At 68.5% G+C, this 57381-nt stretch carries 47 protein-coding genes (2 of these 47 running past the window's edge); 30 read left to right on the top strand and 17 right to left on the bottom strand.

What is annotated here, in order from left to right; all coding sequences use genetic code 11:
- Positions 1–1332: the 3' portion of a 23S rRNA (uracil(1939)-C(5))-methyltransferase RlmD gene (rlmD, locus tag ABWO17_RS00950; protein ID WP_353115145.1), read on the top strand. 147 nt of this gene lie to the left of the window's left edge; the window shows 1332 of its 1479 coding nt (coding positions 148–1479); its start codon lies off the left edge, out of view; it ends in the stop codon at positions 1330–1332.
- Between the two features lie 113 nt (positions 1333–1445).
- Here rlmD and ABWO17_RS00945 read toward each other — a convergent pair whose 3' ends face one another.
- Both ABWO17_RS00945 and ABWO17_RS00940 read right to left on the bottom strand, forming a co-directional pair.
- Positions 1446–2018 (bottom strand): cytochrome c family protein, encoded by a 573-nt coding sequence (locus tag ABWO17_RS00945; protein WP_353115143.1) that lies wholly within the window; start codon positions 2016–2018, stop codon positions 1446–1448.
- 185 nt (positions 2019–2203) lie between these two features.
- Positions 2204–2665, bottom strand: coding sequence for a pyridoxamine 5'-phosphate oxidase family protein (locus tag ABWO17_RS00940; protein WP_353115141.1), 462 nt, complete (start codon positions 2663–2665; stop codon positions 2204–2206).
- Positions 2666–2901: 236 nt separating this feature from the next.
- On the opposite strand from ABWO17_RS00940, the gene ABWO17_RS00935 reads away from it, so the two are divergent.
- From ABWO17_RS00935 to ABWO17_RS00890, 10 genes are all read left to right on the top strand, one after another.
- The gene (locus ABWO17_RS00935) at positions 2902–3177 is read left to right on the top strand and encodes an AtpZ/AtpI family protein (protein WP_353115139.1); all 276 of its coding nucleotides are present in this window, start codon (positions 2902–2904) and stop codon (positions 3175–3177) included.
- Positions 3149–3583 (top strand): ATP synthase subunit I, encoded by a 435-nt coding sequence (locus tag ABWO17_RS00930; RefSeq protein ID WP_353115137.1) that lies wholly within the window; start codon positions 3149–3151, stop codon positions 3581–3583. Before ABWO17_RS00935 ends, ABWO17_RS00930 begins: the two co-directional genes overlap by 29 nt.
- A 4-nt stretch (positions 3584–3587) precedes the next feature.
- A complete protein-coding gene (gene atpB / locus ABWO17_RS00925; RefSeq protein WP_353115135.1) occupies positions 3588–4289 on the top strand; it encodes a F0F1 ATP synthase subunit A in 702 nt (233 codons plus the stop codon).
- A 55-nt stretch (positions 4290–4344) separates the two neighbouring features.
- The gene (locus ABWO17_RS00920; RefSeq protein WP_007523853.1) at positions 4345–4674 is read left to right on the top strand and encodes an ATP synthase F0 subunit C; all 330 of its coding nucleotides are present in this window, start codon (positions 4345–4347) and stop codon (positions 4672–4674) included.
- Positions 4675–4738: 64 nt separating this feature from the next.
- Positions 4739–5434, top strand: a complete 696-nt coding sequence (locus ABWO17_RS00915; RefSeq protein ID WP_083818067.1) for a redox-sensing transcriptional repressor Rex — start codon at positions 4739–4741, stop codon at positions 5432–5434.
- A 446-nt stretch (positions 5435–5880) separates the two neighbouring features.
- Positions 5881–6768, top strand: a complete 888-nt coding sequence (locus ABWO17_RS00910; RefSeq protein ID WP_353115132.1) for an SAM hydrolase/SAM-dependent halogenase family protein — start codon at positions 5881–5883, stop codon at positions 6766–6768.
- Positions 6759–7520: an adenosylcobinamide-GDP ribazoletransferase gene (locus ABWO17_RS00905; RefSeq protein WP_502914848.1), complete on the top strand. Its 762-nt coding sequence runs from the start codon at positions 6759–6761 to the stop codon at positions 7518–7520. Before ABWO17_RS00910 ends, ABWO17_RS00905 begins: the two co-directional genes overlap by 10 nt.
- A gap of 143 nt (positions 7521–7663) precedes the next feature.
- Entirely contained in the window at positions 7664–8104 is a 441-nt protein-coding gene (gene fliJ / locus ABWO17_RS00900) for a flagellar export protein FliJ (RefSeq protein WP_353115128.1), read from the top strand.
- Positions 8061–8948: a MotE family protein gene (locus ABWO17_RS00895; protein WP_353115126.1), complete on the top strand. Its 888-nt coding sequence runs from the start codon at positions 8061–8063 to the stop codon at positions 8946–8948. Before fliJ ends, ABWO17_RS00895 begins: the two co-directional genes overlap by 44 nt.
- Positions 8949–8951: 3 nt before the next feature.
- On the top strand, positions 8952–9812 hold the full coding sequence (locus ABWO17_RS00890; RefSeq protein WP_353115124.1) for a tRNA pseudouridine synthase A: 861 nt from the start codon (positions 8952–8954) through the stop codon (positions 9810–9812).
- A gap of 198 nt (positions 9813–10010) precedes the next feature.
- Here the strand turns inward: ABWO17_RS00890 and fliM are convergent, their stop codons facing one another.
- The gene (gene fliM, locus ABWO17_RS00885; RefSeq protein WP_353115122.1) at positions 10011–10991 is read right to left on the bottom strand and encodes a flagellar motor switch protein FliM; all 981 of its coding nucleotides are present in this window, start codon (positions 10989–10991) and stop codon (positions 10011–10013) included.
- A 293-nt stretch (positions 10992–11284) separates the two neighbouring features.
- Entirely contained in the window at positions 11285–11752 is a 468-nt protein-coding gene (locus ABWO17_RS00880; protein WP_353115120.1) for a hypothetical protein, read from the bottom strand.
- A 353-nt stretch (positions 11753–12105) separates the two neighbouring features.
- On the opposite strand from ABWO17_RS00880, the gene ABWO17_RS00875 reads away from it, so the two are divergent.
- The 4 genes from ABWO17_RS00875 (at position 12106) to lipA (ending at position 18933) form a co-directional block, all read left to right on the top strand.
- Positions 12106–14052 carry an ASKHA domain-containing protein gene (locus ABWO17_RS00875; protein ID WP_353115118.1) on the top strand — a complete coding sequence of 649 codons (1947 nt, stop codon included), beginning with the start codon at positions 12106–12108 and terminating at the stop codon, positions 14050–14052.
- 449 nt (positions 14053–14501) lie between these two features.
- Positions 14502–17345: a small ribosomal subunit Rsm22 family protein gene (locus tag ABWO17_RS00870; protein ID WP_353115116.1), complete on the top strand. Its 2844-nt coding sequence runs from the start codon at positions 14502–14504 to the stop codon at positions 17343–17345.
- A gap of 93 nt (positions 17346–17438) precedes the next feature.
- A complete protein-coding gene (gene lipB / locus ABWO17_RS00865; RefSeq protein ID WP_353115114.1) occupies positions 17439–18095 on the top strand; it encodes a lipoyl(octanoyl) transferase LipB in 657 nt (218 codons plus the stop codon).
- On the top strand, positions 18025–18933 hold the full coding sequence (gene lipA, locus ABWO17_RS00860) for a lipoyl synthase (protein ID WP_353115112.1): 909 nt from the start codon (positions 18025–18027) through the stop codon (positions 18931–18933). Before lipB ends, lipA begins: the two co-directional genes overlap by 71 nt.
- Before the next feature lie 269 nt (positions 18934–19202).
- On the opposite strand, the gene ABWO17_RS00855 is transcribed toward lipA, so the two are convergent.
- The 3 genes from ABWO17_RS00855 to recD2 form a co-directional block, all read right to left on the bottom strand.
- Complete coding sequence (locus tag ABWO17_RS00855) at positions 19203–20588, bottom strand: MiaB/RimO family radical SAM methylthiotransferase (RefSeq protein ID WP_353115110.1); 1386 nt, start codon at positions 20586–20588, stop codon at positions 19203–19205.
- Between the two features lie 51 nt (positions 20589–20639).
- Positions 20640–22097: an NlpC/P60 family N-terminal domain-containing protein gene (locus tag ABWO17_RS00850; protein ID WP_353115108.1), complete on the bottom strand. Its 1458-nt coding sequence runs from the start codon at positions 22095–22097 to the stop codon at positions 20640–20642.
- 153 nt (positions 22098–22250) lie between these two features.
- Positions 22251–24437 (bottom strand): SF1B family DNA helicase RecD2, encoded by a 2187-nt coding sequence (recD2, locus tag ABWO17_RS00845; RefSeq protein ID WP_353115934.1) that lies wholly within the window; start codon positions 24435–24437, stop codon positions 22251–22253.
- Positions 24438–25151: 714 nt separating this feature from the next.
- On the opposite strand from recD2, the gene ABWO17_RS00840 reads away from it, so the two are divergent.
- From ABWO17_RS00840 to ABWO17_RS00830, 3 genes are read left to right on the top strand one after another with little or no spacing between them, the layout of a single operon-like run.
- Complete coding sequence (locus ABWO17_RS00840) at positions 25152–25628, top strand: FecR family protein (protein WP_353115106.1); 477 nt, start codon at positions 25152–25154, stop codon at positions 25626–25628.
- A 9-nt stretch (positions 25629–25637) separates the two neighbouring features.
- Entirely contained in the window at positions 25638–26222 is a 585-nt protein-coding gene (locus tag ABWO17_RS00835; RefSeq protein WP_353115104.1) for an OmpA family protein, read from the top strand.
- A 23-nt stretch (positions 26223–26245) separates the two neighbouring features.
- The gene (locus tag ABWO17_RS00830; protein ID WP_353115102.1) at positions 26246–28393 is read left to right on the top strand and encodes a CHASE2 domain-containing protein; all 2148 of its coding nucleotides are present in this window, start codon (positions 26246–26248) and stop codon (positions 28391–28393) included.
- A gap of 173 nt (positions 28394–28566) precedes the next feature.
- On the opposite strand, the gene aroC is transcribed toward ABWO17_RS00830, so the two are convergent.
- The 3 genes from aroC to aroL form a co-directional block, all read right to left on the bottom strand.
- Entirely contained in the window at positions 28567–29628 is a 1062-nt protein-coding gene (gene aroC, locus ABWO17_RS00825) for a chorismate synthase (RefSeq protein ID WP_353115100.1), read from the bottom strand.
- Between the two features lie 92 nt (positions 29629–29720).
- Complete coding sequence (locus ABWO17_RS00820) at positions 29721–30143, bottom strand: universal stress protein (protein ID WP_309542880.1); 423 nt, start codon at positions 30141–30143, stop codon at positions 29721–29723.
- A gap of 207 nt (positions 30144–30350) precedes the next feature.
- On the bottom strand, positions 30351–30884 hold the full coding sequence (gene aroL, locus ABWO17_RS00815; protein ID WP_353115097.1) for a shikimate kinase AroL: 534 nt from the start codon (positions 30882–30884) through the stop codon (positions 30351–30353).
- Positions 30885–31341: 457 nt separating this feature from the next.
- Between aroL and ABWO17_RS00810 the strand changes: the two genes are divergently transcribed.
- The 4 genes from ABWO17_RS00810 (at position 31342) to ABWO17_RS00795 (ending at position 36007) form a co-directional block, all read left to right on the top strand.
- Positions 31342–32526, top strand: coding sequence for an aminotransferase class I/II-fold pyridoxal phosphate-dependent enzyme (locus ABWO17_RS00810; RefSeq protein WP_196609015.1), 1185 nt, complete (start codon positions 31342–31344; stop codon positions 32524–32526).
- A 31-nt stretch (positions 32527–32557) separates the two neighbouring features.
- The gene (locus ABWO17_RS00805) at positions 32558–33847 is read left to right on the top strand and encodes a homoserine dehydrogenase (protein WP_353115932.1); all 1290 of its coding nucleotides are present in this window, start codon (positions 32558–32560) and stop codon (positions 33845–33847) included.
- A gap of 368 nt (positions 33848–34215) precedes the next feature.
- Entirely contained in the window at positions 34216–35502 is a 1287-nt protein-coding gene (locus ABWO17_RS00800; protein ID WP_353115095.1) for an alkaline phosphatase family protein, read from the top strand.
- A 202-nt stretch (positions 35503–35704) separates the two neighbouring features.
- Positions 35705–36007 carry an Ada metal-binding domain-containing protein gene (locus ABWO17_RS00795; protein WP_353115093.1) on the top strand — a complete coding sequence of 101 codons (303 nt, stop codon included), beginning with the start codon at positions 35705–35707 and terminating at the stop codon, positions 36005–36007.
- Positions 36008–36065: 58 nt separating this feature from the next.
- Here the strand turns inward: ABWO17_RS00795 and ABWO17_RS00790 are convergent, their stop codons facing one another.
- From ABWO17_RS00790 to mltA, 5 genes are all read right to left on the bottom strand, one after another.
- Complete coding sequence (locus ABWO17_RS00790; RefSeq protein ID WP_353115091.1) at positions 36066–36503, bottom strand: HMA2 domain-containing protein; 438 nt, start codon at positions 36501–36503, stop codon at positions 36066–36068.
- Positions 36504–36554: 51 nt separating this feature from the next.
- Entirely contained in the window at positions 36555–39515 is a 2961-nt protein-coding gene (locus tag ABWO17_RS00785) for a heavy metal translocating P-type ATPase (RefSeq protein ID WP_353115089.1), read from the bottom strand.
- Between the two features lie 61 nt (positions 39516–39576).
- Positions 39577–39855 carry a hypothetical protein gene (locus ABWO17_RS00780; protein WP_353115087.1) on the bottom strand — a complete coding sequence of 93 codons (279 nt, stop codon included), beginning with the start codon at positions 39853–39855 and terminating at the stop codon, positions 39577–39579.
- A gap of 1318 nt (positions 39856–41173) precedes the next feature.
- A complete protein-coding gene (locus ABWO17_RS00775) occupies positions 41174–42832 on the bottom strand; it encodes a sensor histidine kinase (RefSeq protein WP_353115085.1) in 1659 nt (552 codons plus the stop codon).
- Between the two features lie 238 nt (positions 42833–43070).
- A complete protein-coding gene (gene mltA / locus ABWO17_RS00770) occupies positions 43071–44447 on the bottom strand; it encodes a murein transglycosylase A (RefSeq protein WP_353115083.1) in 1377 nt (458 codons plus the stop codon).
- Here mltA and ABWO17_RS00765 point away from each other — a divergent pair, their 5' ends adjacent.
- Both ABWO17_RS00765 and ABWO17_RS00760 read left to right on the top strand, forming a co-directional pair.
- Positions 44448–44858, top strand: a complete 411-nt coding sequence (locus ABWO17_RS00765) for an acyl-CoA thioesterase (protein ID WP_353115081.1) — start codon at positions 44448–44450, stop codon at positions 44856–44858.
- A 108-nt stretch (positions 44859–44966) separates the two neighbouring features.
- Positions 44967–45788: an amidohydrolase family protein gene (locus tag ABWO17_RS00760; protein WP_353115079.1), complete on the top strand. Its 822-nt coding sequence runs from the start codon at positions 44967–44969 to the stop codon at positions 45786–45788.
- A 110-nt stretch (positions 45789–45898) separates the two neighbouring features.
- Here the strand turns inward: ABWO17_RS00760 and ABWO17_RS00755 are convergent, their stop codons facing one another.
- The gene (locus tag ABWO17_RS00755) at positions 45899–46816 is read right to left on the bottom strand and encodes a WcbI family polysaccharide biosynthesis putative acetyltransferase (protein WP_353115077.1); all 918 of its coding nucleotides are present in this window, start codon (positions 46814–46816) and stop codon (positions 45899–45901) included.
- Between the two features lie 528 nt (positions 46817–47344).
- Between ABWO17_RS00755 and ABWO17_RS00750 the strand changes: the two genes are divergently transcribed.
- The 4 genes from ABWO17_RS00750 (at position 47345) to ABWO17_RS00735 (ending at position 53767) form a co-directional block, all read left to right on the top strand.
- On the top strand, positions 47345–48592 hold the full coding sequence (locus ABWO17_RS00750) for an amidohydrolase family protein (RefSeq protein WP_502914847.1): 1248 nt from the start codon (positions 47345–47347) through the stop codon (positions 48590–48592).
- Positions 48593–48606: 14 nt separating this feature from the next.
- A complete protein-coding gene (locus tag ABWO17_RS00745) occupies positions 48607–49584 on the top strand; it encodes an aspartate carbamoyltransferase catalytic subunit (protein ID WP_353115073.1) in 978 nt (325 codons plus the stop codon).
- A complete protein-coding gene (locus ABWO17_RS00740) occupies positions 49581–50861 on the top strand; it encodes a dihydroorotase (protein ID WP_353115071.1) in 1281 nt (426 codons plus the stop codon). Before ABWO17_RS00745 ends, ABWO17_RS00740 begins: the two co-directional genes overlap by 4 nt.
- A gap of 1580 nt (positions 50862–52441) precedes the next feature.
- A complete protein-coding gene (locus ABWO17_RS00735; protein WP_353115069.1) occupies positions 52442–53767 on the top strand; it encodes an HD domain-containing protein in 1326 nt (441 codons plus the stop codon).
- Positions 53768–54343: 576 nt separating this feature from the next.
- Here ABWO17_RS00735 and ABWO17_RS00730 read toward each other — a convergent pair.
- Positions 54344–55246 carry an acyl-[acyl-carrier-protein] thioesterase gene (locus tag ABWO17_RS00730; RefSeq protein ID WP_353115067.1) on the bottom strand — a complete coding sequence of 301 codons (903 nt, stop codon included), beginning with the start codon at positions 55244–55246 and terminating at the stop codon, positions 54344–54346.
- A 442-nt stretch (positions 55247–55688) separates the two neighbouring features.
- Between ABWO17_RS00730 and ABWO17_RS00725 the strand changes: the two genes are divergently transcribed.
- Together ABWO17_RS00725 and ABWO17_RS00720 are read left to right on the top strand one after the other, a co-directional pair.
- On the top strand, positions 55689–56258 hold the full coding sequence (locus ABWO17_RS00725) for a MarR family winged helix-turn-helix transcriptional regulator (RefSeq protein WP_353115065.1): 570 nt from the start codon (positions 55689–55691) through the stop codon (positions 56256–56258).
- On the top strand, positions 56255–57381 hold the 5' portion of the coding sequence (locus ABWO17_RS00720; protein WP_353115063.1) for an MFS transporter. 379 nt of this gene lie beyond the right edge of the window; only the first 1127 of its 1506 coding nucleotides appear in the window; it begins with the start codon at positions 56255–56257; its stop codon lies beyond the right edge, outside the window. The genes ABWO17_RS00725 and ABWO17_RS00720 overlap by 4 nt, the downstream gene beginning before the upstream one ends.

Raw genomic sequence — 57381 nt, 5'->3', positions numbered from 1 at the left:
ACCACGGTGAAGCGCCGCTTTGCCGAGGCCACCCTGGACGCCGTGCTCGAACCGTCACCCGTGCAGTGCACCCCGTTCTGCGCCCACTTCGGCGACTGCGGCGGCTGCACCTGGCAGGATCTGCCCTACGCCGAGCAACTGCGCTGGAAGGAACGCTTCGTGGTCGATGCGCTGGGACGCATCGGCGGCCTGCGCGAGGCCAACGTGCTGCCCATCCTGCCCTCGCCCGCCGAACGCGGCTTTCGCAACAAGATGGAATTCGCCTTCAGCCAGGACCGTGACGGCCAGTTGCACCTGGGCCTGCGCCGCCGCGCCTCGCGCGCGGTGGTGGACATTACCGAATGCCACTTGCAGACCCCGCTCACGGTGCGCATCGTCGAGGCGGTGCGCGAACTGGCGCGCGAAAGCGGCCTGCCCGGCTGGGATGACGCCAGGCACGACGGTTTCTGGCGCTTTCTGGTGGTGCGCGAGCCGGAACTGGGCCGCGCGGCCAGTGCCGACACCCCGGCGGCGGACGGTGCCGACACCCTGACGGCGGACGATACCGCCCACGGCGACGGGCAGAATGCGCAGGGCCGCCAGTGCATGCTCCAGTGCATCACCGGGCGGCACCCCGGCGCGGCCCAGGCCGTATCCCGCCTGGCCGAGGCGTTGCGCGCCCGCTTTCCCGAGGTGACCGGCGTGGTCCATTCGCTGCGTCTTGATCCGGAACAGGTGGCCTACGGTGAACGGGTGCTGGCCGTGGACGGCGAGGCCGTGCTGACGGAGCGCCTGGGCGACAACGACCTGCTGCTGGGCCCCGATTCGTTCTTCCAGACCAACACCGCCGCCGCGACCCTGCTGTACGACGAGGCGCGCCGCATGGCCGCCGCCGGACCGAACGACACGGTGTGGGACCTGTATTCCGGCGTGGGGGCCATCGCCCTGCACCTGGCCCGCGCGGCCGGTGCGGTGCGCGGCTTCGAAATCACGCCCGAGGCGGTCAACGACGCCCGCGCCAACGCCTCGCGCAACAACATCCTGAACTGTTCCTTCGTGTCCGGCGACGTGCGCGCCAGCCTGCGCCGCGAACGGCCGGGCGAGGGCGTGTCGCCGCGCATCGTGGTCATGGACCCGCCACGCGCTGGCCTGCACGAGGACGTGGTGGAGGCGGTGGCCACCCACCAGCCGGAGCGCATCGTGTACGTTTCGTGCAACCCGGCCACCATGGCCCGCGACGTGGCCCTGTTCACCGCGCGCGGCTACGCGCTGCAAGAGGCGCGCCCCGTAGACCTGTTCCCCCATTCGCCCCACGTGGAATGCGTGGCCCTGCTGACCCGTTCGGCCGGCTAGGCCCGCGAGGACACGGGGCGGCGCCAAACGCCGCCCGCCCGAAAAGCAATGCCCGCCGCATGGTGCTGACCATGCGGCGGGCGTTTTTCGTCATCTGCGGCTGCAAGGGCAGGCTAATGGGCACCGCCGTGCAGCAACGGCTTGAAATTGAAGCTGCGCACCCGCTGCTCGTTGTGGCAGACCACGCAGCCTTCCATGGTGGGCGTGTCGATGAGCGAAACGTCGCCCCCCGAATCCACGTGGGCGGAACCGGGGCCATGACAGACCTCGCAGCCCGCGTCGGCCAGATGGGGGGTGGATTCGAAGCTGACGAACCCGCCCGGCTTGCCGTAGCCGGTGGTGTGGCAGGCGTAGCACCCCTGCACTTCTTCCCGGGTCAGCTTGGAGGCCATGACCTTCACGCTGTGGGCGGACTTGGATTTCTTGGCATACTTGCGGAAGGTGGCGTGCTGGTCGGCGTGGCAGGGCGCGCAGGCGTCGGTGCCCACGTAGCTGCGCGCCTCGGCGGCCCGGGCGGTTGCGGCCAGCGGACCGGCAAGGGGCAACGCCAGCAGCGCGGCCAACAGAACCGCCGCGAGGGTCGTGCGCAGGCCCAGGGGCCGGACTGAAATCCGCAAGGTCATTGGGGCGGAAGGCAGGGTGGAATTCCGGCGGCGGCACACAACGACAGGCACGGTCAGGCGCATGGCATCCCCCCAATGGCAGGTCCGGCGGTTTGACGCGGTGGCAGGCACGACGCAACGTGATGCGCCGTGGCGCATTGGTACCGCGTTACAATCGAACAGTCCAGCCTTCATGAATGTTTCCGCGCTTCTTCATGCCGCAGGCCCCTGACGGGGCCTGCGGTGCCGCGCCCTGGTTCCGTGCAGGGCTAGGCATGGCGCGAGGCGGTCATCCTGTCCGGCACCAGCCGGAAAAAGGCCGTGCGGCCCACCGCCTCTTCGTTGATCGGCGCATCCGGGGCCTGCACGGCGGCCAGCAAGGCGCGCACCGCCACGGCCACGTCGGCGGGGTCGTGCAGTTCTTCGGCCCGCCCCCAGGCCAGCACGCTCATGAAGCGCATGGAATACTTGCAGCCTGCGCCGTCCTCCGGCCTGACCACCTCGGCATAGGGCACGAACGAGCAACAGGCCGTTCCGCCGCGCCGCAAAAGCTCCACCTTGTGGCCCCTGCGCGAGGAATGGAAATAGATGGCCCCGTCCGCCACCCCGAACGACAACGGCACCGCATAGGGTTCCGCGCCGTCGCACAGCGCCACGGTCATCCACGGGCTGGCGACCACTGCCGCCCATATCTCCGCCGCGTCGGTCACTTCCCTGTCCTTGTGCCGCATGGTACCTCCGGTATGGGCGCCAGCCCGGAACGGGCCGCCGCACGCAGTTGAATTGTTCAGGCAATCAGCAAACATGTCCGGCACTTCGGTGGGGAATTTTTTCACGAACTCCGCCCCGCCGCGTTGACGCCCACCGGCGGCTGTGGTAGACACGACCCGACTTGTGAACGTTTGCACGAAGTGCCCCAGGCAACCGCTCGCTTCAACACGGGCGCGACAGCTCCGGGACGGTGCGTATGTTCCCTAAAGATTGGTTCAAAATCAACGACAAGAAATACCTCGACGCCATTTCCACCGCCGGTGTCATCGGACTGCACATGGTGTCGTCCACGGTGGTCGGCCTTGGGATGGGCTGGTACCTTGATCGTTGGTTGGGAACAAAGCCGTGGCTCACCGGGGTGTTCCTGATTCTCGGCATCGTCGCCGGGTTCAAGAACGTCTGGCTTGACTCGCGGAGGCTCCTCAAGGCCCAGGACAAGGAAGATGCTGAAAGATTTGGCCCGAAAGATTGATGAATGGCTGTGGCACAAGGGGTTCCGCGCGTCGGAAATCCGCCTTCTGCTGCGCTGCCAGATTCTGGTTTCGGGGGCATCCTTGCTTGCCGGGGTTGCGTGCGCGCCTCTCTGGGACTGGGGGTTGTGGTTCGGCGTGGGGGCCGCGCTATCGACCTTCAATTTCTACGCCTTGGCCAAGTTCGTGCAGGGCATTGTTTTCATGCCGTACACGCGCGCCATGGCGGCCGGGCTCATGTTCAGATTCTACGGTCGGCTGCTGCTTACCGGTCTGGTCCTCTTCGGCCTGATCGTTTGGCTAAAGGTCTCTGTCGCCGCGCTGCTGGCGGGGCTGTCCACGTGCGTTCTCAGTATCGCCGCGTGGGGAATAGCCAGGGGCGCAGGACAAAAAGTGAAGGAGGCGTAAGGGAATGGCTGGTGGATTGCCGCATCCGGTACTCTGGTCCACGCTGTTGCATGTGGATCAAGTCACCATCGGTGGAGCGACCGTCGAGTTCAAGCATGTCTTCTACACGTGGTGTGCCATGGCCGTCCTGTTCAGCCTGGGCCTTCTGGTCCGTGGCGGGCTGAAACTGGTGCCCGGTGGCATGCAGAACGTTTTCGAGGTGGTCATCGGGGGTCTTGAAGACTTCGTGGTCACCAACATCGGTGAGGATGGACGCAAGGTGTTCCCGCTGCTGGGCGGCATCTTCCTGTTCATCCTCTTCCAGAACCTGCTGGGGCTCATCCCCGGCTGCGATGCGCCCACGGCCAACGTGAACACCAACGCGGCCATGGCCGTCTTCGTGTTCCTGTACTACAACTACCAGGGCATCAAGCGCTGGGGGCCGGGCTACATCAAGCATTTCATGGGTCCAATGTGGTGGCTCACGCCGCTGATGCTGCCGCTGGAACTCATCTCGCACACCGCGCGCCCGCTTTCGCTGACGCTGCGTCTGTTCGGGAACATCCGCGGTGAAGAAATCGTCATGGTGCTGTTCTTCCTGATGGCTCCCATCGTTGGCACCATTCCGGTCTACTTCCTGTTCCTGCTGGGCAAGGTCCTTCAGTCCTTCATCTTCTTCATGCTGACGATGATCTACCTGAAGGGCGCGTTCGAACACGCCCATTAATCTCGAAGGGAATGGTCAACCGACCAAAACAACCATACGCAATGAGGAGTTTGTCATGCGCAAGTTTCTGATGATCGCCCTGAACACCGTGGCCCTGATGTCCTTTGCCGCCCTTGCCTTCGCCGCTGATGGCAAGATGGACGCCGGCGCGCTTGGCCTGACCTGCCTCGCCGCCGCCATCGGCATGGCCATTGCCGCCGCCGGTTGCGGCCTCGGCCAGGGCATGGGCCTCAAGGCTGCCTGCGAAGGCACCGCGCGCAACCCCGAAGCGGGCGGCAAGATCATGGTTACCCTGATCCTCGGCCTGGCCTTCATCGAATCCCTCGCCATCTACGCCCTCGTGGTGAACCTGATCCTGCTCGTCGCCAACCCCTTCGTGGGCTAGTTCGCGAGCCTCGCTTCGAACGTACGGAAGGAGGCCGTTGCAAACGGCCTCCTTTTTCAGCATTATGGCGGCTCGCCGTACGACATCCGCCAAACGAGAGACCAATCAAGCCATGCAAACCCCCAAGAGCGAACACATTCCCCGCGCAACCATCCAGCGCCTTGCCGTCTACGTGCAGGTGCTGGAAAACCTGCTGCGCGAAGGGACCGACGTCATATCCTCCGAACCGCTGGCCAAGGCGTGCAATGTCAACGCCTCGCAAATCCGCAAGGACCTTGCCTACTTCGGCGAGTTCGGCGTGCGTGGCGTTGGGTACTACGTCAAGAGCCTTATCGAATCCATCACCAGCGTTCTCGGGGTTAACCGCGAATGGCGCACCGTGCTTGTCGGGGTGGGCAACCTTGGCCGTGCGCTGCTGAACCACAAGGAATTCAAGCTGCGCGGCTTCCACATCGTGGGTGCCTTCGACTGCGACCCCTTCAAGATCGGCGAGGAAGTGTCCGGCCTTGAGGTGGTGTGCACCAAGCGGCTGAAGGAAAAGGTGGCCGACCTGGACGTGGAGATCGGCATCATCACCACGCCGCCGGAACGCGCCCAGCGCGCCGCCAACCACCTGGTGGACGCGGGCATCAAGGGCATTCTCAACTTCGCGCCCGCGCGCATCACGGTGCCGGACGACGTGTTCGTGGAGTACGTGGACTTTTTCCACCACCTCTACGCGCTGTCGTTCAACATCACCTTCGACCGCGCCAACCGCTGATCCGCAGGCACGCCGCTCACGCTCCGCAGCCGTTCACCGCTGCGCCATGGAACCCGCCGTCTGGCGGGTTCCGTAGTTGTGCTGCTGTCACCGCCACCAGGCGGGTTCCGTAGTTGTGTAGCTGTCGCCGCCGTCTGGCGGGTTCCATGATTGTGGCCCCGGACAGCTCACGGCCAGGCCGTTGCGGCGCGTGACGAACCGAATGCCGAGGCCCGCAGGGCCCCCGGCATCCTCGCTCCCCCATCTTGTGGTCGTTCCGCGCCCGCGCTAGGATACAACCATGCCGCCCCTGAGGCGCGCCGGGCAGCATCCTGAACAGCCCCCGGCTCCGTCCGGTTCCGTCCGGTTCCGTCCGGTTCTGGTAGATTCATGCGGGTTCAGACGGTCCCGCCTGGCACCCCACCGCGCGCGAGCCGTCCCGCCTCCCTCACAACCACGGAGCGCCCATGGACACCCCCCATCGCCCGTCCGCATCAGCCTGCCCACCAGCCGCTGCGTCCACGTCGTCCGCACCCGCCTCCACGTCCGGCAAGCCCCGCGCCCATGCCCGCTGCTTCGGCCTGCTGACGGATTTCGGGCTGGACGACCCGTACGTGGGGCAACTGAAGGGCGTGCTGCACCGGCTGGCCCCCGCCGTGCCGGTCATCGACATTTCGCACGGGGTGCCCCCCCACCGGGTGGAAACCGCCGCCTTCTTCCTGGCGGCCAGCCATCCGCACTTTCCCACCGGGTCCATCTTCATCTGCGTGGTGGACCCCGGCGTGGGCACGCCGCGCGGCCTCGTCTCCATGGAAACCAGCGGACAGGTGATGCTGGCCCCGGACAACGGCCTGCTGCACCTGGCGGCGGAAGCACGCCCCGACGCGGTGTTGCGCAAGCTGGACCCGGCCCGCCTGCCCGACCCGCAAAGCGCCACCTTTCACGGACGCGACGTGCTGGCCCCGCTGGCCGCGCGCCTGGCGGGCGGCGAATCCCTTGCCGCCTTCGGCGATCCGGTGCTGCCCACCGACCTCGCCCGCCCCTCGTGGGCCGTACCCCGGCGCGAGTCCGACGGGGTGCACGCCGCCGTGCTGCACGTGGACCGCTTCGGCAACGTGGTGCTGAACCTCTCGCTGCGCGAATGGGACTGGCTGGCCGCCTGCCGCCTGCACCTGCCCGACGGCACCCTTATCGACATCGCCCGCGCCGCCAGCTATGCCGACATTCCCGCCGGGCGCACCGGGCTGGTCGCGGGCAGCCAGGGCTACCTTGAACTGGCCGCGGACAAGACCTCCGCCGCCGAACGTCACTGGCTGCGACCGGGCGCGGAAGTGCTGCTGGAGGATTGCCGGTGAAATTGGCCCACCTGCTGGCCGCCCAGTGGCGTGCCTTTGCCCTGTCCGCGGGCTTCCTGACCCGGCTTGCCCCGGCCCGCGCCGCCACCAATGCCGAGATGGCCGCCGGGGTGGCCCATTACCCGCTGGTGGGGCTGCTGGCCGGGCTGGTGTGCGCCGGGCCGTTCCTGCTGGGCCTGCTCGGCGGGCATCCCTGGGTGCAGGCCCTGGGCTACGCGGCCCTGCTGCTGTGGGCCACGCGCGGCCTGCACTGGGACGGCTGGGCCGACCTCATGGACGCCTGGGGCAGTTCCGCCACCGGCGACCGGTTCTGGGACATCCTGAAGGACAGCCGCATCGGGGCCTTCGGGGTGCTGGGCATCGTTTTCGGGGTGCTGGGGCAGATGGTGCTGGCCCACGAGGTCATCACCATGGGCCGGGGCGGGGCGCTGGTATGGGCCCCCGTGCTGGGTCGCGCCGCCTGCGTGGTGCTGGCGGCCTGCGTGCCCCCCGGTACCCGCTCCACCCTGGGCCGCCTGACCTCCGCCGGGGCCACGCACATGACGGTACTGTTCTGTGCCGGGGTGGCCGCCGCCACTGGCGTGGCCCTTGCCGGGCCGCCCGCCGTGCTGGCCGCCGCCCTGCCCTGCGCCTGCGCCGTGGCCTGGCTGGCCGCGCTGGCCCGGCGAGAGGGCGGCCTGAACGGCGACTTTCTGGGGGCCTGCATCATTCTGGGCGAGCTGTCCGCGCTGCTGGGCACCATACTCGCGTAACAGCCGCCCCCTTTGCGCACGCCGCACGCCGTGGCATCACCACGGTGCGCCCGGCCCGGTATTTGCTACCCCTGGTGGACCAGGCCCCGCACGACGACATTCCGACGCCGGCGCACCTGGCCACGACCGCGAAAGGACCACGCATGCCCCCGTTCCGCTTTCGCCTGCAACAGGTTCTCGACTACCGGGAACAGTTGGAGGAGCAGGCCAAACTGGCCTTTGCCCGCGCCAAGACCGCCCACGAGGCGCAGCAGCGCCAGGTGGAGGCGGTACGCGCGGCCATTGCCGAAGCGGAACGGAAACTGTACGAAGACGCGCGCCTCTCGCGTGACGAACTCTGGCTGCAACGCAACTTCCTGCGCGGCCTGCGCGAAGACCTGACCCACGCCGAACTGCGCCTGCGCATGCTGGCCCAGATGATGGAACAGGCCCGCAGCGAACTGGTGAAAAAATCGCAGGAACGCAAACTGCTGGAAAAGCTGAAGGACAAACAGGCGGCCCGCCATGCGCACGACGAACTCCTCCGCGAACAGCGTACCTATGACGAAACCGCAACGCTTCGCTTCGAGCCTCCGTCTTTCTAGGCTCTGCCGCTGGCTGCTCACCGCCGCCGCCATCAAGGTGGCGCTGCTGGTGGCGTTTGCGCTGGAACAGCCGTGGCCCTTCGCCACCGCTGCGGCTCCGTCCGCCGTGGTCGCGGCCCGCAACGACGCGGACGATGCCACGCGCACCGGGCAGTCCGCAAAATCCGGGCTCGCTGGCGAGTCCCAGCCCCTGTCGGCCGATATCGCCCGCGCCGTGGGCCTGACCGCTGCCGCTGCCCCCGCCCCAGTGGCAGGCGTCAACGACGCGCGTGGCCGCATGAACCGCGACGGCACGGCCTGGGCCGCAGAGGCGCAGTCCGCCCCCGCTCCCGCCCAGCCGGGTGCCGCGCCCACCGCCCCGGCCGCCCCGTCTTCCGCCCTGCCCGCTGCCGCCGGTCTGCCGGGTTCGTCGTCCGTGGGCGCGGGCACTGCCCCCCCCGCCGCCGCAGCACAGACGGGTGCCCAGGCCAACCAGGCCGCGCTGGATGCGTTGAACCGCAAGCAGGACGACCTGAGCCGCCGCGAGCAGGAACTGAAGAGCCTGGAACAGCAGGTGGACGCCAAGCTTGCCCAGATGCAGGATCTGGAAGCGCGCATCAAGACCATGCTCAAGGACGCGCAGGGCATGAAGGACGAAAAGCTGCGCCATCTGGTGGACGTGTACACCAACATGAAGGCCAAGCAGGCGGCGGCCGTGCTGGAAACCCTGGACGAGAAGATCGCCGTCAGGATTCTGGCAGGCATGCGCGGCAGGCAGGCGGGCGAAATCCTGACCTTCGTGCAGGCGGAAAAGGCCGCCAAGCTTTCCGAGGCGCTCACCCGCATGCAACTGCCCCTAGAATAGCGCATGGCCCGTCTCGCGCTTGTCGTGTCCTATGTGGGCACCCGGCTGGCCGGGTGGCAGATCCAGGCCCGCACCGACCGCCCTGGGCCGCGCACCGTGCAGGGCGAACTGGAACGCATCGCCGAACGCATCGTGGGTGCGCCGGTGCGCCTGCATGGCGCGGGCCGCACCGATTCCGGCGTGCACGCGGAAGCCCAACTGGCCCACATGGACGTGCCCGACCACCGGGCGGACCTGGACTGGCTGCGCGCCTTCAACGCCGGGCTGCCCGACGACATTGCCGTGTCCGCCGTGGTCCGCGTGGCTGACGACTTTCACGCCCGGTTCGATGCGCGCGGCAAGACCTACACCTACCGGCTGTGGACCGAACGGCGCTGGGTGCCGCCCCGGCTGGCCCCTTTCGCATGGGCCACGGGCCCGCTGGACCTTGAAGCCATGGACGCCGCCGCCGCGCTCCTGCACGGCACGCACGACTTCGCCAGCTTCCAGAATACCGGTACCGACATCGTCACCACCGTGCGCACCGTGACCAGGGTGGCCCGCCGCCACGAGGGCGAGCCCTGGCCTGCCCCCCCTGCGCTGCCCCACCCGCTGTCAGAGCCATTGCCGCAATCGTTACCCACGGCAGGCGCTGGCGAAGCAACGAACGGCCTGCCCGAGGGCCCGCGCGTCATCGCCTGGGACTTCGAGGCCGACGGCTTTCTCAAGCAGATGGTGCGCAACATGATGGGCCTGCTGGTGGCCGTGGGGCGCGGCAAGCTGCATCCGGACGCCGTGCCTGCCATCCTGGCCGCCCGCGACCGCACGACCGCCCCGGCCACGGCCCCGGCGCACGGGCTGACCCTGACCCGCGTGCACTACTAGAGGCCGCTTCCCGCACGTCCTGCCGCCCCCAGCCCCCAGGCACATTCCGATCCCGCCCGCTGACACACCCGCCGTCCTGCGACCACCACGCGGAACCCCGCGCCGGAAAACAGCCCCGCCCCCACGACGCGAAACGGCGCACCCTTGCGGGCGCGCCGTCGTTTTCTTGCGTATCTCGCGTGGGGCTGCCGCCACGCGTCAGGTGTAGCGCGGCTCTTCTTCCTTGATGATCTGGAAGGCCTTGTTGGCCTTTACCGTGCCGGAAATGCCCCAGAACTTGGTCACCCCCTGCACGGTGCACTCCAGCAGGTCGTCGGTGTCGGTATCCAGCAGCAGCACGTCGCCCACCTGCAACCGCAGCAACTGGTTGCCGGTGATCTTGGATTCGCCGAAATGGATCTTGAGGTTCACCGGGGTTTCCAGCAACCGTTCCTTCAGGCGCGAAACCCAGGCGTGGTCCACTTCCAGGCGTTCGGTCTGGAAGCTGGCGTGCAGCTTGGACCGGATGGGTTCGATGGTGGCGTACGGCAGGCAGATGACCATGGAGCCGATGGCCGTTTCCAGTTCCACCTCGAAGGTGATCACCACCACCACGTCGCTGGGCGGCACGATGGCCGCGAACTGGGGGTTGATCTCCGAGCGGACCAGTTCAAGGCTCACGTCGTGCACCGGGCGCCACGATTCTTCCATGTTGTCGAGCGCGATCTTGATCACCCGGTCAACGATGGCCTGCTCGATGCGCGTGAACTCGCGGCCCTCGATCTTGGGCTGGCTGCCCGCGCCGCCGAAGAAATTTTCCACCAGGGCAAAGACCAGGCGCGAATCCACCACGATGATGGCGTTGCCGCGCAACGGCTCCATCTTGAAAATGTTGATGCTGGTGGGCACCGGCAAAGAGCGCATGAAATCGCCGAACTTGGTCATGTCGATGGAGATGGGGTTCAGCTCCACCCGCTTGCGCACGGTGTTGGACAGCGCGTTGGTGCACAGCCGCGCGAACCGGTCGTTGACGATTTCAAGAACCGGCATGCGGCCACGAATGATGCGATCCTGGTTGGCGAGGTCGAACGGAACGATGCCCGAGTCGTCCTCGGGTATGTCGCTCTCGCTCTCTATCTCGCCGCCGGAAAGGCCGCGGAGCAGTGCATCGACCTCGTCCTGCGCCAGAATCTTGTTCATGGGTGCGGGCTCCTCGCGCGTGGAATACGGAATGACCGGATAGTGGCAGTGACGGCGGGCCGGGTCAAGCTCCGGCCTTGTCCGGCGGACCGGACTTGGCGGCCTTGCCGGGCTGAACGGGCAGCGCAGGGCGCCGGAACGCACCGGAAGGGCCGCCGCAACCGGGAGAATCCTGCCGCCGCCTGTTTTTCATGCAAGATGAACGCCAAGCAGCGCCTGACGGACGCAGGACGCCCCGGCGAAATATGCCGCAGCCAGCCATGGCACATGGCGCCGCCCGGCAAAGCGGGCCGCTATTCGTCGGGCAGCTTGGGATAGCGAAGGCGCGTGCGCTGCACCACGTCGGCCTTGACGTAGTCGAGCATGGTCACGATTTCGGAAAGCGGATACTGCGAGCGGGTCTGTTCCTTGTAGCTGCGGGCCTTGGCCAGTTGCTCGACGGTCAGCAGCCGTTCGTGCAGCAGCACATCGAAAATGGAGCCGAACTGGCTGGCCTGCTGGCGCGCGTCTCGCTGCCTGCGCACTTCCGTGGCCTGGCTGGCGCGCTTGTCGGCCTCGGCCAGCCTGCGGCCCAACTCGTACTCGACAACCTTGAGCTGCTGCATGTTCTCCTGCAACTTGCGCAGGTCCACGGCCAGCGCACGGCGCCGGGCATGCAGTTCGCGCAATCGTTCCTCGTGCGCGGCGTTGGAGCGCTGGGTCGAAACCAGCACCACCACCAGCAGTAGAAAGCCGACCACCGCGCCAAGCACGATTTCCATGCCCGAACTCCTTTAGCCACCTCGAAATAATAATATAACTGTACAGGACTATTATTGAATATGCAATGACAACCGAACTTGCGCCGCGTCCCCTGCCTTCCGGATCACCCCGGGCGCACCGGATGCGCCCCTGTCTGCACCGGATGCGCGCCGCCGCCATGGCTGCCGACAGAGCCGCACGGACCCGGCACTTGCCATCTGCTGCGTCTTGGGGCAGTTGCAGGCAAGAAACCCTCTTGGACGCCCTGCCAGGGAGCCGCATGTCCCCCCATTTTCCGCCAAAACAGCCGCAGCGCCCCGCAGCATGCGCGACATCCGGAACGGGCATAACGGGCCTGCCGGACACACCGGACATGCCCGGCGTAGCGGACAGCCCCGTCACGCCGGATGCCGTGGCCGAGGTCACCCTGCCGGACGGGCGCATCCTGCGTCTGCCCCTGCCCGTGCCCCGGCCCGCCACCATCCCCGGCGATCAGGACGTGGATACGCCCGCGCGCGCGGCTTCCGGGGCAGGCCCGGCCAGCACACTGGCCCGGCTGGTGTGGATGAGCGGCCAGGTGGACCCGCCCGCGCTGTGTTCCGGCCTTGGCCGCTGCGGGCGCTGCGCGGCGCGCTTCACGCGCGGCGCACCCACACCCCACCCCGCCGACGAGGCCCATTTTTCCGAAGCCGAACTGACCGACGGCTGGCGACTGCTGTGCCGCCACGCCCCTTCCGAACCGGCCCAATCCCCACAGCCGTCGCCCCCCGCCCAAGGGGCCGTCCCGCATGAAAACACGGACAGCCCCCCGGACGCGTGCTGCGGCATGGCCTTCACCCTGCCCGCCGGAACGGCCCCGCGCCGCTCGCGGATAACGGATGGTCCCCCGCCTGATGCGCCCCTGTCCGGTACTCCCCTGTCCCGTGCGTCCCTCTCCCGTACGCCCCTGTCCCGTACGCCCCTGTCCGGCACCTCCCGGCCTTCCGTATCCGACCCGTCTCCGGCAACCGCCGCCCCCCTGCTGCTGGCCATGGACCTCGGCACAACCACCCTGCACTGGTCGGCCCTGACCCCGGATGGCCGCCGCGTGGCCCACGGCGCGGAACTGAACCCCCAGATGGGTGCTGGCAGCGAGGTCATGTCCCGCCTGGCCGTGGCCTCGTCGCCGGAAGGGCTTGCCGCCCTGCGCCGCCTGACCCTGGCCGCCGTGGCCCGCATCGCCGCCGGGCTGCCCGGCCCGTTGCGCGGACTGTGCGTGGCGGGCAACTCCGCCATGACCGCCATCCTGCTGGGGCGCGACGTATCCGGCCTTGCCGCCGCCCCCTACCGCCTGGACTACGCGGGCGGCACCGTGGAAATCCTGCCGGATCCGCTTGGGCCCGCCGTCGTGCCCGAGGTGTGGATTCCTCCGCAGCCCGCGCCTTTCGTGGGCGGCGACGTGGCGGCGGGCATGGCCGCGCTGCTGTACGGCGGGTTGGCTGCCGTGCCGCGCGCAGGCACCGCCCCTGCTCTGGCTCCGGCTCCAGACCCCGCCCCGGCACCCGGCGCATCGCCCCGCTTTCCCTTTCTGCTGGCGGACCTGGGCACCAACGGAGAATTCGTGCTGGCCACCGGGCCGGACAGCGCGCTGGTGACCAGCGTGGCCCTTGGCCCCGCGTTGGAGGGTATCGGCCTGTCCTGCGGCGGGGTGGCCCAGCCGGGGGCCATAGCCGCATTCACCCTTGGCCCCGCAGGGCTGGCAGCCACCGTGCTGCCAGAAGATGACACCACCCCCGCCACGCCCACCCACCTGTGCGGTACGGGCTATCTTTCGCTGCTCCGGGTACTGTTGCGCGCCGGGCTGCTTGACGAAGACGGTCGCTTCGTGATGGAACCGCATTCCCCGCTGGCGCGTCGCCTTGCCGCCCTGCTTGTCGAAGTGCGCGGCGAACGGCGCCTGCCCCTGCCAGGGGGCTTGCATCTTTCGGCGGGCGACGTAGAAGAGGTGCTGAAGGTGAAGGCCGCCTTCTCACTGGCCTACGAGCGGCTGCTGGCGGAAGCCGGCATGCCCGGAACGGCGCTGGACGCCGTGTATCTTGCCGGGGCGCTGGGCGAGCACGCCCGCCCCGATGACCTCGAAACACTGGGTTTCCTGCCCGCAGGGGTGGCCGGGCGCACGCGGGCCGTGGGCAACGCCTCGCTGCGCGGGGCGGAACTGCTGCTGCTCCGACCGGAACTGCGCCACCGCATCAATGCCTGGCGCGCGGGCTGCCGCGTGGTGGACCTGACCACGGCCAGCGATTTTTCCGCCGCGTTCCTGCGCCACATGCGCTTTCGCTGACGGTCGGCGCGGGCGACCCGGCGGCACCACGTGCCATGACCATGCGGAGTGTTCCGCAACAGGCGAAACCATCCGCGACAGGCGGAGTCTTCCGCAACCCGGCCCCGGACGCACGCTTTCGTGCGGGCGACATGCCGCAAGAACCCGACAGACAGCACCGCAGGGGCGCGTCCAACCGCCCCGGCCCCAGAGGCCACGTGCGGCACCAGAACACCGGGAAGCCTGGTCGGCCACGCGCCCGCCCGCTCCCCCAGATACCATGACGTTCCGATCCGGGCGGCGCTTTGCCGCAAACCGCCCGCGCCAGCGCCCGCACCCCATGCCGGGCGCCACGACACCGGCCCCGCGCTCCGGCCCATCCGGATGTGCGAATGCCGCCCACCGTGCGCCCTTGCGCGCGGCAGCCCATGCATCGCCGGTCACACCGGCACCCAACCAACGGACTTCGCATGCACCATCTTTTCGCCGCCCTGTCCCCGGAATACCGGCAGCGCCTGGAATCCCTGCCCACGGCGCTGGACACCGTGGCCCCGCTGCGCACCGCGCACCGCCGCGACCTGCCCATGGCCATCCACGACCTGTCGCTGGTGCTCACCAGCGAACGCGGCTCGCTCTCCGATCCGTATTGGGCGGCCCCGCGCCTGCTTTCCGCCTACCTGCGCTACTTCATGCCGTGGAACCTGGTGCGCCTTGGCCGTCTGCTGCCCTCGCTGGATCTGGTGGACCGCGAGGCCCTGCTGGAACGCCCGCTGATCCTCGACCTGGGCAGCGGCCCGCTGACCCTGCCGCTGGCCTTGTGGCTAGCCCGGCCAGACCTGCGCACCCTGCCGTTGACCTTCCTGTGCGCGGACATCGCCCCCCACCCGCTGGAGGTGGGCCGCGAACTGCTGCAAGTCATCGCGGGAGAGGAATCGCCCTGGGCGCTGCGCACCCTGCGCGCCCCCATGGAGTCGGCCCTGAAGGAGGCCCGCGGCGACGCGGCGCTGATCCTGGCGGGCAACGTGCTGAACGAGTTGAAGCCCCGCCGCGACGAGCCGCTGGAATTCCGCATGGAGGACCTGGCCGAAAAGATCGGGTCGGCCCTGGCCCACGGTGGCCGCATACTGGTCATCGAGCCGGGCACACGGCTGGGGGCGCGCTACGTCACCCAGTTCCGCCGCGCGGCCATGGAGGTGGGGCTTGCCCCGCTGGCCCCCTGCCCCCATCACGACCAATGCCCCATGCTGGAGCAGGGCGGCGCGGGCGGCTGGTGCCACTTCACCTTCCCCATCCAGGGCGCGCCCGCCTGGCTGGAAGAACTGAGCCGCAGGGCCAAGCTGGAAAAGGGCACCGCCAGCCTGTCCTTTGTCCTGCTGGGCGAAGCGGACAAGGTGGTGGCGCCGCGCAACACCATCCGCATCATTTCCGACGCCTTTCCGCTGCCCGGACGCCGCGAACCCGTGCGCTACGCCTGCTCCGAACGGGGCCTGGCCCTGCTGCACGATGCGCGGCACGTGCATTCCGGCACGGCCCTCGACATCACCTGGCCGGAAGTGGAACGCCGCGACCGCAAGTCCGGCGCGCTGGAACTGGAATGGACGCCGCCCAGCCGCGACGGCAAGACACCGGACGCGCCGGGCAGGGGCCCCAGGGGCAAGGCCGAAACGGGCGGTGCTGCCGCCGGCATGGGCAGCCGGGGCCGCTCGTCCGGGCGCGACACGGGCGCGGGGCGCGCATCGCAGGTACCGGATGACGAGGACGACGCACAGCCAGCCTTTCTGATGAACGGCGCGCCGCACGGGGCTGCGCCCGTTGCCGCCGGGACCGAAGGCGGCGATTTCGACGGGCTCGATGCACATGACGGGCACGCCCCCTCCGAACCCAACGGCAACCGCGCCGATGGCCCGGACCACGGCGCAACGTACAGCCAGATGTTCGCCAACCAACCACACGGGGGCAGGCCCGCGCAGCGGCGCGGTGTGCCCCGCTTTGGTGCGCGGCGCGGCCACGCCCGCGACGGCGGTTTCGACGGCGGCTTCGCGGGGGACGGCGGCGCGGGATATGGTTCGCGCCGCCAGGGTGTCCTGCCCGATGATTTCGGCAACCGCGCGAAATCGGGCGGCCACCAGACCGATCGGGCTGGCATGCGCAAGTCCGGGCGGGGTGCCGGGCAACCCGCCGGGCAGTTTGCCGACCGCAAAGAGCGCTATCCCGATGGGCCGCGTGCCGACCGGCGAGAACGGTATCCCGACGGCCAGCAGGGCAACCAGCGCGGCCAGTGGGCCAACCGTCGCCCCCGGCACGGCGAGCAGGAGGGCGCGGGTCAAGACCAGCGTGGCCCCAACGTCACTCCCGCACGTCAGGAACAGCAGGGCCAGGGTCGCCCCCACGGCGAGCGAGACGGCCAGCAGCGCACGCAGGGGCGCACGCAACGCCCCTTCGGCAATGCCCGCCGCCAGCGGCCCGACGGCCCGCAGGAAGGGCGTCGGGAAGGCCGGGCCGATCATGACCGGCAACCGCGCGGCCCTCGGCAGGAAGGCAATCAGGAGCGCGGGCAGGACCGTCGCCCGAATCGGATGGACCGACTGGACCGGCCAGACCGGCCAGGCCGGACAGATCGGGGGGATCGGGGGGAACGGCACGAGCGGGGCGGCGAACGCCACGAACACCGTGCCCAACGCCACCCCGGCGCCCGCGCCGAGGCCCCGCGTGACCGCAGGCCGGACAATCGGCAGGATCGCCCCGCCGATGCCCGCCCCGGTGCCCGTCCTGATACCAGGCCCGATGCCAGGTCCGATGCCAGGCCCGATACCAGCCCCGGCGCACCGCGCGATTTCGGGGGCCAGCAGCGGCCCGACGAAGGCCGCAAGGGCAAGCCGCGCCGCCACTTCGACCGTGAAGGCAGGCCCGGCGGCCAGCCCGGTCGCGATGACCGCGCCCCGCGCCGTTCCGAGGAACGTCGTCCGGAAGGACGGCGTCCGGAAGAGCGGCGGTCCGAAGAGCGGCGTCCCATGCCCCGGCGTGATGACGGGCAGCAGCGCCCGCAGCAGGCCCGTCCCGGCAACCAGCCCGAGCGTACCGCGCGCGGAGAACGCGGGGAGCGCGGCGGTGACCAGCGCAACGCCCCCCGCAATGACCGCCGCCCCGGCGGGCAGTCCGACCAGCGCACGGACCGGCGGCCAGATCGTCCCGAACGTCCGGAACAGCGTCGGGATGACCGGCGTGACGACCAGCGGCCCAAGCCTGCCGACGACCGGCCCGACAACGCGGGCCAGCCGCACGCCCGGAGGCGCAAGCCCCGGCGCGACGACTAGCACCGCTCCCGCAACGCCGACACAGGCCCTGCAACAACTCCAAGGCCGGGGGCGATTTCGCCCCCGGCCCTTCGCAACCGGAACAGCACGCGCATGAACATCATCGACCTTGGCCTCATCCGCTACGCAGAGGCCGACGCCCTGCAACGGGCACGGCTGGAGGAAGTGGCGGCAGGGGCGGAAGAAACCCTGTACCTGCTGGAGCACCACCCGGTAATCACCCTTGGCCGCAACGGCGGGGGCGAAAACCTGCACGTGGGGCGCGACTGGCTGGCAACGCAGGGCATAGACCTTGTGCAATCCTCGCGCGGGGGCAACATCACCTGCCATTTCCCCGGCCAGCTGGTGGCCTACCCGGTGTTCCGGGTGGCCAAGCGGCCCGGCGGCCTGCGCCGGATGTTCCACGACCTCGAAGAGGTGGTCATTTCCACGCTGGGCCACTTCGGGCTGTCCGCCGCCCGCTGGGAAGGCCGCCCCGGCGTATGGATAGAAAACCGCAAGATCTGCTCCATCGGCATGGCCATGCGCCGCTGGACCTCGTACCACGGGTTCGCCCTGAACGTGGGGCGCGACCTGTCCCTTTTCGAAATAATCACCCTGTGCGGCCTGCCCGACGCGCAGGCCACGTCGCTGCACCGCGAACTGGGCGGCGATTCCCCATCCATGCAGGAGGTAAAGGATGTCTGTGCCCGGCAATTCCGCGCCATCTTTGCGGATTCCGCCGTGGCTGCGGGTCAAGCTGCCCTGTAGCCACACCTACGGGGACACCCGTTCGCTGGTGGACGACCTGCGCCTGAACACCGTGTGTCAGAGCGCCAAGTGCCCGAACATGTTCGAGTGCTTTTCTTCGGGCACGGCCACGTTCCTCATCCTGGGCAACGTGTGCACGCGCAACTGCGCCTTCTGCAACATCACCCCCGGCCAGGCCGCGCCGCCAGACCCGGACGAACCCCGCCGCGTGGCCGAAGGCGCCGCGCGCCTGGGGCTTTCGCACGTGGTGGTCACCTCCGTCACCCGCGACGACCTGCCCGATGGCGGCTCTGCCCATTTCGCGGCCACGGTGCGCGCCCTGCGCGCCGCCCTGCCCGCTGCCCAGAACGGCCAGCCCGCCACCATCGAAGTGCTGATCCCCGACTTTCGCGGCAGCCGGGCCGCGCTGGATACCGTGCTGGAGGCCGCGCCCGACATCATCAACCACAACGTGGAAACCCCGCCCGTGCACTACCCGCGCATCCGCCCGCAGGCCGACTATGCCCAGAGCCTGGAACTGCTGGCCCGCGTGCGCGCCGCCGGGGCCATCGCCAAAAGCGGGCTGATGGTGGGCCTGGGCGAGACCGACGACGAGGTGCGCGCCACCCTGGCCGACCTTGCCGCCACGGGCTGCCATATCGCCACCATCGGCCAGTACATGCGCCCCAGCCGCAACCACCCGCCCGTCGAACGCTACGTGCACCCCGATGTCTTCGACGGCTACGCCGCCCACGGCCACGCCCTCGGCATCCCCCACGTGTTCTCCGCCCCCCTCGTGCGCAGCAGCTACAACGCCCGCGCCGCCTACGACGCCTTGCAGCAGTTGCGGGGGCAGTAGGGGAAGGCTGAACCAGAAAAGAGAATGTGAAGAAAATGCGGGGAGGGGAAAAATTGAAATTTTTCCCCTCCCCGCCCCCCTCCCCTTTCAACTTTTCCATTGTGGACGGGGTGCCTTGGCAAAAAATTGTCCGGAAATCTCACGCACGCAATTCCACACGCATCTACCTGATGCATCACCCAGCATACCTTTCAAAAACAATGGCTGCCCACCATGCACACGCACGATGGGCAGCCGCATTCTTTCAAAAGCGCAAGCAAGCCTGACCGCTACATTGCCTCCACCAACAGGCCGTCACGCTCGACAGCCAGCGGACGCACAGCCACAAGGTCACCAGAGCCTGCATGCTCTCCGCCCTGCGCCGCCTGTGCAGCGGGCCGCCGCCCGCCGGTAAACCGGCACTCGGCATAGTACTCGCACACGCCCTTCACGCCGCGCGAACCCTCCGGGGCCACCAGCAGTTGCGGCTCGCCCAGCAGGCGGTGCAGGAACGCCGCCTTCTTCGCCGCCACCGCGCCGCGCAACTCTGCCGCCCGGCGCTTCTTCACCTCTTGCGGCAATTGCCCCTCCATCACCGCCGCCGGGGTGCCCGGCCTGCGCGAATACGGGAACACGTGCGCATAGGTCAGCGGCAACGCCCCCACGAAATCCAGCGTCTCGCCAAACTCCGCGTCCGTCTCGCCGGGAAAGCCGGTCAGGATGTCCGCGCCAAGGCCGAACAGCGGCCACACCTCGGCCAGATCGCGCACGAAATCCAGCAGCGGCTCGGGTCGGTAATGTCCCCGCCCCATGCGGCGCAACACGCCGGGGCTGCCGCTCTGCAACGAAAGGTGCAGTTGCGGGGCCACCAGACGGCTTTCGGCCAGCACGTCCAGCGCGCGTTCGCCAAGCTGGCCCGGCTCCAGCGAGCTGATGCGCAGCCGCGCCCGGCCCGCCCACTGCGGGGCAAGCTCGCGCTCCAGAAAGGCCAGCAGATCCCAGAAGTCCGGCCCGCCGCCGGGCAGGTCGCGCCCGTACTGGCGCAGGTTCACGCCGGACACAATGAGTTCGCGGAACCCCGCATCCAGCAGGCGGCGCGCCTCTGCCAGCGCCTCGCGCGGGTCGCGGCTGCGGGCCGCGCCGCGCGCCAGCGGTACGATGCAATAGGTGCAGCGGTGCGAACAGCCGTCCTGCACCTTGAGCACCGGGCGCGACCGGGTGAAGCCGTCGATGCGGAAGGCCGGAAACGCGGTATCGGTAGCGAAAAGATCGTCGCTGCCCTCGCCCCCGTCGCTGCTGCCCCCCCCGCTGACCGCATGCGCCCCCGCCGCGCCCCGCTCCGGGTCATAATGCAACAATGAAACCTTGGCCTGCTGGCCCACCACGTCGGCCACGCCGGGCAGCGCGGCAATGTCCTCGCGCAGCACCTGCGCCGCGCAGCCGGTGACCACGATGCGCCCCTGCGGCGCGGCCCGGTGCATGCGGGCCACGGCCTGCCGCACGTCGGCCACGGCGCGCGCGGTGACCGCGCACGAATTGATCAGCAGCACGCTTGCATCGGCGGGGTCGGCAGCCTCGCGCCAGCCGCGCGCCAGCCATGCCTCGCGCACGGCCTCGGTCTCGTACTGATTGATCTTGCAGCCCAGCGTCAGCGCGAAAAAGGCGTGACCGCTCATGGGCGCACCCCGCACAGGGCGCACACAACGCCCATTCCCCCCATGCGCACGTTACTGCCCTCCGCCGCCGGGAAGGCCAGCCCCGCCGGGCAGAATGGACATGCCCAGCATGCGGGCCACCAGCCCGTCCGGGGTGGTCAGGTTGGGCAGTTCGGTGCCGGGCCGCAGCGAGGTGACCACGGCGCGGCCCAGGATGAACCGGCCCTCCTGCCCGCGCTCGCCATTCTCCCCGACGTTGTTGAACACGCGCAAGCCCCAGATGTTGTGGAACATCACCGGGTGGCCGTCGTATTCGCCAAGGTACAGGGTAATGTGCCCCTTGAGCCACAACAGGGTCAGGAAGGGCACGCCCTGCGCGCGGATGATGGCTTCCTTGCCGTCGGACGAGGTGGTGCCGAAATCCACGAACCGCCCGGCCCTGGCCTGCGACGCGGAGTTGCGCGGCAGCCAGATGCCGAAGGGGGCGAACAGGTCGCGCAGGGTGGCCGAGCAGTCGCGGTCTTCGTACATGCCGCCCCAGCCGTAGGGCTGGCCCATCATGCGGTTGCCGATTTCGGCCATGCGCGCGGCAGAGATGGCCAGCGGCTTCATGGCGGCGTAGCCTGCGGGCAGGACGGACTGGCCCAGCACGGCACGGCCATCGGCATCGCGCAGGGGCGTCAGCACGGTAAGCCCGCCCGGCGATTCCACGGCCACGGGGAACACCGCGCCGATGTGCGCGGTGGCGATGAACGTCTGATTGGGGCTGGTCAGGGCCACGTCGTCGCGCAGCACGGCGGCGTAGCGGCCATTCTGGTACAGGGCGCGGAAAGTGGCGTCGGCAAGGGCCACGTGTTCGGCGGGCACCCAGCCGGAGGCGAAGCCGGTTTCGCAGTACAGCCACGCCCGATCCAGCGACACGTGCGAGACGAACACCGGGGTGCCGGTCCACACGGCGGACCGCTGGAAATCGTCGAAGGGATAGCCCTGCCCGGCCTTGTCGGGATTGGCGAACGAGGGGCGCAGGGTGGGCAGTTCGCGCAGGGCGGTATTGCGCACGATGATGCCGCGCTCTGCCAGCGCCGGGAAGGAGGGGGCGTCGCAGTTGGCCACCAGCGCGGCGAAGCGGCTGGCATCCCACGGCAGCAGGTTTTCGGCGTGACCGCGCGTGCGCCCGTCCTTGGTCAGGTAGGGGGCGGTGCGGGTCACTTCCGCAAGGGTCACGCCGGTACGGGTCTGCGCCCACGGGGAAAAGAAACGGGTGTTCCAGCGTTGGTCCTGCGCGGCCTGGGTGGCGGCGTCCAACAACGGGTGGTCGCCGCCCGCGCGGGCGGCATACACGGAAAGGTCCTGCGGATGGCGTTCCAGTTCGGTGAAGCGCGGCGGCGCCACCTCGCGCGGCCCGCGCCCGGCGCAACCGGACAGAAACAACGCGGCCAGCAGCAACACGGCCAACGCGGCGACAAAGGAACGCGCCCCACCGGACGATTGGCGGCGGAAACGCACGACGGCAACGATTTCCTGAAACATCTTCTTTCTCCCTGTTCCGGGCAAACTGCTGGCCGGGGTATTTCTTTCCCTCTCGCGCCTTGCCCCGCGTGAACCTGCCGCTTCTGCACGGCCTCTGCCTTCCCCCGATACGTTTTTTTCCCATTCAAAAATCTTCGTCATTCCATCAACGTGCTAACCCACGCCCAGCCCCAATGCCAACCGCCGGGCCAGCCGGGTGTGGCGTTTGTGCATGCGGTTGTTCTTGACGGCCATGGCCAGGGCGCGCGGCTCGCCTACCAGCACCACAAGGCGTTTGCCACGCGTGACCCCGGTGTAGATGAGGTTGCGTTGCAGCAGCATGTAGTGCTGGGTCAGCACGGGGATGACCACGGCGGGGTATTCCGACCCCTGCGACTTGTGCACGGAGATGGCGTAGGCGGGCACGATCTCGTCCAGTTCTTCCCAGGCATAGGGCACGTTGCGCTCGTCAAAGCGCACGGTAAGCTGGCGCTCCTTGGGGTCCACCAGGCAGATGCGCCCGATGTCGCCATTGAAGACGTCCTTGTCGTAGTTGTTGCGGATCTGCATCACCTTGTCGTCCAGGCGGTACTGACGCTCGCCGCGCTGCACGCACAGGGTCTGGCCGTTCAGGGCCTGTTGCAGGCGCATGTTCAGGTTGCCCGCGCCCACCGCGCCCTTGTGCATGGGGGTCAACACCTGGATGTCATTGACGGGATGCAGGCCGAAGCGGCGCGGGATGTGGTCGCGCACCAGCTCCACAATCATCTCCACGGCCTTCTCGGGGTCGTCCTGCCGGATGAAGTAGAAGTCGGACAGCCGGTCACGCGAGGAGTCCAGCGGGGGCACCTCGCCATGGTTGATGCGGTGGGCGTTGCAGATGATCTCGCTTTCGGCGGCCTGACGGAACACCTCCACCAGTTCCACCACCGGCACCACGCCGGAGGCGATGACGTCGCGCAGCACGTTGCCCGGCCCCACGGAGGGCAGCTGGTGCACGTCGCCCACGAAGAGCAGCGTGGCGCCCAGCGGCACGGCCTTCAGCAGGTGGTACATGAGCATGGTGTCCATCATGGACGCCTCGTCCACCACCAGCAGGCCGCAGGCAAGGGGGTTGTCCTCGTTGCGGGCGAAGCCGTCTTCCTTGGGGCTGTACTCCAGCAGGCGGTGGATGGTCTTGGATTCGCGCCCGCTGGTCTCGGACATGCGCTTGGCGGCGCGGCCCGTGGGCGCGGCCAGCAGGATCTTGGCGCGCGTTTCGGCAAAGACCTTGATGATGGCGTTGATGATGGTGGTCTTGCCGGTGCCGGGGCCGCCGGTAAGCACCATGACCTTGGAACGGGTGGCGGTGCGCACGGCCTCCAGCTGTTCCGGCGCAAGGGTGATGGACAGCTTGGCCAGCACCTCGGTGATGACGGCCTCCGGGTCCTCGAAGTGCACGGCTTTCGGCGAACGCAGCACCCGTTGCAGATAGTAGGCGATCTTGGTTTCGTAATGATGGTAGCGGGAAAGGAACACGCCGAGTTCGCCGTCCATTTCCTCGATGACGATGCGCTCCTCGATTTCAAGGGTGCGCAGGGCGTCCTCCACGAGGTCGGCGCGGATGTCCAGCTGGTCCGAGGTGTGGGCGATCAACTCGTCGTGCGGCACGTAGACGTGGCCGTCGTCGTTCAGGCGTTGCAGGGTGTACAGGGTGCCCGCCTCTGCCCGCAGTTCGCTGTCGCGCGAGAAGCCCAGCTTTTCCGCCACGGTGTCGGCGGTATGAAAGCCTATGCCGTGAATGTCCATGGCCAGGCGGTAGGGGTTCTCGCGCACCACGGCCAGGGCCTGCTGCCCGTAGTGGCGGTAGATGCGCACCGCGTAGGCGGTGCTGACCCCGTGGGGTTGCAGGAACATGATCAGGTCGCGGATGCCCTGATGGTCGGACCAGCCCGCCTTGATGCGCTCCAGCGTCTTGCCGCCCACGCCGCTGACCCGCAGCAGCCGGTCCGGCTCTTCGTCCAGCACGCGGAAGGTGTCCTCGCCGAAGGCATCCACGATGCGCGCGGCCATGGATTCGCCCACGCCCTTGATGAGGCCGGACCCGAGATAATGGCGGATGCCCTCCACCGAGGCGGGCAGCAGGTTCTCGTAATTTTCCATGGAAAACTGCCGCCCGAAGCGGGGGTTGTTCACCCAGCGGCCCACCAGCTTCAGCGAGGCACCCGGCTGCGGCGAAACCATATGCCCCACCACGCTGATCATGTCACCCTTGGGCAGCGGGCGCAGGCGGAGCACGGTGTAGCCGTTTTCCTCGTTGTGGAAGATGACGCGGTCGAGCACGCCGGAAAGCTGTTCCGGGGCGTCCTGCGCCTCTTGCATGGCGGCCAGCATGGGCGCGGCCTTGCCGGAAGCAGCGGGGGCGGAGGGCTGCTGGCCGGACGGGGTGCCGGACGCAGGGCCGGACGATGCGGCGGAGCGGGAAATTCGGGAAGAACGCGGGTTGCGCGGGTCGTGCTGCATGGGGTGTCCGGTTGGGGGGGCGAGAAGGGCGGGCCGGAGGGCGTCAGGATGGCATGCTTTCGGGTGACGTGCGTTCAAGGCGCCCGGTCCGGTGGGCGTGAAACGCGGCGTGAGCCGCCACGGCCGCTACCGGTGGCAGGCGCCCGGATGCCGCAAGTTCTGCAACAGCCCCTAGCCGCTCGTGCCGCACCCGTCAAGGATGGCACGGCAATCGGGCCACCCGGCGGATTGAACCCGCAGGCACGACGCCTCCACACCCCGGGCGTACGGCACACATGCCGTCATTCCGCCCGCCCCTTCCAGCCTGCCTGCTGCAAAATCTAATTGTATCCCTGACTGGTGAATGCCAAAAAGGTAAACACGGGACAAGCCTTCGCATGCATTCCGGACGCCGCGCGCGGGCATGCGGCCCAGATGCAATCCAGATGCGAGCCGGATGCGGCCCGGATGCGAGCCGGATGCGAGCCGGACATGCGGCGGATGGAACCCGCCGTCGACAGGACAGGCCGGATGCGGGCACGCCCCGTTCCGGACGCATATGCGGGCGCAACACCGCCAAACCGGGGGAATACCATGCGCATCACACGTCTGCCTGCTCGCGTGCCGCTGGCACTGCCAGCCTTGCTGGTCCTGCTGACCTTGGGGCTTGTCCCTTGTGCATCCGTCACGTGGGCGGACCCACCCGCCGCCAATTTCCGCTCGGTGTCCGGCGCGGTCACCGTGGAGCGGGCAGGCAGCAGCACGGCCCCCGCACCGGGCGACCCGCTGCTGGTGGGCGACATTCTGCGCACCGGACCGGACGGCAAGGCCGGGGTCAGCTTTCAGGACGGCACGCGCATCGCCGTGGGGCCGGGTTCGGAACTGACGGTGCAGTCCTACCGCTTCGTGCCGCTGGAAAAGGACTACGATTTCGACGTGTACATGCAGCGCGGCGAGGCGGCCTATTCTTCCGGGCGGCTGGCCAAGCTGGCGCCAGAAGCCGTCAGGTTCCGCACGCCGCAGGCCGCAGTGGGCGTACGCGGCACCCGTTTTCTCATCCGCGCCGAATAGGGGGGCATCATGCGCACGCTGTTTTCCGTCCTTCTGCTGTGTCTCGTGCTGGGGGCCTGCGCGCCCAAGACCACCGTGGTGCTGGTGCCCGACGAAAACGGCAGCGTGGGTCGGGTGGTGGTGAAGGCGGGCGGGGCCGAACAGCCCCTGACCGCCGCCAACGAATCCACCCAGGTGGCCGACAAGCCCGCCGCGCCCAGGGTGATGCCGCAGCAGGAGGTGGACCGCATCTTCGGCAGCACCGTGGCCGCCATGCCGGAACCGCCCAAGAGCTTTCTGCTGTACTTCCCCACCGGTTCCACGGAGCCGGAACCCGCATCGCGCCCGGCGCTGGACGATGCCGCCGCCGACATCACCCGCCGCGCGGTGAGCAACGTTTCGGTCATCGGGCACAGCGACAGCGCGGGCGACCCCACCGCCAACCAGAAGCTGTCCATGGCCCGAGCCGACGCCGTGCGCCGCATGCTGGAAGCGCGCGGGGTGCCCTCTGGCGTCATGGCGCTTTCCGGCCACGGGGCCAACGACCCGCTGGTGCCTACCGCGCCCGGCGTGGCCGAGGCGAGGAACAGGCGGGTGGAAATCCTGGTCCGTTAAAGACTTCGGACAAACAGCACCTCATGCCCACGCCCATCATGCCCGCATCCCGTCCGGCGGCCATTTCGCGCCAGCGGCTGGTGGCCGCCGTCACCGTGGCCGGGCTGCTGCTGGCCGCGCTGCTCTGTCTTGCGGAGCCGGGCATGGTGCAGCTTGCGGACAACCGCATCCTCGACGCACTGGCCAGCCGCATGGCGCACGCCCCCGCACCGGATGGCCCGCATCACCCGGCTATCCCGGACCGGGTGGTCATCGTGGACATCGACGAGGAAAGCCTGGCCGTGGCGGGCCAGTGGCCGTGGCCGCGCTACCTCACCGGGGGCATCGTGCGCCGGGTGTCCGCCGCCCGGCCCATGGGGGTGGGGGTGGATATCCTGTTCTCCGAGCCGGACCGTACCTCCATCGCCACCATCCGCAACGCCTTCCAGCGCGACTTCGGGCTGGACATCGCCATCACCGGCGTGCCGCGCGGCATGGAGGACAACGACGCCTACTTCGGCAGCGTGCTGGCCGGGGCGGAAGCCGTGGGCGCGGTGATGCACCTGTTCGACCTGGTCACCCCCGACCCGGAAAACCTGCCCCGCCCATTGCGCGTGACCGGAGAAACCGCGGCCATCGCCCCGGCAGAGGCCACCGGCATATTGTGCAACGCCAGTCCCATCCAGGCGGGGCTGGCCACATCCGGATTCATCAACGTGGAAAAGGACGAGGACGGCAGCATCCGCCGCGTGCCGCTGATGCACCGCTTTCAGGGGCAATACTACCCCAGCCTGGCCCTTGCCCTGTTCATGCAGGCCCGCAACCTGCGGGAAGTACGCGTGGAAACGGACATGCTGGGACCGGTGCTGGTGGCGGGCACCACGCGCATTCCGGTGGACCGGGCGGCGCGCATGCGCCTGCGCTTCGACGGGGGCGCGCGGGCGCACCACTTCGTCCCGGCGGCGGAGGTGCTGCGCGGCACGCACGACCCGGCCCGGTTCGAGGGCCGCGTGGTCATCGTGGGGTCCAGCGCGGCGCGGCTCAACGACCTGCACCACACCCCGGTGTCGGCCAACTACCCCGGCACGGAAGTGCATGCCGTTGCCCTGGACAACCTGTTCGAGGGCACCCCCCTGCGCGAGCCGGACCACGCGGCGGCGTACCGGTTCCTGCCGGCGGCGCTGGTCACCCTGTTGGCTGGGCTGCTGTTCCTGCGGGCCGGGCCGTTGCAGGCGGGGGGCGCCACGCTGGCTGCGGCCCTGCTGATGCCCGCCGCAGGGTCCGCGCTGTTTGCGTGGCGGGGCATCGCCCTGCCCATGGCCGCCCCGGTCCTGTCCGCCCTGGCGCAGGGGGCGCTGCTGTCTCTCGCGCTGTACGCGCGGGAACGGCGCATGGCCTTCGTGCGGCTGCGCCAGTTGAACCACGCCCGGCAAATGACCCTGGAATCCATGACCGCCGTGGCCGAAAGCCGCGACGAAATCAGCGGCGCGCACATCAAGCGCACCCAGCACTACGTGCGGGCGCTGGCCGAGTCCCTGCGGGATATGGGCGGCAGGGAAACCTACCCCCAGCTGACCGAGGACTACATCGAACTGCTGTTCCACTCCGCACCGCTGCATGACGTGGGCAAGGTGGCCGTGCCCGACAGCGTGCTGTTCAAACCCGGCAAGCTCACCGACGAGGAATACGCGGTGATCCGCCAGCACGTGCGCCACGGACGCAACATCATCGCCAACGCGGCGCAGGGCATGGAGGACGACGCCTTCCTGCACCTGGCGGCGGAAATAGCCTGGAGCCACCACGAGAAATGGGACGGCAGCGGCTACATGGAAGGCCTGGCGGGCGAGGCAATTCCCCTGTCCGGCCGCCTGATGGCCGTGGCCGACGTGTACGACGCGCTGGTCTGCGCCCGGCAGTACAAGCCCGCCTTTCCGCACGCCAAGGTGCGCGAGATCATCCTGCAAGGCCGGGGCACCCACTTCGACCCCGCCGTGGTGGACGCCTTCCTGCTGGCCGAAGAGGAATTCAAGCGCATCGCCACCGCCTACCGCGACCCGGAACCGGGCCATACGCCCGCCCCGCCCCGCCCGGAGACCAGGTACAGCCCGGCGACCCCAGGCAGTAAGAAGCAAAACGCATACGGCGGACGTTCCTTCCGGAACATCCGCCGTGTGCGTTTCAACTACAGGTAAAATCAGACTCGGCCCGGCATTGCCACATGGGCCGCGCTAGCGCTCGCAAATCGCGTCAGTTTGCCTTCCGGCAAGGAAAACGAGTTTTTTGCGAAGGGAGTGTATTCTTCCATACACGACCGGAGCAAAAAACGATGTTTGACGTGGCCCGAAGGCAAACTGGCGCGATTTGCCTAGCCCATGCGGCGCTGGAGAAGGAGACTGTCCGCCAACACCAGCGCCGCCATGGCCTTGAGCACCGGCACCACGCGCGGGATGGCGCAGATGTCGTGACGGCCAGCCACCTGTATGGGCGCGGGCCTGCCGTTGGTGTCGATGGTGATCTGCTCCTGCGCGATGGAGGGGATGGGCTTTACCGCCGCGCGCAGCACGATGGGCTGCCCGTTGGATATGCCGCCCAGAATGCCGCCCGCATGGTTGGTGTGAAAGCCGCCGGGAATGATGGGGTCGTTGTTCTCGCTGCCGCGCAGGCGCGCCGCTTCCAGCCCCGCGCCCACCTCCACGGCCTTTACCGCGCCCACGGACATCAGGGCGTGGGCCAGCAGGGCATCCAGCTTGTCGAACACCGGCTCACCGAGGCCCGCAGGCACGCCGGTGGCCTCCACCTGCACGATGCCGCCCAGGGTGTCGCCCTCGGCCCGCACGTCGTGCACCAGCGATTCCCACGCGGGCACCACGTCCGGGTCGGGCGAAAAGAACATCCGCTCCTGCGCGCCCGCCGGGTCCACGACGTCGGCGGGCACGCCGCCGATCTCCACGGTGTAGGCGCGCACCGAAATGTCGTGCATGGCCAGCAGGGCAAGGGCCACGGCGCCACCCGCCACGCGCGAGACGGTCTCGCGCCCCGATGCCCGGCCGCCGCCGCGAAAGTCGCGCAGGCCGTACTTGGCGTCGTAGGTGATGTCCGCGTGGCCGGGGCGGTACAGCTTGGCCAGGTCGCCGTAGTCGCGCGAGCGCTGGTCTTCGTTGGCGATGTGGAAGCCGATGGGGGTGCCGGTGGTGACCCCCTCGAACACGCCGGAAAGCAGGCGCACGGTGTCCGGTTCCTTGCGTGCGGTGCCTGCAAGACCGGCGGATGCGTTGCCGGGGCGGCGCAGGTCCAGTTCGCGCTGGATGATCGATTCGTCCAGCGGCACCCCGGCGGGGCAGCCGTCCACCACGCCGCCAAGGCCGGGGCCGTGCGATTCGCCGTAGGTGGTCAGCCGGAAGATGCGACCGAAGGTGTTGCCGCTCATGGGTACTCCTGTGAACCGGAAAAGATGAAACCTATGCCGACGAGAACGGCGCTGTCAGGCGCAACACACCGCAAGGGTTGCGGAACCGGCCCCTAGCGGATGACCATCACCGGACACGACGCCATCTGCAACACCCGGTGGGTGACGCTGCCCAGCAGCAGCCCTTCCAACTCCGAATGCCCGCGCGAACCCATGATGATCAGGTCGCAGCGTTCGTAGTCGGCGGCGTCCACTATGGCCACTTCCACCTTGCCTTCCAGCACCCGGTCGGCAAAGGGCACGTTGCGCTCGCGCAGCAGGCGGCGGCAGGGTTCCAGCACTTCCTCGGCCTGGGCCACCAGCGAATTGCGGGCCTGGTCGTAGGCCACCTGCCCGAGAATGGGCGGGATGGACATGCGGCAGATGAGCAGCACCACCTCTGCCCCTACCAGCTTCGCGAAGTCGGCGGCGTATTCCGCCGCGCGCTGCGAGTAGTCGGAACCATCCACGGGGACGAGTATCTTGCGAATCTGCATGGCGACCTCACGAACGAACGCTGCGAAGGCTGGACACGGCGAAGGCAAAAACAGGGCAAGGGACATGGCCGCCGCGCGCTGCCACGGCACGGAATGCCAGTATGCCCCCGTGGGGGCGGGCATGGCAAGGGGCGCGGCAATCCGGAACCGCCCAAGGCCCCGGAAGACCGGGCATGTGCCCACCCGGCCCGGAGAGATGGCCGTGCATTATTCTTCCATCAGACTGACCAGCCGCTCCACCAGCGACCGCAGGTCGCCCCCGGCATCCAGCACCGCGCGGGCGCATTCGCGGTACAAGGGCTCGCGCACAGCCAGCACCTCAGCCACCTCGTCGGCGATGGGCCGCCCGGTCAGCGAGGGGCGCTGCGCGGCCAGCGGGTCGCGCGCAAGGCGTCCGGCCAGCAGGTCCACGCTGCCGCACAGGTAGGCCACAAGGCCCCCTTCGCGCAGCAGGCGCCGGTTTTCTTCCGCCAGCACCATGCCGCCGCCGGTGGCCACCACCAACCCGTCACGGCCAAGGGTGGCGCGCAGGGCCTCGGTTTCGCGCCGACGAAAGCCATCCCAGCCTTCGCGCTCCACGATCTGCTCCACGGTCATGCCCGCCGTGGCGGTGACCGTGGCGTCGGTATCCTCGAAATTCCATCCGGCGCGAGCGGCCAGGGCCTTGCCCACCGTGGTCTTGCCGCTGGCGCGCGGCCCCACCAGGTACACCCGCCGCGTATGCCGCGTATCGTCGTTCATGCATCCCCCGGCACCGTTCGGCCAACCAGTCCACATTCATCGCAGACTAGCCGTATTCATCACAGCTAGGCGTATTGACCGGCATTTCTTTTTTGCAGTACAAACCACCGACACCGCAACCCACGGTAGCCTCGCCGCCTGTCAGAATGCCTTGTCCGGACCGTTTGTCCGGATCATTCGCCCGGATCATTCGTACGGGCTGTCCTTTCCGCGCACGGCGTCCACCACACGTCCGGCGCACCGGCACGCGGCGCACGCGCAATGTATACACGGCCATTCTCCACCACAAGAGTCATCGGCATGTCCCACCTCGACCGGACCGCTACCATCGCCACCACCGCCGCCGCTACCGCCGCGGCCGCCACCGCGGCAACCGCCGCTCGGTGACGCAGGCTTGCGCCGTTGGTTCGAGGCGGCGCTGCCGCCTCTTTTCGTTTCAACCACGGAGAACTTCGCCATGAATCAGTTTCCGCGCATGCACCGTCTGCCTCCCTATGTCTTCGCGACGGTGAACGAACTGAAGATGCAGCTGCGTCGCCAGAACGTGGACATCGTCGACCTTGGCATGGGCAACCCCGACATCCCCACGCCCCAGCACATCGTGGACAAGCTGGTGGAAGCATCGGGCAAGGGCGTGAACCACCGCTACTCGGTGTCGCGCGGCATCCCCAACCTGCGCAAGGCCATCTGCGACTGGTACATGCGCCGCTTCGGCGTGTACCTTGACCCGGACACCGAAGCCGTGGCCACCATGGGCGCCAAGGAAGGGCTTTCGCACCTGTCGCTGGCCATGCTGTCGCCCGGCGACGTGGTGTTCGCGCCGGACCCCACCTACCCCATCCACACCTATGCCCCCATCATTGCCGGGGCCGACGTGCGGCGCATTCCCATCGGGCGCGGGCGCGACTTCTTCGAAGACCTGCTGGTGGCCACCCGCCAGACCTGGCCGCAGCCCAAGCTGCTGTTCATCAGCTACCCGCACAACCCCACCTGCGAGATAGCCGCGCCGGAATTCTTCCAGAAGGTCGTGGACTTCGCCAAGGAACACAAGATCTACGTCATCCACGACTTCGCCTACGCGGACCTTGCCTTCGACGGGCACATGCCGCCCAGCTTCATGCAGGCCGAAGGCGCAAAGGACGTGGGCGTGGAATTCTTCTCCATGTCCAAAAGCTACTCCATGGCCGGGTGGCGCATGGGCTTCTGCGTGGGCAACCGCGACCTGGTCTACGCACTTACCCGCATCAAGAGCTACCTCGACTACGGCCACTTCCAGCCCATCCAGATTGCGGCCACCGTGGCCCTGAACGGCCCGCAGGAATGCGTGACCGAAATCGTGGACACCTACCGCAAGCGCCGCGACGTGCTCATCGAAGGCCTTGGCCGCGCAGGCTGGGTGGTGCCGCCGCCCAAGGGCACCATGTTCGTGTGGGCCCAGATTCCCGAAGAATTCCGCGCCATGGGTTCCGTGGAATTCTCCAAGCTGCTGCTCAAGGAAGCCCACGTGGCCGTTTCTCCGGGGCTGGGCTTTGGCGCGCACGGCGACGACCACGTCCGCTTCGCCCTCATCGAGAACGAACACCGTACCAAGCAGGCCATGAAGGGCATCAAGAAGGCGCTCTCCGGGAGGTCGTGTGGGTAGCGAAAGCGACAAGCCGGGCGGCAAGCGCCCCATGCCCCCGCGTCCGTTAGTCATTGGCATGGCCGGGTTCGGCACCGTGGGCAGCGGCCTTGCCCGCGTGCTGGACGAGAACCGCCAGTGGATCACCGAACGCACCGGACGCGAAATGGTCATCAAGACCATTCTGGTGCGCGATCTCGCCAAGCCGCGCGCCTGGCCCGTGCCCGACGGCGCCACCCTGACCGCCGACCCGACAGTGCTCACCGACGATCCGGAAATCGACGTGCTGGTGGAGCTGATGGGCGGCATTGCCGCGCCCCACGCCATCATCCAGCGCGCGCTGGAAGCGGGCAAGCACGTGGTCACCGCCAACAAGGCCCTGCTGGCCGAAAACGGCTACGACCTGTACCGTCTGGCCGAGCAGAAAAACGTGGGCCTGCACCACGAGGCCAGCGTGGCCGGGGGCATCCCCATCGTCCAGACGCTGAAGGAGAGCCTCGCGGGCAACCGCATCGGCTCGCTGGTCGGCATCCTGAACGGCACGGCCAACTACATCCTGTCCGAGATGACCAGCAACGGCCTGGACTTCGCCACCGCCCTCGGGCAGGCGCAGGAACTGGGCTACGCCGAGGCGGACCCCACGCTGGACATCGAAGGGCACGACACCGCCCACAAGCTGGTGCTGCTGATCCGCCTGGCCTACGGCATGGATTACCCCTACGCCGAACTGCCCGTGCAGGGCATTGCGGGCATCGACCGCATGGACATCGAGTTCGCGCGCGAGCTGGGCTTTCGCATCAAGCTGCTGGCCCAGGTGCGCGAGGTGGACGGCAGGCTGGAGGCCGGGGTGTTCCCCACCCTGGTCAAGCACACCTTCCTCATCGCCCGGGTGGGCGGCGCGTACAACGCCATCCGCCTGGAAGGCAACGCCGTGGGCCCCGTGTTCCTGCACGGGCTTGGCGCGGGCAGCCTGCCCACCGCCAGCGCCGTGCTGGCCGACCTGATGACCGTGGCGCGCGGCGCAGCCCCGCACAACACCGGCTTTCAGCGCCAGGTGCCCCCCCGTGCGAACATCCTGCCCCCGGCAGATGCCGAAAGCAGCTACTACGTACGCGCCATGGTGCCGGACAACCCCGGCGTGCTGCGCGACCTGGCCGGGGCCATGGCCGACCACTCCATCAGCATCGCCCAGGCCATCCAGAAGGGACAGCACCCCCAGGGCGTGCCCCTGGTGTTCATGACCCACGCCGCCAAGGCCAGCGCCATTCAGGGCGCCATTGCCCAGGTGCAGGCGGCCGGGTTGCTGCTGGCGCCCCCCGTCTGCTACCGGGTGTTGCAGTAAACGGCCAGAACGCGGGCAATTGCATCGTCAAACGGCCCTTTTGACTACGGTCGAGTACAACAAGAGTACACTCCCTTCGTCAAAAGGGCCGTTTTCCTTGCCCTTACCCACGTTCTGACCGTTTACAACGCCAGCCTGTTCCACCTGTTTTCAGAGGATGCCTTGCTTCCCTATACTCCGCGCCGGTCTTTCGGTGCGGATGGCTGGTGCGGACACGGTGCCGGAAATTACGCGTTTTTTCGCCGGGCAAGGCGACGCGGTATTTTTCCGCGCAGATCGGCAGCCGTTAGGCGAGCGCAACGCGCGAGTCTTACGGATGGCGACCGCAACGTGTCTGCGCTAACTCAAACGCCACCACCAGTTCCGCCATGCACACGCCCCGCATCATCTGCATCCTCGACGGCATGGCCGACCTGCCCGCCCGTGACGGCCAGCCAACCCCGCTGGCCGCCGCGAACACGCCCACCCTCGACCGTCTTGCCGCCACCGGCACCGCCGGTCGCTGCCAGGTCATCCCTTACGGCGCGGAAGCCGGGTCCGACGCAGGCATCCCCGCCCTGCTCGGCTACGACCCGCTGCGCCACCCCGTCGCGCGCGGCCCCCTGGAAGCCCTGGCCGCCGGGCTGCCCCTTGGCCCCCGCGACACGGCATGGCGCTGCAACGTGGTGGCGCTGGACGCCCATGGCCGCATGGCCGACCCAGCCGCCACCCTGCTCCCCGCCACGGAACAAACCATTGCCCGCATCGTGCGCGCTGTCTTCCCGGCCCCGGCCCATGCCACGGCCCATGGCGGCGGCTTTCGCTTCACGGTGGTGGAACGGGATGACGGACACGCCGCCTCCCCGTCTTCTCCCGCCACGCCCGTGTCTTTTGCGCCCGCCTCTTTCACGCCCGCCGGACCGCAGGATGTCATCGGACAATCCCCCGCCAACGCCCTGCATGATCTTGCCCGCCACCACCCGGCCCTGCACGCGCGCATCACGGCGGCCAACGCGCACCTTGCCGGGCTCACGATACCGGACGCACCCCACGGACTGGCCCTGTGGCCGTGGGGGTGCGGTCACCGCCCCGACCTGCCGCCGTTTTCCACCCGGTACGCCGCCTCTTCGCCGCCCCCCGACGCGCCCCTCACCGCCGCCATGGTGGCGGCAGTGCCGCTGGCACGCGGGCTGGCCCTGGCTGCCGGGCTGACCGCGCCCGAAATCCCCGGCGCCACCGGCGGCGCGGACACCGACCTTGCCGCCAAGGCCGCAGCCGCGCTCGCCTTGCTGGCGGACCACGCCGTGGTCTTCATCCATGTGGAAGGCCCGGACATGTGCGCCCACGCCCGCGACGCCCACGCCAAGTCATCCCTGCTGACCCGCATCGACGCGGAACTCATCGCCCCGCTTCGCGCGGCCCGACCGGACGCCCTGCTCTGCGTCACCTGCGACCATGTCACCCACTGCGGCGATGGGCGCCACCACCCGGACGCCGTGCCCTTCCTGCTACACGGACCGGGCGCGCTGCCGCATCCCGCCGCCCGCTTCGACGAAGCCGCCTGCGCGGCCACCGGCCTGCGCATTCCCTCCGGCCCCGCCCTGTTGGACATGGTGCTGCGGGGCACCGCCAACCCGTCTGACGGTGAAGCCGACCTGACCGCACGGCAAGGCTGACAGGACGGCAAGGTCTGACGGGGCAGACAGGGCAAAACAGACCGTCACCCTGCCACCCGCTGCGCACTCCCTCTGCGCTGCCCTTCCCCGCAGTACACGCAAAAGGGGCGCCCCATGGGGACGCCCCTTCTCGCATGCACGCATTCTCAATCCGTTGCACGCACGCCCGCTTCGCGGTAGGGCCACACCAAAGGAGGCCCGCATGCATCGCACACCATCACGCATCCGTTCCGGCCCGTGTCCGTTCGCGGTGCGCGCCGCAGCGGCGGTCCTGCTGACCCTGCTGCTGGCGCTGCCCCCGACGCTGGTCCTGACGGTAGCCGTCCTTTCCGCACAGCCCACACAGGCCGCACAGAATGCCGCCTACCACGGCAACGTGCAGTCGCGCATCTTCCACCGCCAGGGCTGCACCTACTACGCGTGCAAGGCCTGCACGGCGGTGTTCACCACGCGCAAAGCAGCCCTTGACGCAGGCTTTCGCCCCTGCAAGGTGTGCAAGCCGTAGCGGCTGCGGCCAAATCAGGCTTTCCGTTCGTCACCAATGAGCGGAAAAACCAACCCGATCAGGCCATCACGCGCTTGCGATATGCGTACAGATGGTAAGCGTTGAAGGCCAGGAACAGCCCGCCCGCCACGATATGCGCCCGCTCGCGCCCGGCCAGCCCGAACAGCACCAGCGCCGCCAGTGATCCGGCCATGCCCCGCTTGGAGATGCGCATGGCCTCGGCCTTGGTCAGGCGGCGGCAGCAACACGATTTCTTCGGGGCCGCCGGTTCCTGCGCCGCAAAGGCTTCCAGCATCTTGGCCGCTTCCAGCAACTGTTCCTGGGTCACGGCGTCCGGGTCGTACTCCACCAGCAGGCCGCCGGTGCGCGGGTTGGCCGTGGCGGAAAGCACGCCCGGCGTTTCGCGCAGGGTGCCTTCGATGGCGGCGGCCGCCTCCGGATTGCGCAGCGCATCGCACCGGATGCGCACCCTGCCGTCGATGAAGCTGCTGATCATGATCCACCTCTCCTTGCCGCGCCGGGCGCGGCCCTGCTGCGGATGCGTCCGTTATGCCGAGCCGGAACCGCTGGCCTTGCGGGCAGCCTTGCCGGTGGCCTTGGTTCCGCCCTTGACGGTCCCGGGCTTTGTGGTCCTGGGCGTTGTGGTCTTGGCCGACTTGGCGGGCTTGGCGGATTTCGTGGCCTTGACGCCGGACTTGCCGGAGCGTTCCGGCGCGGTCTTCACCTCTGCCGTTGCCACGGCGGTGGCAGTGGCGTCTGCGGCCCCCGCAGCCTTGGCCCGCGCGGCGTTCGCCGCTCCGGCGGCCTTGCCCTGCTTGCCAGCCTTCGCCGGTTTTCCAGTCTTGACCGGAGCCTTGGCCGGGGCCTTGTCGGGATCCTTGCCCTGCGTGGCGATGTCCGTCTCACCAGCCGCCCGGGCCTTGCGCGTCATGGAACCCACCGCCTTGGCAGCGCCCTGCGCGGTGGCCTTCAGCGCGGCCCTGACGGCGGCACCAGCACCGGCCACCCCCGCCGCAACCCGTGCGGCGGGCGAAACCGCTGCGGCAACCGGATCGGCAGCTGCCTCGCCGGTCATGCCAACGGGCAATGCCATCACGCCCGGCTTGCGATCCGCGCCGCGCCGCCCTTCCGCCGCGCCATTGCCCAGCATGGGCCGCATGGCGTTCAGGGCCACGCCCACGGTGGTCAGGTTGTGCAGCAGGGCCAGCATGCCGGGTTGCGCCCGGCCCACCAGGCCAAGGGCCATGAAGGCCGAATTCAGCCCCATGATGGACCCGAAGTTCAGGTGGATGCGCCGCAGGGTTGCCTTTGCCAGGTGGCGCGCCACCAGCAGTTCCGCAAGGTCGTTGCCGGAAAGCACCACGTCGGCCACCTCGCGGGCAAGGTCGGCCCCGTCGCGCAGGGACACGCCCACGTCGGCGGCGGACAGGGCAGGCGAATCGTTGATGCCGTCGCCCACCATGACCACCTTGCCGCCCTCGGCCTGCAACTGCCGCACGATGTCGGCCTTGTCGGCGGGCAGCACCTGGGCGCGCCATTCGTCCACGCCCACGGCGTTGGCCACCGCAGCCGCCGTCACCGGCCCGTCGCCGGTCAGCATGACGATGCGTTTCACACCCTGTTCGCGCAGGCCGCGCACCACCTCGGCGGCCTCTGTCCGCAACGGGTCTTCAATGCACAAGATGCCCGCCAGTTTGCCGCCGATGGCCAGGTGCAGGATGGAATAGCCCTTGGCGGCCCATTCGTTGACCACCGGCAGGAATTCGTCCAGGGGCACGCCTTCGTCCTCGTGGACGAAGTGGCGGCTGCCCACCAGCACGCGCTTGCCGCGCAGGCGCGAGGCGATGCCGTGGGCCACCACGTATTCGACCTCGGCGTGTTCTTCCTGGTGGTCCAACGCTTCCTGTTCGGCCTTGCGCACCACGGCGCGGGCCACGGGATGGGGAAAATGCTCTTCAAGGCAGGCGGCCAGGCGCAGCACGTCGTCGCGGCCATGCCCGTTCAGCGAGATGACCTCGGCCACGCGGGGACGCGCCTCGGTGAGGGTGCCCGTCTTGTCGAAGACCACGGTATCCGCGCCCGCCAGCCCCTCGATGAACCGGCCACCCTTGATGAGCACGCCGTGGCGGGCACCTTCGCGCATGCCGGTCAGGATGGCCAGGGGCGTGGCCAGGCGGATGGCGCACGAATAGTCCACCAACAGCACCGACGCGGCGCGGGCCACGTCGCGGGTGACTGCCCACACCCCGCCCGCTAACAGGAAACTGTACGGCACGATGGCGTCGGCCAGGCGTTCCGCCTTGCCCTGCACGTTTGCCTTCAGGGCCTCGGATCGCTCAATGAAGCCCACGATCTGGTTGATGCGCGTTGCAGACCCCACGCCGGTGGGCCGAATGTCCAGCCGCCCTTCCTCCACCACCGTGCCCGCGTAGACCGATGCCCCGGCGCGCCGGGCCACGGCCAGCGGCTCGCCGGTCATGGAGGTCTGGTTGACCATGGCCTCGCCCTCGGCCACCACGCCGTCCACGGGAATGGACGACCCGGCCCGCACGACCACCAGGTCGTCGTCGGCCAGGGCGGAAAGGGGCACCTGCACCTCTGCCTCGCCACGCTTCACCCACACGGTGTCCACGTCAATGGCCAGGCTTTCGGCCAGGCTTTCGCGCGACTTCTTGCGGGTCCATTCCTCCAGGAATTCGCCCACGGCGAACAGCGCGGTGATCAGCCCCACGGAGCGGAAATCGCCCCGCACCAGCGAGATGCCCAGCGCCGCCGCGTCCAGCACGTCCACGTTGAGACGGCCCGATGCCAGCGAACGCCCCCCCTTGAGCAGGAAGGGCAACGCGCGGAAGAAGGCGGAAACCATGCGCACGATGCGCGGCAGGAAGGGGCGCAGGATCAGGTAGCGGATCAACCCGCCCGCGCCAGGCGCGGCACCGGCCATGGCCAGTCCGTTCAGTCCGCCCAACCCGGCCACGCCCGGCGCGCCAGCCGACAGGGCTGCACCGTCCAGAGCCATGCCGTGCAAACCGGCCATGCCGGGAGCCCCCGGCGGCAGGTGCGCCCCCATGGGGCCGCGCGCCTTGCGGGCAGCAACGGCGGCAGGGCCGACATTGCCCGATGACGGACCGGCAGACATGCCTGCCGCCCTGCCCTTGCCCCGGCCACCCTTGGCATCGGACTTGCCGCCGGGCTTCTCCGGTGACCTGTCCGCAGACGCGCGCGCCCCGCCCGGGTGTTCGGAAGCCTCGGCCTTTCTGCCCGGCGTACGGCGCGCTGCGCCCCCGGCCACAAAGCCGTCCACCACGGCCAGCACCTCGCCCCGCGCGGCGGGACGGGCGTAGCGTACCAGCACGCTGCCGGTGGTGGCGGTGGCGTGCGCCTCTGCCACGCCGTCAACGGCCACGATGCGGGCCACAAGGTCCTGCGCCCGGTCCTGGGAAAACGAACCGGGGGCGCAGCGCAGGCGCAGGCGCCCCGGCAGTTCGTGTGCTATGCGATAGTCCATGCGCCTCGTCCGTTGCGGATTTGGTCGAAGGGTGATCCGGAGCCTGTTCGTTCAGATCCGGCTAGGCCTTGGCGGCTTCGGCAGCTTCGGGCGCGGCGGTTTCGGCGGCGTCCTTGCGCTGCTTGTGCACGTGCTCGGCCTCGGCCACGATGTCTTCCATATGCTCGCGCACGGTTTCCGCATAGGCAGAGGCCTTGTCCTTCAGGTCGAAGCCATGGCTCAGCAGGTCGGCCATGGCAGGACGGATGTCGAACTTGCCCCGGCCCAGCATCACCGCGCCAAGGGCGCCCAGCGCCACGCCGCCCACGAAATACAACCCGTACTTGTAGCTCTCGTTCATTCCCGTCTCCTTGTGATGAGTGCGCCGTCACGCGTCCGGCCCATGTTCGGCCCATGTTCGGCCCATGTTCAGCCCATGCCCGGCAGCATCCACGCCAGCCCGGTGCCGTGCGGGTTCGCCACCTTATTTGATATCGAAAATCACTGTCAATGCCCCTTCCCCGTCCTGTCCGGCCAAAGTCGACCGGCAAGGGCGGAAAATACGGATTCGCCAACGCTAGCACCCGTCACCGGATCGTGACAATATTTTTTCATTTTTGTGGCTGATTATCACGATCAACTTCAACCTACCGTTCTCTTTACACAACTAAAAACGGCGCCCTTCACGCAGGTGAAGGGCGCCGGTATGGGCATCGGCGGGGCAGGTACGCCGGTCGGTCTGGCAGGGCTGGCCGGTGGGCCGGTGGGCTGGTGGCCGGGTCGATGCGTTCGATGCGTCCGGTGTTGCGCTAGTGCTTCAACACCTTGACATACATGAAGTACCCAATGAGTCCAAGCACGACGATACCACCGACAATGGAACCGATATCCGCGAAACTCATGGTGCCTCCTCGGGCCTGGCCCGACAGGATCGGCAGGCGGCTTCCGTCGTCCACCGGGTTTGTGCCGCACCCCGCGAGGCGGAAATGGCGGCGCGTTGCAGGGCGCCGCCGGAGCGGCACGGGGTATGTATACGGCATGACTGGATACGGGACGGCCCCGCCGCATGGGGAAGCGGGAAGGGGCGGAAAGCGGACGCGACCGCCCGGCGTGATGCCCTGCAGGCGGCACGGACGCGAGGCTGTCCGGAGATGGCCGGGGGAGGAACGAAGCGGTCCGCGCGCGCCAGCCGGGCCAGTCGCGCCAGTCGGTACCGCGTGACGGACATGCGGCACTGGGCCGGAGAAAGGGACGACTGCGTCCGATGGGCGTAGAGGGAAGAAAGATGAAAGGCGGGCATGACACGGCGTGAACGCATGGCCTGGCCTCCCGCGCCATGTGGCGCAGCACGGAGATTTCGGCATGCATCGGCCGTATGGCGCTCGTTGAGCGTCCGGTCGGTGCAAGGGCATGTTCCGCCCGGCAGCTTGCCAAGTCAAGGCAAAACCGGGTGAATGGGAAAAAAAGTACATGGACTGACGCTAAAAAAACGTTCCACATGCGATCGGCGCGTGAGAACTCCCAAAATCCCCAGCGAGCACCCGCCGCACTACCCGACAACCCGCCACCAGCGCGCCAATGCAACGGGGCGCACGGTCGCCAGTCCGCCAGTCCCGTTGCCCGCCAGTTTCGTGGCCTGCCGGTTTCGCGGTCTGCCAGTTTCGCGGTCTGACGGTCCGCTACTCGGTGTCCGGGCCGATGAACTCGCCAGCCAGTCCAGACCAGGCCCGCAACGGGTCCCGCGCATCCGCTCCACCCGGCACGCCTTGCGTATCGGGGGCACCGGGCGCCTCCGTCCCGTAGGGTTCGGCCTCGTTTTCCTCGAAACGCACCACAAAGCTGGCCCCCGCAGGACCGGATGCCACCTCCAGCCGCCCGCCCAGTTGCGCCACCAGGCTGCCCACCAACTGCATGCCCAGCGTGGCACCCCCGGCAGGGTCGAAGCCTTCCGGCAGCCCCACCCCATCGTCGGTGACGCGCACCTCCACCTGCCGTCCCTCACGCCGGGCGGCTATGGCGATACGCCCCGCGTCCCTACCGGGAAAGGCGTGCTTGATGGCGTTGGTGACCAGTTCGTTGAGAATCAGCCCGCAGGGGATGGCCGCCGACACCGGCAGGTACAGCGGCGGCAGGTCCAGCGCCAGTGCCACCTCGGCATCCACCGACGCCTGCACCAGCTTGCGCGCCAGCCGCTCCACGTAGTCGGCAACGTTCACGCTGGCCAGGTCGTTGGCGCGGTACAGTTCCTCGTGCGCCAGGGCCATGGAGGCCACGCGGTTGCGGCTTTCGATGAACCGCTCGCGGTCGGCGGCCCCGTCGGCATAGGCCGCCTGCAAGTTCAGCAGGCTGACGATGAGTTGCAGGTTGTTCTTGACCCGGTGGTGCACCTCGCGCAGCAGAATCTCCTTTTCGCGCAGCGAGGCGCGAATGTCCTCTTCCGCCTTGCGGCGGGCGGTGACATCCTCGGCCACCCCGGCCACGCGGTAGACGTTGCCGTCTCCGTCGCGCACGGGAAAGGCCCGCGCATGCACCCAGCGCACCTCGCCGCCGGGCCGCACGATGCGGAACTCTGCGTCGACAGGGGTGGCCGACGTGGCGATGCCCGCCATGGCGGTCTCCACCGCGTTCCTGTCGTCGGGGTGCACGGTGCCCAGGCGCGGACCGTCGCCCCGCATGGCGTCCTGCACCGGACGCCCCCAGACCGTTTCATAGGCCGGAGAAAGGTACAGCAGCCGGTCGCTGGCAAGATCGCGCACCCAGAACACCTCGCTGGTGTTCTCCATCAACTGGCGGAAACGTTCCTCGCTTTCCGCCAGGGCCCGTTCGAACTCCCTGCGCTCGGCGATTTCCCGCCGCAGGCGGCGGTTGGCGTCCTCCAGGTCTTCGGTGCGACGGCGCACCAGCCCCTCCAGGGTTTCGCGGCGGCGGCCCTGCTCGCGCAGCAGTTCTGCCCGCAGCAGGCAACGCACCAGCGCCCTGTCGAGCACGGCCATGTCCTCGATGGGCTTGATCACGAAGTCCCATGCGCCCAGGCGCAAGGCCCGCGCCAGTTCGCGCACCTCGCTGGTGCCGGACACCACGATGACCGGCACCGTGGGGTCCTGCGCGGCGATGCAGGGCAGCACCTCGGCCCCGCTCTTGCCGGGCATGCGCCAGTCCAGCAGCACCGCATCGGCGCCGCGCTCGTCGAACAGGGCCAGCGCATCGGCGCCGCCGCCCGCCTCGCGCACGGCATAGCCCGCATCGCGCAGGTAGCCGCACATGGCGGTGCGGGCCACCGGGTCGTCGTCCACCACGAGGATGGCGGGAATGCGTTCGGAGGACGGGCGTGGGTCCATGAAGGTCTCCTGTGCAGATGGCCTTACCGTTTGCTCTCCACAGGGGCTGTTTCCAAATTAGGATTTTCGTTCGTTGGCAAGGAAAACGAGCCTGCCATGAGGGAGTGCCCTAGCCGTTAGGTGAGTGGAGCGAACCTTACGGATAGGGACCGCAGCGCGTACTCTTATCGTATTTGACCGATACGGCAGGTGAAGTTTGACGTCGCCAACGGGCGAAAGGACTATTTGGAAACGGCCCCTAACGGGTACGGGGCAGCAGCAGCCACGCCGGTCCTGGCGCATCAAGATGCCCGGCCACGGCGGACGCGCGGTCGCCCGCGCCGCAGAACAGGTCGATGCGGTAGCCCTTGATGGCCCCGCCGGTATCCTGCGCAAGGCCAAGGCCGGTCACGGCACCGCCGCCCGCTGGCTGCGGCACCGGGGCGGAAAAGGCCACCAGCGCGCCGGAAGGCAGCACGGAACGGTCCGTGGCCAGGCTTACCCACGGGGTCAGCGGCCTGCCCGTGCACCCCAGCGGACCGCTGGCGCGGCCTTCCTCCAGCCGGAAAAAGACGTAGCTGGGGTTGGTGTTCATGAGCTCCCGCGCCTGCGCGGGGTGACTTTCCAGCCACTGGCGGATGGCGGGCATGTTCACCCCGTCGGGCGGCAGTTCGCCCCGTTCCTTCAGGATGCGCCCGATGGACACGTAGGGCCGCCCGTTCTGCGCGGCGTACAGCACGCGGGCCTCGCTGCCGTCGGTAAAGCGCAGCCTGCCGGAGCCCTGCACCTGAAGGATGTACACGTCCACCGGGTCCGCCGCCCAGGCCAGTTCCAGCCCCTTGCCGCGCAACGCCCCGGCGTCGATTTCCGCGCGGTCGTAGTACGGCTTCAGCGTGCGCCCCTTGGGGCCGTTCACCACCCGGTAGGTCATGCGCTGCTTGCCGGACCCGGAGGCGGCCACCTCGGTCACGCGCATGTCCGGCGGAGTGCGGTAAATGGGGTGCGCGTAGCCGGGCGCGGGGCTGCGGCTGGCGCGCAGCACCGGCTCGTAGTAGCCGGTCCAGGCGGTGTCCACGCGCAGCCAGCGGAACCGTTCGGCCAGCAGGCCGGGGTTGGCATCCAGTTCGGGCAGCAGGCCGGACAGTTGGCGCAGGGCGGCCATGAAGTCCGCGTTGGTCGCGCGAACGCCCGGGCGGTCCAGGGCCACGCCGCCAGCCGGGCGGGTGGCCATGTAGGAAAGGCTTTGGGCCAGGGCCGGGGCCAGGTCGTTCCACGAGGCAAGCCCCTGGCTGCGCGGGTCCATGGCCGCGATGGCGGCGCGGATTTCGTCGGGCGCGGCCTCGGTGTACGCGGGCAGCGGCGGCAGCGACAGAGCCGGACGCGCCGGGGCCGGGGCCTGCGTCACGGCGGGGGTGCCCGGCGCGGGAACCGCAACCTGCGGCGCGCGCGATGCACAGCCGGAGATGATCAGTGCCAGCAGCAGCGCCCCGGCGGCGCGGCCACGGCCCGGCGACGTGAAGGACGCGGGCAAGGCCATGGAGAGGGACAGGCCGCGCGTGCTCGCGGCTTTGGCTTTCGCCACGAAATGGCGTACGAATCGACACGCCGCGCCACGCGGCAGGAGGTTGCGAAACATATGGATGGCTTTCCCGTGCCTGAAATCTGGTTGGCCCATCGGGTGTCCTACGGTGAAACGGACATGATGGGCGTTGTATACTATGCGGAATACCTGCACTTCTTCGAACGCGCCCGCAGCGAATTCATCCGCTCGCGGGGCATGGGCTATGCCACCGTGGAAGAACGCGGCATCATCCTGCCGGTGCGCGAGGCACGCTGCCGCTACCGCAGCCCGGCCCGTTTCGACGACCTGATCCAGGTACGCGCGGGCATCAGCGAATGGGGCCGCGCCTCGCTGACCTTCGTGTACGAGATTCGGGACGAGGGACGCAACAGGTTGCTGGCCGACGGCATGACCCAGCACGCCTGCATCAACCCGCAGGGCAAGCCGGTGCCGGTGCCCGAATGGCTGCGTGATTTGCTGAAATAGCACGCCTCTCGGCAAGCAGGGCGCTCACGCGTGCAGGCTTGTACACTTCAGACAACGAATGTGCCTGCTCGCTTGACTGGTCAGTGGACCGGGCGTAGGGCATGGCCCATGTTCCTCGACGTCCACACCCATGCCTTCCACCCCAAAATTGCGTCCAAGGTCCTGCAACAGCTGGAATCGCACTACGGCATCTCGCCCGTGGGCGAAGGCGTGGTGGAAGACCTGCTGCCCCGCGCCAAACGCGCCGGGCTGGACGGCGTGGTGGTGCACTGCGCCGCCACCGCCGCCGCGCAGGTGGTGCCCGCCAATGCCTTTGCCGTGGAATTGCAGCGCCACCACCCGGAAGTGGTGGCCTTCGGCACCGTGCATCCCGAATATCAGGACTGGGAGCACCAGTTGGACCGACTGCGCGCGGCGGGCATCCGGGGGCTGAAGCTGCACCCGGAATTCCAGGGCTTCCGCCTGGACGACCCGCGCCTTTTGCCCATCATCGAGGCGGCGCAGAACGACTTCGTGTTCATGTGCCACATCGGCGACAAGCTGCCCCCGGCGGAAAACCCCTCCTGCCCGTACAAGCTGGCCGCCCTGCTGGATGCCTTTCCGCGTGCCCGGTTCATTGCCGCGCACCTTGGCGGCTACCTGCACTGGCAGTATGCGCTGGAGGCGCTGGTGGGCCGCGAAGTGTGGATGGACACTTCCAGCAGCCTCTCCTTCATCGACGACGCCACCCTGCGGGCCATCTTCAACAGGCATGACCGCGAGCACATCCTGTTCGGCAGCGACTACCCCCTGTTCGACCCCGCCGACGAATGCCACCGCCTGCAACGGCGGCTGGACCTTTCCGACGGCGAGATAGAGGTGCTGCTGTCCAGCGCGGCCACCCTGCTGGGACTCGACGGGCAAACGAACGCCGCCGCGCCCGGCGCATAGCTGCGGGACACGGCGGCACGACGTTCGTCGCTTCATGGACGCACGGGCTTTCCTGATGCCGGGCGCACCGGCATGGCGCCACCGGAGAACGGGGGCTTGCCCCCGCCGGATCACACCAGCTGCAAGTATCCGATGAAATTGTCGATGCCGCGCAGGCGGCAGTCCGCGTAGCGGCGCACGTATTCCTCGAAGGTCATGCGCCGCCCGTAAATGTTGTATGTGGCATCCGGCCCGCCGAATGCCAGCCCGTGGTGGGCGGCCACCTGCGGGTGGATGGGCAGCTCGAACTCCGGGTACGGGTCGGTGAACCCCTCGCGTACCGCCGGGGGCAGCGGGTCCATGCCCAGCGCCGCCAGCACCCCTTCCGCCACATGCAGCACCAGCCGTCGGTTGGGATGGTTGATGGTGGCAAACAGCCGCTCCTGCTTCCACAGCGCCTCCACCAGTTCCACCGTGGGGGCCACCACGGCGGGGATGACCTCCGGCACCGCGCTTCCGCCCCTGCCTGCCCTGCTCCCCCCGTCGCCCCCGACCATGCCCGGTTCCGCGCCCGCCCCGCGCTCCTTGTCCCGCTCCACATCCAGTGACGCGCGCAGCATGGCGTCCAGGTCGTACTTGGCCGCGATGTCGCCGTGCAGGTACACGTGCAGGATTTCCGCCATGCCGAGGCCCATGGACACCAGCCGGTCCAGGAACGCATCGCCGAAATCCATGGGGCTCTTGTTGGTCCAGAACGGCCAGTAGCCCGTGAACAGCATGTTGGGCAGGCGCAGCACCCGCGCAGCCGGGTTGACCATGGACAGCAGCCGGTCGGAGGCGTGGTCGTCCCACTTTTCGCCCAGGTGCTGGTACAGGAACAGCCCGCAACCGGACAGTTCGGCGGGGGCCACGCGCTCGCGCAGGTAATTGGTGTAGCGGCGGATTTCGTAACGCGCGGCAAACTGCGGCGAGGCGGCCAGCAGTTTCGCCAGCGGATCGCCCTGGCAGTTGGCGTGGATGAGGCAGAGGCTGCGGTGCGGTGTGGTCATGGGAATCTGCGCGAGAACTGGCGGTTGAAGGTGCGATGCGCGTGCGCCCCCGGAATGGGGCCGGACTGCGGGGACTGCGGAAACTGGGGGAACTGCGAAAACCGGGGGGCTGGCAGACGGCAGGCCGCCGGGCAGCGCAACTGCCAGGCGTGGTCATCCGTCGCCATCTGTTCGGCGGGAGCGCCCCTTTTCTTTACATCCCCACCCGATTGTGGAACACTATCTTGTGGGCATGCGTCCAACGACATGCCCCCAGTGCCGGGAGCCACTGTGCCCGGCTTGTACACCCAACCCCCCGTACAGACAATGCTCATCGCCGTCCGCGCGCGACGCGTCATACCTCTCGCAGGTGAGGGTCCAGCACGAGACCCGCGCGACCTGTTTTCGCCGCCCCGCGTTCTCGACGACCATGTCGTTGTGATCCGGGGCGTTTTCTTGGACGGTGCCGGGCAGGCGGCATTGACTGATGGCGCGTGCACCACGCCGCCCGACGCGAATGTCCCTGATGGCGCGAATGCCCCAGATGGCGTGGGTGCCCCGAATGGCGCGGATGGCGCGGCCCGCGTGCTCTCCGGGTTGCGCGGGGGCGTCATCGAGGCCGTGGAACCCATGGATGCCTTCCGCCGCCGCGCGGGGGTTCCCCTGTCCGACCTTGGCGAGGTCACCCTGACGCCCGGCGTGGTCAATTGCCACACACACCTCGAACTTTCGCACCTGGCCGGGCGCACCGTGCTTGGGGGCGGCTTTGTGCCGTGGGTGAAAAGCCTGCTGTCGCTCGTGGCCGCCGGGGCCGAAACCCCGCCGGATGTCCGCGCCGCCGCGCTGACCGAAGCCGCCCGCCAGCTTGCGGCCTGCCACACCGCCCACGTGGGCGACATCACCGCCGTGGCCCCCGCCGCCGTGCACCGGGCCATGCAGGCCGCGTCCATCGGCTGTTCACACTTCGCGGAGGTGTTCGGCTACCGCTTCACCACGCCCGACGGCGAACCGGCAGCCCCCGCAGACACCGCCGCCCTGTGGCCGCGCGCCATGGCGGAACTGGCGTCCGATCTTGCTGCGGACGATATCGTTCCCTCCGGCCCGACAGGCGCATCCCCCGCACCCGGCGCGCCCTTCCCGCTCCATCCCGATGCCGCGCTGGCCGGGCACTCCCTGTATTCCACCCACCCGGTTGCGCTCGCCGCCGCCCGCCGCTGGTGCGAACGCAACCACCGCGTCTTTTCCATGCACTTGGCCGAGCACCCGGACGAGGTGGAATTCCTGACCACCGGGCGCGGCGCGCTGGCCGACCTGCTGGCCGTGCGCGTGCTGCCGCCGGGCTTTGCCGCGCCGGGCATGCGCCCCGTGCCCTATGCCGCCGACCTTGGCCTGCTGGACGAAGGCACCCTGGCCGTGCACTGCGTGCAACTGGACGCGTCGGACATCCGCCTGCTGGCCGAATCGGGCGCGCACGTCTGCCTGTGCCCGCGCTCCAACGCGGCCATCAGCGTGGGCACGGCCCCGGCCCGCGCCCTGGCTGCGGCGGGCACGCCGCTGTGCCTAGGCACCGACAGCCTGGCCTCGAACCACGACCTGGACCTGTGGAACGAGGCCCGCGCCCTGCGCGACCTGCCCGCCGGGCACGACCTGCCCCCCGCCGCCCTGCTGCGCCTGCTGACCGTGGGCGGCGCAGCCGCACTGGGCCGGGGCGACATCGGCGCCATCGTTCCCGGCCGCCGCGCGCGGCTGGCCCTGCTGCCCCAAGATTTTTCCCAAGCACTGGGGACAACCCCGTAACCCCCCACACCCACATGCAGCACGCACAACGCCCCACGTGGCCCCACAAGGACCTGCTGGACGTCACCCAGCTGACGCGGCCAGAGCTGTTCCACCTGCTGGATACGGCGGCCCAGTTCCACGACATCAACCGCCGCCCCGTGAAAAAGGTGCCCACCCTGAAGGGCAAGAGCGTGGTGCTGTTCTTCGCGGAGCCGAGCACCCGCACCAAGACCTCGTTCGACGTGGCGGGCAAGCGGCTTTCCGCCGACACCTTCTCGCTGGCCAAGAGCGGGTCCAGCCTGTCCAAGGGCGAAAGCCTGAAGGACACCGCCCTCACCTTGCAGGCCATGACGCCGGACATCATCGTCATCCGCCATTCGTCCAGCGGCGCGGCGCAGTTTCTGGCCGAACGGCTGGACTGCTCTGTGGTCAACGCGGGCGACGGCTGGCACGCCCACCCCACCCAGGCCCTGCTGGACTGCTATTCGCTGCGCCAGGTCTGGGGCGACACCTTCGAGGGGCGCACCCTGCTCATCCTTGGTGACATTGCCCACAGCCGGGTGGCCCGCTCCAACGTGCACCTGCTCTCGTCGCTGGGGGTAAAGGTGCGGCTGTGCGCGCCGCGTACCCTGCTGCCCGCCGGGGTGCACAACTGGCCGGTGACCATCTTCAACCGGCTGGACGACGCCGTGCAGGGCGCGGACGCGGTGATGTGCCTGCGCCTGCAACTGGAACGCCAGCAGGCGGGCCTGCTGCCCGACCTGCGTGAATACGCGCAGCGTTTCTGCCTGTCGCCCCGGCACCTGGCCATGGCCGCGCCGGGCGCGCGGGTGCTGCACCCCGGCCCCATGAACCGGGGACTGGAAATATCGTCCGTGCTGGCCGACTCGCCCGAAAGCCTGATCCTGGACCAGGTGGCCGCAGGCGTGGCCACGCGCATGGCAATCCTTTTCCTGCTCGCCACCCGCACCGGCACAGAGCAGACCGCCGACAACGGAGGCCGCGCATGACCGCCACCACTTCCGCATCCCTGTTCCTTCGCAATGCCCGCCTGCTGGGGCGCATGGTGGACGTTGCCGTGGCCGACGGGCGCATTGCGTCCGTGACGGACGCCGGTTCCGGCACTGCGCCGCAAGACGCGGCAAGCATCGATGCCAAGGGCATGGTGCTGTTCCCGGCCTTCATCGACGCGCACACCCACATGCGCGAACCGGGTCAGGAGTACAAGGAAGACATCGCCAGCGGGCTTGCCGCCGCCGCCCACGGCGGGTTCGGGGCCGTGCTGTGCATGGCCAACACCAAGCCGGTCAACGACGATGCCTCCATCACGCGGGACATGATCGACACCGCCCGCCGCCACTGGCCGCACGGCCCGCGCCTGCACCCCATCGGCGCGGCCACGGTGGGGCTGAAGGGCACGGAGCTTGCCCCGCTGGCCGAACTGGCCGAGGCGGGCTGCGTGGCCTTTTCCAACGACGGCGCGCCCGTGCCGGATACCGAAATGTTCCGCCGCTGCGTGGAATACGCCGCCGACCAGGGCAAGGTGGTCATCGACCACTGCGAGGACCCCTACCTGGCCAAGGGCGCGCACATGAACGAGGGCGAGACCAGCGGACGCATCGGGGTGAAGGGCCAGCCGGACATCGGCGAGGCGCTGCACGTGGCGCGCGACATCCTGCTGGCCGACTACCTGAAGCTGCCCATTCACCTTGCGCACATCTCGTGCCGCCGCTCCGTGGAGCTGATCGCCTGGGCCAAGCAGCGCGGCGTGCCGGTAACGGCGGAAACCTGCCCCCACTACCTGCTGCTGACCGACAGGGAACTCTTGGGGTACGACACCAAGGCCAAGGTCAACCCGCCCCTGCGCACCGACGACGATGTGGCCGCCCTGCGCGAGGCGGTGCAATCCGGCGTCATCGACATCCTGGCCACCGACCATGCCCCGCACGCCGCGCACGAAAAGGAAACCCCGCTGGACGAGGCCCCCAATGGCATTACCGGCCTTGATACCGCCGTGGCCCTGACATGGGGGCTGGTGTGCGAAGGAGTGCTGACGGAAGCCGACCTGATGCGCCTGTGGGCGACGGAACCGGCGAAGATATTCGGGCTGCCCGTGAACGGATTTGGCGTCGGCGACCCGGCGGATTTCTTCCTGCTGGACCCGGAAGAGAAGTGGGTGCCCTCGCGCGAGACCATGCACTCGAAGAGCCTGAACACGCCGTTTCTGGGACGGGAGCTGGTGGGCAGGGTGAAGGCGCTGTGGCTTGGCGGGGTGAAGGTGGTGTAGGGGGCTGCGCCGCAAGGGGAAGGGGACGCACCGTCCTGTTGGACACGGCTTCTACGAAGACAGTCCTGCCCTGTTGGTACCGCCCGATTTCGTTATGTCTCCGACGGGCAGGGGGCCGCTAAGCGGCGGCCCCCTGTACCCCCGCGCTCCGGGGGGCGCTGCCCCCCTGGTCCCCCCAAGTTCGTCCTGCACCGCATTCTTCACCGGGCAGCTTCCCTCCGGCGCTGGGGCGCCTCCGGGCGATCTGCCCGGCGGAATGCGTATGTGCGCCAAGCTCCCGTTGCCTTGGCAGAGCCAGGGCACCCCCTCCATACGTATCTTGCGCAGCGTCCCTACGGCGGCAGCTTCCCTTCGGCGCTAAGCGCCTCCGGGCGATCTGCCGCCGGTGACGCCAATGCGCACCAATCTCACGGTGGCCTGACAACGCTACGCGCCTTCGCTGTGCGCCAATTTCCCGTTGCCCTCATCCCACTTGGGCACCCTTATCCATGCCCCCGTTGCGACGTATGTACCGCCATCAAAACCCGGCGTCACATGCGTCTACGCACTGTCCGTGTCCGTTTAATCGGCCTAAGCACACGCACAATCTCCCGTTGGGCTGAGCGCGGCTACGAGCCTTCACTGTACACCAGTCTCCCGCCGCCTTCTCGCTAAGGACACCTGCCCCTACCCCACGATGCGTTCGCACCCAGCCAATACGTAACGGAATCCATTCCACGCGAGTTGCTTACCTCGACGAGCAAGTCGCCCTTCATTTTGCACTGAAAACCTTTGTGCGGCGATACGCGTCCGCAGCCGGAGATCGCCGCCGAGGCTTTGCGAGGCGGAAGCTCCGGCGTCGCGGATACGCGCCGCAAAACGCGTGTTGCAAAGGCTCCCTCGCTACGTCGTGGCTACGAGAGATTGGCGCACACCGCATTCCCGTCGGCAGATCGCCCGAGGCGCCCAGCGCCGCAGGGAAGCTGGCGGCGAAAGGAATGCGGTGCAGGAAATCCGACGAAGGGGCACACAAGCTTTCATCAAGGATGACGAGAGATTCGCGCGCATTGGCGGCACAGGCGGCAGATCGCCCGGAGGCGCCCCAGCGCCGGAGGGAAGCTGCCGCCGCAGGGACGCCGCGCAGGAAACGCTGGGGGTCCAGGGGTGGCGAAGCCCCCCTGGAGCGCGGGGATGCAAGGGGCCGCCGCTCTGCGGCCCCTTGCCCGCCGGAGGCATAACGAAATCGGGCGAGCACAACAGGGCAGGAGTGTATTCGTAGAGGCCGTACCCATCAGGCAGCATCCCCTCTCCCCTCACCCCTCCCACCCCTACCCCCGACAACCCCTCCCCCCGACAGCCCCCACCCCACTCCCCCTTGCATCCTCCGCCACTTTTGTGCATTTTGGCACAATCAGACGGACACACTTCCCGTGCGCACGCACCCAGCGCTGACCCATCCACTGCCACGGGCCATAGCCAGCCCACGGCCACCGTCCGCGCCCCGTCACGCCTAGCCGCCTTGACTTTTCGGGCCGCGCCTGTGATGCACGGATGGCACCGCGCCGGAGGGCGCGCCTTTCATCACTTTCAGGAGGACAGGGATGAGCCAACCTTTCAAGGACGCCATAGCCATCTGCAAGGCCATCCTTCGCAACGGTTACGACGCCTACGTGGTCAACGCGCAGTTGCAAAAGGAACTGCTGGACGGCCGCGAAACCGAAATCGACATCGCCTGCGAGCCCGACTACGAAGAGCTCGGCAAGCTTTTTCCCAGCCTCGAGCGCTCCAACGAAGAGGGCGTGGTCGCCACCATGCGCGAAGGCGGAGCCCTGATCCGCTTCTACCACACCGATACCGAAGAATCCTCGCACCCGGAACATACCCTGGCCCGCATCACCCCGCGCATGCTGCGCGTGCTGGAAGAGCAGGGCAAGATGCCCCCGGCCCTTTCCTGCCCGTTCATCGCCCACACTGGCGACGCGTATGAAGGCTTCGAGGATTTCTCGAAGGGCAAGGTGCAACTGCGCGGCATTCCGGACGAAACCCTGCGCCGCAACTATCTTCTGGTCATCCGGGCCATGCGCTTCGCGGCCAACTTCGACCTGCCCATCGAGCCCAACTCGTGGATGGCCATCATCCGCGCCGCCAGCCGCGTGCTGGACTACGTGCGCATCTCGGACATCATGGACGAATGGCGCAAGGTGGAAGCCGAGTGCATGTGGAAGTTCGTGCAGTTGCTGTTCGATTCGCAGGTGCTGCACGGCCTGCTGCCTGAAGTGGCGGCCCTGTCCCGCGTGCGCCAGCAGCGCAACGACGACGGCGCGGAAGAAACCGTGTTCGACCACACCATCGAGTGTGTGCGCCACTACCCGGAAGGCGAATACAACTACGACTGGCTGGGTACCTTCGCCATGCTGTTCCACGACGTGGGCAAGCTGTACACGGCGGAATACTTCGACGGTAAGTGGAACTTCTACCAGCACCACCGCGTGGGCGCGAAGGTGACGCGCAAGCTGCTGCGCCGCCTGCACTTCTCGCCGGAAGACGTGGAACAGGTGTGCCACCTGGTGCGCCACCACATGCGCTTCCACTTCATGCTCACCGACCGGGGCATCCGCCGCTTCAAGTCGCTGGACGAATTCCCCCGGCTCATCGAGATGGCCCGTGCCGATCTGGAAGCCCGCGCCGGCAGCTACACCTACTTCAATCACAACATGAAGTACCTGGAGCGCGCCGAAACGCCGGAGCAGATGCTGGAACCCCTGCTGAACGGCAACGAGATCATGGAATTCACCAACCTGCACCCCGGCCCCCAGGTGGGCATGCTGCGCGATGCGCTGCTGAAGGCGCAGGTGGCGGGCGAAGTGACCAGCGTGCCCGAGGCCGTGGACTACGTGCGCGAGTACAAGGCGAAGAATTTCGGCTAGCGCCGGATTGATTCATTCCTTGCGAGACGCGGGGGGAGGGACGTTGGTTCCTTCCCCCGTTTTTTGTGGGGGAGGGGAAAAAGATAAAGATGAAAGACAGGAGTTGTGCCCTGTTGGATGCGGCTTCTACGAAGACAGTCGTGCGCTGTTGTGAACGCCCGATTTCGTTATGTCTCCGACGGGCAAGGGGCCGCAGAGCGGCGGCCCCTTGCATCCCCGCGCTCCGGGGGGCGCTGCCCCCCTGGTCCCCCCAAGTTCGTCCTGCACCGCATTCCTTCCGCCACCAGCTTCCCTGCGGCGCTGGCGCGCCTCGGGCGATCTGGCGGCGGGAATGCGATGTGCGCACATCTCTCATCGCCTTGGCAAACGTTCGCGTTGTGTCCTGCCCGGAAGGTCGGTTTGCGGTGCACCCGCAACGCCGGAGCTTCCGCCGTCGCAAAGCCTCCGGCGGCGATCTCCGGCTGCGGGCGCTATCCGCGCGAAAGGCGGTCGTTGGGTGAGGCGGGAATAAAACAAGGTACAACGGAATTGCTAATCTTCAACCGTTCCAGCTACTTCCGAATAAAAACAACGCCCTTACCGCCAGCCGGTAAGGGCCCGCGCCACCTCGCGGCCATCGGAGCGGCGGGTAAGGATGTGCACGAAGCGGGCAGCGCCCGGCGCTGTCACATCGGCAGGCGCAGGCAGGCAGTGCGCCTCCACCGTGTCGCCGTACACCGTCTCGGCCCGAAAGTGCATGTCCAGCCACGCCGGGCGGCATGTCTCCTGCGTCTCGTCCGGCACGCCTTCCAGCGCCCAGTCCAGGTAGCGGACGTTGTTCACGTGGCGGTTGCGGTCCATGTCCGCCCGGCGCACCGCGAAGGGGATGGCGGAAAACGGAGCCGTGCCGTTATCCGGCGCGGGGGGTCGCCGGTCGCCCAGCAGGCTGCCGTCCAGCGCCAGGGGTGGGTTCTCCGGCAGCAGGGCCGCCACCGTGGGCGGAATGCGCTCCGGCCTGCGGGTGGCCAGGTTGATCACCACCCAGAACGAGGCCCCGCGCGCCACCACTGCCCCGTCCTGCCCCAGCATCAGATAGTCGCGCCGAAATTGCAGCCGCTCCACCCCGCATGGCCAGGTGCGCACCGTCACCGTCTCGCCTTCCGCCGGGGCGCGCTCCACCTGCACCACCAGCCGGGCCAGCACCCACGCCTGCCCCTGCTCGTGCAGCGCCGCCAGCGAAAGCCCCAGCCGGTCCGCGTGCACCCCCGCCGCCTCTTGCAGGTAATCGCAGATGATCTGGGCGGAAACGGTGCCGTCCGGCCCCACCTCGTACCCGCGCACCCGGAAGGTCTCGTGGTGCACGCGCAGGTCGGCGGGGCCGGAGGCCCCTGAAAGATCGACGCATGGCGCTGCGCTTGATGCGTCGGGCGTTGTGTCAACATGGCCTGCGGGAGATTCGTGGCGGCTGATCATGGCGGGCATGGCGGGCATGGGGGTCATGGGCGGTTCCTTGTCCTGTTGGGATGTGTCCGGTGGATCGCGGGATGGAAGAACAGGGACGGCAGTGCGGTACATGCGCCCAAAGGGCATGGCACCCCGGCACACCGCCCCCGCATAGCGCCGCCAAGGCGCGGCGTCCACTGTCGCCTGCGCGGGTGGCGCTGTCAGAGATATCCGGGGTGTCGGCGGTTCCGCACAGTGCTGCCCCCCGGCAGACCTCTGCGGTCCTGAACCTGACCGCGCGGGGCACATGCAGCGCGCGGTAACGCCCCTTCTCGGCGCGCATCCCTCCACAAGGCGCCAGCCACACGGGCAACCCGCCATATCGCGTCCGGGTGCGCGTGCAGCGATCCCCCCCCGCACACGCCAGCTTGACACCCGCCCGAGCCGCGCCTATCTGTTGCCTCTTCAACAGTTGCAATGGCAACAATAGGACATTTCAATGGAACAGAGACTCACATCCTTTGCCTACCGCGTGGGCCAGTTGCGCCGCCTGGTGCTGCTGCTGGCCCTGGAGCGCATCGCCCCGCTGGGGCCGGTGGGCAAGGGGCAGATACCCTTTCTGGCGGAACTCTTTCAGGCTGGCGACGGCGTGTCGCAGGAAGACCTGGCCGAAAAGCTGCACTTCGACAAGGGTTCCGCCGCCCGTTCGCTGGCAAAGCTGGAAGCCGCCGGACTGGTGGCCCGCACCGTGAACCCGCGCAACCGCCGCCAACTGGCCATCACCCTGACTCCGCAAGCCGAATCGCTGCGCGCCCCCTTTCTGGCCACCCTGCGCGAACTGACGGAAGCCATGGTGCGTGGCTTTTCCGATGACGAACGCGAACAGGCCCTGGGCTTTCTGGACCGCATGATCACCAACGTGCTGTCCGAACTGGGGCGTCCGGAAAAATCGGCCCGGCCAGATAGAACAGACAGGCCAGACAAAGCGGACAGGCCGGGCAGCATGAAGACCACCCCTGTGGCCGCCGTGGCCTGCCAGCCTGACGATGCAGGCCGGGAGGCCCAATGAGTCCCGCGTCCTTCCCCTTCCGCACGTCGGGGCACGGGGCATCCGCATCCGGCCCGGCGCCCGCGCCCGTTTCGCGCGGGGCGGTGCTGTTCGTGGTCAGCGTGTCCATGATCCTCATGCCGTTGATGATGTCCGCCGTGGGCGTCTCGCTGCCCGCCATCGGGCGCGACCTTGCCGCCACGGCCATGCAGGTGGGCCTGGTGGAAACCACCTACGTCATGGCCCTTTCGGTGTTCCTGCTGATCATGGGCAGGCTTGGCGACATCTTCGGGCGGCGCAGGCTGTTCCTGGCCGGGCTTGTGCTGTTCACGTCCATCACCGCCGTGCTCTCGCTGTCGCAGTCCATCCGCATGGTCATCGGCCTGCGTTTTCTGCAGGGCATGGGCGCGGCCATGATCGTGGCCAACAGCTTCGCCATCATGCTCGAAGTGTTCCCGCGCGAGGAACGCGGACGGGCCATCGGCATCGTCTCTGCGGCGGCCTATGCGGGCATTTCGTGCGGGCCGCTGATCGGGGGCTTTCTGACCACCCATTTCGGGTGGCGCTGGGTGTTCCTGATGGTGCTGCCCTTCGGCATTTCCGCGTTGCTGCTGGTATTCACCAAGCTGCGTGGCGAATGGCGCTCGGCCCGGGGCGAACCCTTCGACCTGCGCGGCAGCCTGGTCTACGGCGGCGCCATCGTACTGCTTACCCTGGGCTCGTCGCACCTGGACGAGGGCGCGTGGGCCTGGGCCGCGCTGGGGGGCGGGCTGGCCTGCGGCGGGCTGTTCCTGTGGCTGGAGGCGCACACGCCCTTCCCGCTGCTGGAAGTCACCCTGCTGTCGCGCAACCGGCTGTTCACGCTCAGTTGCCTGTCCGCGCTCATCAATTACTCCTCCACCTTCGGGGTGCTGTTCTTTCTCGGCCTGTACCTGCAGTACGTGCGCGGGCTTACCCCCAGCGATGCGGGCCTGCTGATGATCATCCAGCCGGTGATCCAGATGGTGCTTTCGCCCATCGGGGGGCGGCTGGCCGACCACTTTCCCGCCGAACGGGTGGCCACCGTAGGCATGCTGCTGTGCGCCGTGGGCCTTGGCGTGGCCGCGTTCATCGGGCAGGACACCTCCACCGCGCTCACCGTGGT

Origin of the sequence: Nitratidesulfovibrio sp., assembly GCF_040373385.1 — a bacterium.
Classification (GTDB): Bacteria; Desulfobacterota; Desulfovibrionia; order Desulfovibrionales; family Desulfovibrionaceae; genus Cupidesulfovibrio.
The sequence above is the reverse complement of the archived record's forward strand: the minus strand, read 5'-3'. Positions and strand labels throughout refer to the sequence as shown.

Bases quoted from the DNA above. Each gene is read 5' to 3' on its own strand.
- atpB (WP_353115135.1), top strand. From the start codon at position 3,588: ATGGCTGGTGGATTGCCGCATCCGGTACTCTGGTCCACGCTGTTGCAT.
- ABWO17_RS00755 (WP_353115077.1), bottom strand. From the start codon at position 46,816: ATGACCACACCGCACCGCAGCCTCTGCCTCATCCACGCCAACTGCCAG.
- ABWO17_RS00910 (WP_353115132.1), top strand. From the start codon at position 5,881: ATGGACACCCCCCATCGCCCGTCCGCATCAGCCTGCCCACCAGCCGCT.
- ABWO17_RS00820 (WP_309542880.1), bottom strand. From the start codon at position 30,143: ATGCAGATTCGCAAGATACTCGTCCCCGTGGATGGTTCCGACTACTCG.
- ABWO17_RS00915 (WP_083818067.1), top strand. From the start codon at position 4,739: ATGGCGGCTCGCCGTACGACATCCGCCAAACGAGAGACCAATCAAGCC.
- ABWO17_RS00780 (WP_353115087.1), bottom strand. From the start codon at position 39,855: ATGAACGAGAGCTACAAGTACGGGTTGTATTTCGTGGGCGGCGTGGCG.
- ABWO17_RS00775 (WP_353115085.1), bottom strand. From the start codon at position 42,832: ATGGACCCACGCCCGTCCTCCGAACGCATTCCCGCCATCCTCGTGGTG.
- mltA (WP_353115083.1), bottom strand. From the start codon at position 44,447: ATGTTTCGCAACCTCCTGCCGCGTGGCGCGGCGTGTCGATTCGTACGC.
- ABWO17_RS00765 (WP_353115081.1), top strand. From the start codon at position 44,448: ATGGATGGCTTTCCCGTGCCTGAAATCTGGTTGGCCCATCGGGTGTCC.
- ABWO17_RS00740 (WP_353115071.1), top strand. From the start codon at position 49,581: ATGACCGCCACCACTTCCGCATCCCTGTTCCTTCGCAATGCCCGCCTG.
- ABWO17_RS00895 (WP_353115126.1), top strand. From the start codon at position 8,061: ATGACGAAACCGCAACGCTTCGCTTCGAGCCTCCGTCTTTCTAGGCTC.
- ABWO17_RS00840 (WP_353115106.1), top strand. From the start codon at position 25,152: ATGCGCATCACACGTCTGCCTGCTCGCGTGCCGCTGGCACTGCCAGCC.
- ABWO17_RS00730 (WP_353115067.1), bottom strand. From the start codon at position 55,246: ATGACCCCCATGCCCGCCATGCCCGCCATGATCAGCCGCCACGAATCT.
- ABWO17_RS00850 (WP_353115108.1), bottom strand. From the start codon at position 22,097: ATGTTTCAGGAAATCGTTGCCGTCGTGCGTTTCCGCCGCCAATCGTCC.
- ABWO17_RS00805 (WP_353115932.1), top strand. From the start codon at position 32,558: ATGCCCCCGCGTCCGTTAGTCATTGGCATGGCCGGGTTCGGCACCGTG.
- ABWO17_RS00835 (WP_353115104.1), top strand. From the start codon at position 25,638: ATGCGCACGCTGTTTTCCGTCCTTCTGCTGTGTCTCGTGCTGGGGGCC.
- ABWO17_RS00800 (WP_353115095.1), top strand. From the start codon at position 34,216: ATGCACACGCCCCGCATCATCTGCATCCTCGACGGCATGGCCGACCTG.
- fliM (WP_353115122.1), bottom strand. From the start codon at position 10,991: ATGAACAAGATTCTGGCGCAGGACGAGGTCGATGCACTGCTCCGCGGC.
- lipA (WP_353115112.1), top strand. From the start codon at position 18,025: ATGTCTGTGCCCGGCAATTCCGCGCCATCTTTGCGGATTCCGCCGTGG.
- ABWO17_RS00875 (WP_353115118.1), top strand. From the start codon at position 12,106: ATGCCCGGCGTAGCGGACAGCCCCGTCACGCCGGATGCCGTGGCCGAG.
- ABWO17_RS00725 (WP_353115065.1), top strand. From the start codon at position 55,689: ATGGAACAGAGACTCACATCCTTTGCCTACCGCGTGGGCCAGTTGCGC.
- fliJ (WP_353115128.1), top strand. From the start codon at position 7,664: ATGCCCCCGTTCCGCTTTCGCCTGCAACAGGTTCTCGACTACCGGGAA.
- ABWO17_RS00760 (WP_353115079.1), top strand. From the start codon at position 44,967: ATGTTCCTCGACGTCCACACCCATGCCTTCCACCCCAAAATTGCGTCC.
- lipB (WP_353115114.1), top strand. From the start codon at position 17,439: ATGAACATCATCGACCTTGGCCTCATCCGCTACGCAGAGGCCGACGCC.
- ABWO17_RS00810 (WP_196609015.1), top strand. From the start codon at position 31,342: ATGAATCAGTTTCCGCGCATGCACCGTCTGCCTCCCTATGTCTTCGCG.
- ABWO17_RS00745 (WP_353115073.1), top strand. From the start codon at position 48,607: ATGCAGCACGCACAACGCCCCACGTGGCCCCACAAGGACCTGCTGGAC.
- recD2 (WP_353115934.1), bottom strand. From the start codon at position 24,437: ATGCAAGAGGCGCAGGACGCCCCGGAACAGCTTTCCGGCGTGCTCGAC.
- ABWO17_RS00940 (WP_353115141.1), bottom strand. From the start codon at position 2,665: ATGCGGCACAAGGACAGGGAAGTGACCGACGCGGCGGAGATATGGGCG.
- ABWO17_RS00790 (WP_353115091.1), bottom strand. From the start codon at position 36,503: ATGATCAGCAGCTTCATCGACGGCAGGGTGCGCATCCGGTGCGATGCG.
- aroC (WP_353115100.1), bottom strand. From the start codon at position 29,628: ATGAGCGGCAACACCTTCGGTCGCATCTTCCGGCTGACCACCTACGGC.
- ABWO17_RS00785 (WP_353115089.1), bottom strand. From the start codon at position 39,515: ATGGACTATCGCATAGCACACGAACTGCCGGGGCGCCTGCGCCTGCGC.
- aroL (WP_353115097.1), bottom strand. From the start codon at position 30,884: ATGAACGACGATACGCGGCATACGCGGCGGGTGTACCTGGTGGGGCCG.
- ABWO17_RS00795 (WP_353115093.1), top strand. From the start codon at position 35,705: ATGCATCGCACACCATCACGCATCCGTTCCGGCCCGTGTCCGTTCGCG.
- ABWO17_RS00920 (WP_007523853.1), top strand. From the start codon at position 4,345: ATGCGCAAGTTTCTGATGATCGCCCTGAACACCGTGGCCCTGATGTCC.
- ABWO17_RS00880 (WP_353115120.1), bottom strand. From the start codon at position 11,752: ATGGAAATCGTGCTTGGCGCGGTGGTCGGCTTTCTACTGCTGGTGGTG.
- ABWO17_RS00930 (WP_353115137.1), top strand. From the start codon at position 3,149: ATGCTGAAAGATTTGGCCCGAAAGATTGATGAATGGCTGTGGCACAAG.
- ABWO17_RS00830 (WP_353115102.1), top strand. From the start codon at position 26,246: ATGCCCACGCCCATCATGCCCGCATCCCGTCCGGCGGCCATTTCGCGC.
- ABWO17_RS00945 (WP_353115143.1), bottom strand. From the start codon at position 2,018: ATGCGCCTGACCGTGCCTGTCGTTGTGTGCCGCCGCCGGAATTCCACC.
- ABWO17_RS00870 (WP_353115116.1), top strand. From the start codon at position 14,502: ATGCACCATCTTTTCGCCGCCCTGTCCCCGGAATACCGGCAGCGCCTG.
- ABWO17_RS00935 (WP_353115139.1), top strand. From the start codon at position 2,902: ATGTTCCCTAAAGATTGGTTCAAAATCAACGACAAGAAATACCTCGAC.
- ABWO17_RS00890 (WP_353115124.1), top strand. From the start codon at position 8,952: ATGGCCCGTCTCGCGCTTGTCGTGTCCTATGTGGGCACCCGGCTGGCC.
- ABWO17_RS00735 (WP_353115069.1), top strand. From the start codon at position 52,442: ATGAGCCAACCTTTCAAGGACGCCATAGCCATCTGCAAGGCCATCCTT.
- ABWO17_RS00855 (WP_353115110.1), bottom strand. From the start codon at position 20,588: ATGAGCGGTCACGCCTTTTTCGCGCTGACGCTGGGCTGCAAGATCAAT.